Source organism: Pseudomonas sp. EZ-C24 (assembly GCF_014525325.1).
Lineage (GTDB): Bacteria > Pseudomonadota > Gammaproteobacteria > Pseudomonadales > Pseudomonadaceae > Aquipseudomonas > Aquipseudomonas shirazensis.
Map to the genome: position 1 here is coordinate 57,026 of NZ_JACDIU010000014.1, position 56,267 is coordinate 113,292.

Consider the following 56,267-nt stretch of genomic DNA (forward strand, 5'->3'; position numbering starts at 1 on the left):
CATGTTCTCGACACCGGTAATGGCCTGTTCCAGTGGCGCGGCAACGGTGTCGCCGATGACCTTGGGGTTGGCCCCGGGGAAGTTGGCGCGTACCACAACCGTAGGCGGGACCACTTCGGGGTATTCGCTGATCGGCAGTTGGAACAGCGCAATCGAGCCCGCGATCAGCAGGATCAGCGACAGCACGGCGGCGAAGATCGGCCGGGTAATAAAGAATTTGGAGAAGTTCATCGGTGTCGTCCCTTAACCGCGCGGTGCCTGGGCACTGGCGACTTTCACACTGGGGCCGGCCACGCGCGGCGCCGGGTTGCTGGCTTCCAGCGCCTGACGCTGCTGGGCGAGGTTAGTCAGGGTCTGCTCACTGGCCATGGCGCTCTCTTCTGGAGTCACCTGGGAGCCTGGGCGCACCCGCTGCAGGCCCTTGACGACGATGCGCTCGTCCTTGTTCAAGCCGCTGCGGACGATGCGCAGGCCTTCAAGCTTGGGGCCCAGCTCAACGGCGCGGTAGGCAGCCTTGTTGTCCTGGTCCATGACCAGCACGAACTTCTTGCCAAGGTCGGTGCCGACCGCTTCGTCGTTGATCAGCACTGCGTCGTACTTGGCGCTGCCGACCAGCTTCAGGCGGGCGTACAGGCCCGGGGTGAACTGGCCGTCAGTGTTGTCGAACACGGCGCGGCCGCGGATGGTGCCGGTGCGCGGATTGACCTGGTTGTCGACGAAGTTCATCTGGCCCAGGTGCGGGTTGCCGGTTTCATTGGTCAGGCCCAGGTACACCGGAGTGCTCTGGCCACGTTGGCCTTCACGCGCCAGCTGGGTGTACTTGAGGTACACGCGCTCGTCGGCGTCGAAATAGGCATAAACCTTGTCGGTGGACACCACCGAGGTCAGCGGGGTGACATCGGCGCTGACGATGTTGCCGGCGGTGAACTCGGCGCGGCTGACCCGGCCGCTGATCGGCGCGGTGACCCGGGTAAAGCTCAGGTTGAGGCGGGCGAGGTCCAGTTGTGCCTGGATCGCGGCAACCCCGGCGCGGGCTTCGGCGGCGGCGCTGCTGCGCGACTCGGCCAGCTCGGCGGAGATGGCGTTGCTGTCACGCAGACGCTCGCCGCGGCGGGCTTCGTTTTCGCTGCGCTGGGCGCTGGCGCGGGCTTGTTGCAGTTGTGCTTCGAGGCGGCGGACTTCGGCCTGGAACGGGCGCGGGTCGATCTGGAACAACAGGTCGCCCTTTTTCACCTGGGCGCCTTCGGTGAAGGCCACCTGATCGATCTGGCCCGATACCCGTGGGCGGACTTCGACGGTTTCTGGCGCTTCGAGGCGCCCGGTGAACTCGTCCCACTCGTTGATCGGTTGCTCGATCACCTTGGCCACGGTGACCTTCGGCGCGGTCGGAGCCTGCACGGCGTCTGGGGTACGGCCGCAGGCGCTGATCACCAGCACTGCCAGGGCAGCGAGGGGATAACGCAAGGGTTTGAGTGATTGTTCCATGGAGAAATCCGCCAATGTATATGGATAGTGGGGCGGATTCTGCGCGGCGCGCGGGTGGGGAACGAATCGAATGCGCCGAAGGTTATTATCATCCAGAATGATAAACCCACTGCCGCCATCGATACTGCGCATGGCCAGCATGCGGCGCTGAGGCGCGGATAGGCAAAATAACGTCTGGCCTTAGGCAAATGCTTGCCCGGCCAGCGGCGCTGCAGCAAGGGGCTGAGGTAAGGTAGCAGGGATAAATCAGAGCGCGCCGCCGACGGCGCCCCAGAGGTGCCTGTGGCTTCCTATACCTTGCGTCAGTTGAAGTATTTCGTCACCACGGTGGAGGCCGGCAGCGTTGCCGAGGCTTCGCGCCAGTTGTATATCGCCCAGCCGTCGATCTCTACCGCGATCAAGAACCTGGAAGAGAGTTTTGGCGTGCAGCTGTTTATCCGCCATCACGCCCAGGGCGTGTCGCTGACGCCCAGCGGCAAGCGTTTCTACGCCAAGACCAAGTCGCTGCTGCAGATGGCCCACGAGTTCGAGCAGAACGCACTGGCCGACAACGACACGGTGGCTGGGCAGATCGACATCGGTTGTTTTGAAACGGTGGCACCGCTGTATCTGCCGCGTTTGATCGCTGGGTTTCGCGAGCGTTATCCGGGGGTCGACATTCGCCTGCGCGACGGTGAACAGCAGGAGCTGATCCAGGGGCTGACTGCTGGCACCTTTGACCTGGCGTTTCTCTACGACCATGACCTGGATGGCACCATCGAGGCCGAGCCGTTGATGGCACCCCAGAAACCATACGTGTTGTTGCCGGAGAAGCACCGCTTTGCGGGTCAGGCGCAGGTGTCGTTACGCGATTTGTGCCCAGAACCGATGATCCTGCTCGACGTCGCGCCGAGCAGGACCTACTTCGTTAGCCTGTTCAATGAGTTGGGGCTGACGCCGAATATCGTATTCAGCTCGCCGTCGATCGAGATGGTGCGGGGGATGGTCGGGCAGGGGTTTGGTTTTTCGCTGCTGGTGACTCGGCCGCATTCCGAGTGCACCTACGATGGCCAGCGGCTGGTCACGGTCGACATTGCCGAGCCAGTCGAGCTGTCCGGGTTGGCCGCAGCGCACTTGAAACGGGTGCAGTTGACCAAGCCGGCGCAGTTGTTTGTCGAGTTTTGCCGTGAGCAGTTGGCCAGCCTTTAGGGTGTGGGGCCGCAACGCGGCCCCAGCAACTTCAGCTACGCCGCTCAGTCCGGCACCACCGCAATCACATCGATCTCCATCAGCCACTCAGCCTGCGCCAACCCGGCGACCACCAGCCCGGTGGAAATCGGGAACACGCCCTTGAGCCATTTGCCGACCTCCTGATACACCGGCTCGCGGAAGCGCGGATCGGTGATGTAGGTGGTGGTCTTGACGATGTGCGACATGTCCGAGCCGGCTTCTTCAAGCAGCTGCTTGACGTTCTTCATGGCCTGCTCGGCCTGGGCACGCGGGTCGCCCAGCCCGACCAGGCGGCCTTCGAAGTCGGTACCGACCTGGCCGCGCACATACACGGTGTTGCCGGCGCGCACCGCCTGGCACAGGTCATTGTCGAGCGACTGGTTAGGGTAGGTGACCTTGGTGTTGAACATCCGTACGCGGGTATGAGTAGGCATCAGTGGGCTCCGAGGGTGCTGACGTTGTGAGGTTGGGCGGCGGCATCGGCGTCGCGCTGATGACGGTCGCGGTAGGCCAGGTAAGTGCGTTGCGTGGCGATATGGCCGGCGACGTGCTTGGCGTCGTGCCACACCCCCCAGATAAACGACGAGCCGCGCCGCGACAGCCACGGCAGGCCGAGGAAGTACACCCCAGGCTCCTGCGACACGCCGCGTTGATGTACTGGCTTGTCGTTGCTGTCGAATGCATTGACTTGCAGCCAGCTGAAGTCGACGCCGTAGCCGGTGGCCCAGATGACGCTGGTGACGCCGGCCGCGATCAGGTCCAGTTGCAGGACCGGTTCGCTGATGCAGGCCGGGTCGGGCAGGCGCTTGCGGGCTTCGGGTTCTTCCGGCAGGTCCAGGCCGTTGCGCTCGATGTAAGCATCGGCGGCGTCGAGCAGGGCCAGGTAGTTTTCGTCGCCGCGGCGAATGTTGTCGGCCAGGTTGTTCTGGAATGTGGCGACACCGTTGTCGAATGAATCGGTCAGGCCGACCAGGGTCATGCCTTGGTGGGCGAGGGCGCGGAAGTCCACCGTGTGGCCGCCACGGGCGCCGCTGACGGCGATGGTCACGTGCTCACGGCCAGGTTTGGCGTTTTCTGCATCCCATTCGCCCAGTACCCCCAGCCACCAGCAGAAGTCGCGGTTGCGGTAGGCGCGCGGCGGGCGGTCGTGGGCGCCGACCGAGAGGTACACCTTGCGCCCGGCACGCATCAGCTCTTCGGCGATCTGTACGCCGGAAGAGCCCGCGCCTACTACCAGTACCGCACCTTCAGGGAGCTGCTCAGGGTTGAAGTAGGCGGCAGAGTGGATCTGCTGCAGGCGTGGGTCCTGCGGGGCAATGGCGGGGATGACCGGGCGCTGGAACGGGCCGGTGGCAGCCACTACGCGGTTGGCGTGGATGGTGCCCTGGTTGGTCTCGATGACAAAGCCTGGGCAGTCGGCATTGCGCACGACCTTCTTCACTTCAACGCCAGTGCGTACCGGCAGATTGAATTTACGTACATAGCGCTCGAAGTAATCGGCCACCTGCTCCTTGCCGGCGAAAGCGTCGGCGTCCAGGTCGAATTCCAGGCCGGGGAAACGGTCGTGCCAGACCGGGCCGTTGGCTACCAGCGAGTCCCAGCGGCCGCTGCGCCAGGCCTCGGCAATGCGGTTGCGCTCCAGCACCAGATGCGGCACGCCGAGTTTGCTCAGGTGTTCGCTCATGGCGACCCCGGCCTGGCCGGCGCCGACGATCAGCGTGTCGATTTCGATGTTGTTCAATGTCATGTTCGAGCCCTTCTTGGAAGGCGATTTGATCAGGTCGGTGGGAGACCGCCTTTGCCTGGGGCCAGACTAGGGACTGCTCAATAGCGGCGAAAATACTATTTAGCTGGGGCTTGCCGATAAATTGGCGAAGGCCAGGTGCAGCAAGGGCTGCAGCGCGGTTTGGCAGTGCTGTCAGGGTGATTTTGTTGGCCGTGAGTTTTTTCCTGTGCAGGGGCAACAAAAAAGGTCGTTTCGTGGGCTGGGCGGGCTGTCCAGAATGCTCGGTATTGAGTGGCGGGCAGTTGTCTTCCGCCTGGTTTTCGCCTGATACAGGAGCTGCACCATGACCTTTTCCATCATTGGCCGCTGCGCCGAAACCGGCCAGCTTGGTATCGCCATCAGTTCTTCCAGCATCGCGGTAGGCGCCCGCTGCCCATGGGTGCGCGCTGGGGTCGGTGCAGTTGCCAGCCAGAACATCACCCTGCCTGCCCTTGGCCCGCAGATTCTTGATGCGCTGGAGCGAGGCCAGCTACCACCCGCTGCACTGGACCAGGTGTTGACGGCCAACGGCTGGAGTGAATACCGCCAGGTCACGGTGATCGACAGTCATGGCCAGGTCGCGCTGTTCTCTGGCAAGCAGGCCTTGGGCGTACACAATGCCGTGGCCGGTGAGCAGTGCGCGGCGGCGGGCAATCTGCTCGCTTCGCAGCAGGTGATCCAGGCCATGGTCGACGCCTTCGAGCAGGCCGGTGGGCACCTGGCGGATCGCTTGCTGGCCGCCATGCACGCGGCTGTCGCGGCAGGTGGCGAGGCCGGGCCGATCCATTCGGCGGCGTTGAAGATTGCCGGTGAGCTGACCTGGCCGCTGGTTGATCTGCGTGTGGACTGGGCCGAGCACGACCCGATTGGCCAGCTCGATGGTCTCTGGCAAGCCTACCGGCCGCAGATGAACGACTACGTGACCCGCGCACTCGATCCGACCCGTGCACCGAGTTACGGAGTGGCGGGCGATGAATGAGCTGAGCAGCCAGCAGCTGTTGGGGCGGCTGATCGGCTTTGCCACGGTCAGCCGTGATTCGAACCTGCAACTGATCGGCTTCATTCGTGATTACCTGGCTGAGCTGGGGGTAGCGAGTGAGCTGTTTTTCAACGCCGAGGGCACCAAGGCCAATCTGTTCGCCAGCATCGGCCCGACCGATCGCGGCGGTGTGGTGCTGTCGGGGCATACCGACGTGGTGCCGGTCGATGGCCAGGCGTGGAGCGTCGACCCGTTTGTCATGACCGAACGCGATGGCCGCTTGTATGGTCGCGGCACGGCGGACATGAAGGGGTTTATCGCCTCGGTACTGGCGGCGGTCCCGGCGTTTCTCGCGCAGCCGCTGCACACGCCGGTGCATCTGGCATTTTCCTATGACGAGGAAGTCGGCTGCCTGGGCGTGCGGTCGATGCTCGACGCCTTGGCCCAGCGGCCGCACAAACCGCGTTTGTGCCTGATTGGTGAGCCGACCGAGCTGAAACCGGTGCTTGGCCATAAGGGCAAGCTGGCGATGCGTTGCCAGGTGCATGGCGCGGCCTGTCATTCGGCCTATGCACCTTACGGGGTGAATGCCATCGAGTATGCGGCGCGGATGATCGGCAAGTTGGGCGAGATTGGGCAGGCGTTGGCCGAGGATCAGGATGCGCGTTTCGATCCGCCGTTTTCGACGGTGCAGACGGGGGTCATCAAAGGTGGCCGGGCATTGAATATCGTGCCTGAGGAATGTGAGTTCGACTTTGAAGTGCGGGCGTTGCCGGGGTTTGCTGCAGAGACTGTGGCGGATCAGTTGCAGGCCTACGCCGAGGCCGAGTTGCTGCCGCTGATGCGGGCGGTGAGTGCCGCGAGTGATATTCGACTGTGGCCTTTGAGTGCGTATCCTGGGTTGGCTACGGCGGCTGATAGCGAGGCTGCGCGGTTGGTGGCGTTGCTCAGTGGGTCGAGTGAGTTTGGCACGGTGGCGTTTGGGACTGAGGGAGGGTTGTTTGATCAGGCGGGGATAGCGACGGTGGTATGTGGGCCAGGGAGCATGGAGCAGGGGCATCGGCCGGATGAGTTTGTCAGTGTGGCGCAGTTGCTGGGATGTGATGCGATGTTGTTGCGGTTGGTGGACTATTTGCGGGGTTGATGGGCGGCGGACTGGGCTGCCTAGCGGGGCTGCTATCTCGGGAGGCTCAATATGGTAGTGAGCTTATCCATTTGATTTATAGGCCCTTTTCGCATTTAAGGGGAGTCACTTTTTTAGCAAACGCCCCAAAAAACTAACCGAAAAAGGGCTTGGCTCCACATCCGGCCCCCTTCGCTTCGCTGCAGGGTTGCCTCGTTCCAGTCTTGCTCCTGAGTCGCCGGTGGATCAAGAGCAAGATCAAGACTCAAATCGAGATTAATCTCCGAAAACGTTGAAAGGGATGGCCGTTAGGGCGAAAGGACCTGATCATCCGCCACCCAAACAAGATCAGAAGCTGGCCTTGACCTGCAATCCCACCACCAGCGCATTATCGATATCAGTCCCGGAAAACGCTCCAGGCTCGATGATGTACTGCACGTCCGGCCGCAGATTCAGCCAGGGCGTGGCCTGATATCCATAGCTCAGCTCGATCAACTGCTCAGCACTGTCGATATTCGGGAACTCGCGATCACTGCCAGCAGCGGCATCCTCCAGCACATCCCGACTACGTGGATTCGGCACTGCTCGGCCATAGCCCAACGACAAGGTGTCCCGCGGGCGGCCTGCAAACGGCTGGTACAGCACCACGCCCGTGCCATACCACTTGGTAAACGGCGATGCCGCCTTGCTCGACGCCGAGTATTGACCAAACGCATGCAGGCTACGGCCGGCCAGGGCGGGGTCATTCCATACCGCCTGATCAATCAACAGGTAGTGCCCACCTCGGCCAGCCACTTCGTCATCACTGCCAATGCGTTTGACGTTGGAGCTGTCGTAGTAGTAACCCAGCTTGTACTCACCCGGCAGTTCGCCTCGCAGTTTGTACACCAGCTCCACCGGCACCACCGTGCCTGTGGTGTGCTTGGGGCCCAGCTTCCAGGCACGGCTGGAATTGCCGTTGCTTTCGGGATCAACGTTGAACGCCGCCACGCGCACTTGCCAGGCTGGCGAAAGGTCATATTTGACCCGCGCACCGAGCCGCGCATTGGGGTAGTTGGTCCAGCCACTGCCGCCGGACATGTTCAGCGGATGGCCGCAGAAACCGGCGTTCATGAAGTTGCACAGGATGCCGCTGTCGAGGCCGCCGAGGTCGTTGCCCATGGCCATGTAGCCGAGCTTGATGTTCAGCGCGGGAGTGAAGTTGCGTTCGTAGCTGAGCTCAGTCAGGCGTGTGTACAGGCCGCCGAAGTTTTCCTGGATCGGCAGGCGGTTGCCTACCAGTTCCTCCGAGGCGCTGTGGCCGCGGCGGTCGTTAATGCTCAGTTGGACCTTGCCGGCGTTATCCACCCCATACAAGCGGGACAAGTCGAACTGCACGCCCAGCTTGATGTTCTGCGAATAGCGCGCCGAGCGGTGCAGGCCGCCATCAGCGTTGTAGGCGGTCTCGCCGCTGTAGTCGGCACTGAACTTGACGCCATCGTCTTCAAGTTGATGGCGCAAACCGCCCCAGTCACCACTGAGGGTGCTGCGCTGGAGCAGATCGGCTTCGGCCATGGCGCCGTTGCTGGCCAGTACCAGCAGCAGGCTGGCGGTGATGCGGGTAGGGGTAAAACGGAACACGGAGGACATTGCGCAGCTTTCCTGGGAATCGCGAGGTGGTGATAAATAGCGCCGCTGAAAGCATGAGGCCGCTCCTGCAAAGGGTATGCAGGAGCGGCCTCATGCCGCACGGAAGTGACGCGCGTTATGGCAAGGCGTAGGCCATTACATAATCGCCACGGTCGGTCGACTGGCGGGCACCGCCAGCGGTGACGACCACGTATTGCTTGCCGGTCTTGGGCGAGACGTAGGTCATCGGGCCACCCTGGCTGCCGACGGGCAGGCGGGCTTTCCAGACCTCCTCACCGTTGCCGCTGTTGAAAGCGCGCAGGTAGAAGTCCTGGGTGCCGGCGATGAACACCAGGCCGCCTTGGGTCGACAAGGTGCCACCCAGCGTCGGCAGGCCAACCTTGATCGGCAGGTGCATGCGGATGCCGAGCGGGCCGGTGTCTTCAACGGTGCCGACCGGCACTTGCCAGGCGACCTGGCGGGTCTTCATGTCGATCGCGGTCAGGGTGCCGAATGGTGGCGCCTGGCAAGGGATGCCGGCAATCGACAGGAAGCGGTTCTTGTTCACCGCGTACGGCGTGCCTTTCAGCGGTACCGCGCCCATGCCGGTGTTCAGCGCTTCGCCACCACCGGCGGCTTTGCCCTGGTTCTGCGACGGGATCATCTGGACCCACAGCCCCAGGCGCATGTCGTTGACGAAGATGAAGCCATGCACCGGATCGGTGGAGATGCTGCCCCAGTTCATGCCGCCCAGCGAGCCCGGGAAGCTCAGCGACAGGTCGGTGCCTGGCGCGGTATAGAGGCCGTCGTAGCGCATCTTCTTGAAGTCGATGCGGCACAGCAATTGGTCATACGGGGTTGCGCCCCACATGTCCGATTCGGTCAGGGTCTGCGCGCCGATCTGCGGCATGCCGACTGACTTCGGTTGGGTCGGCGAGTACGGTTCGTTGGGGATGTTGCCTGGCTTGACCGGCACTTCGTCGACCTGGGTCAGCGGTTTGCCAGTGGCACGGTCGAGCACGTAGATCTGCCCGGCCTTGGTGCCGATCACCACCGCAGGGACGGTCTGGCCGTCGTCCTTGGTGAAGTCGATCAGGCTCGGCTGCATCGGCAGGTCGAAGTCCCACAGGTCGTTGTGGACGGTCTGGTAGACCCACTTCTCGTTACCGGTGGTAGCGTCCAGCGCCAGTACCGATGCGCCGTAGGTGTGGTCGAGCTTGCTGCGTTCTACACCATAGATGTCGGTGGAAGACGAACCCATCGGCAGGAACACGGTGTTCATTGCCGGGTCGTAGGACATCGGCGCCCAGCTGTTCGGCGTGCTGCGCACGTAGGTGCTGCCGTCAGTCGGGGCGTTACGGTCTTCAGGGTTGCCTGGGTCGAAGGCCCAGCGCATTTGCCCGGTGATCACGTCAAAACCACGGATCACGCCACCTGGCATGTCGGTCTGGACGTTGTCGGCAACACGCCCGCCAACCACCACGGTGGTGCCGGCCATCAGCGGTGCCGAGGACAGCTGATAGTACGAATCCGGGACATCACCCAGGCCCGCCATCAGGTTGACCTGGCCGTTGTTGCCAAAGCCTTGGCAGAACTCGCCGGTATCCGCGTCGACTGCAATCAAGCGACCGTCGATGGTGTTGGTCAGCAGGCGGCGCTGGCAGTTGGCGCCAGGGGCAACCGTGGCTGCAACGACCGGCGAGCTGTTCGGCTGGGAGGGCTGGGCCAGCGGCGCGCTAGCGTCGAAGTAGGCCATGCCACGGCAACGCTGCCAGACTTTCGACTGGGCGTTGATGGTGTTTTTCCACAGCTCCTTGCCGGTGTCGGCGTCGAGTGCGATCAGGTTGTTGTGCGGGGTGCAGATGAACACCTTGTTGCCGACCTGCAATGGGGTCAGCTGGTCTTCGGCACCGTTGCCGTCGCTGAGGGCGACATCACCGGTGTGGTAGGTCCAGGCGACCTGCAGCTTGTCGACGTTGCCACGGTTGATCTGGTCGAGGGCGGCGAAGCGGCTGCCACCTTCGGTATTGCCGTAGTGAGCCCAGTCTTTCTGCGCTTGCGCAGGTTCGACGGCGGTCAACCCCGGGCCTTTGCCAGTTGGGGCAACGCTTGGGTGGGCGACGAACATGTTGCCGGCCGCGACCACGACTGCTACCGCCATGACGCCAGCGACGGCGTAGGCGCCGCGGCCAGTGGCGGTGCCGTTGGCGCGGGCCAGCAGCGGGTACACCAGCGCGACTACGGTGCCGATCACGGCAAACATGAACAGGCGCGAGAACAGCGGCCAGAACACCAGGCCGGTGTCGAGCACTGCCCACAGCGCGGTGCCGAGCAGGAACGCGGCATACAGCCAGGCGCCGGCGACCTTGCGGCGGGCGATGAGGATACCGGCGATGGCCATGGCCAGGCCGCCGATCAGGAAGTACCAGGAGCCGCCCAGACCGGCCAGCTTGATGCCGCCGGCAGCCAGCAGCAGGCCGAGCAGGGCGATGATCACGCCCAGGCCAACCAGAATGATTTTCGAGGCGCCTGAGGCGCGCGGTGAGTCGTTCATGCCAAGGATCTCGCAGGTGGAATACGCGGAGTTTAAGCCCTTAGCAAGCTAATTAACAAGTTGGTACATTTGCCCTTGAGGCCTATTGTCGCAGGGCTGAGCTTGCCAAGATGCCTCGAAAAGCTTAGATCAAGTCGCCAACTTCAGCTTAAAAACGGCAAAATCAATAATGTGAAAATTTCGCGAAAAAGCTTGATCTGGCTTTGTCGAGGTAGATTTTTGCGTCTGCCCGCTGCGGTCAAGCTGGCGGACTGGTCAGGTAAGGCTGGCCGTGATTGCACCCAGGCTCCATTTGGAGCAAGGTTGGCCGATTTGGCGGACATCAACTGCGATGGACAAGCTGCTGGCAATCAAGGCCTTCATGGCAACCGTCGACGCGCGCGGCTTTTCGGCTGCAGCGCGTAACCTTGGGGTCGCCACCTCTTCAGTGACGCGCCTGGTCGATGCCCTGGAGGCTGAACTGGGCGCCGCCTTGCTCAACCGCTCCACCCGGCAAGTCAGCCTGACCGAGGCGGGCGCCAGTTATTACCAGCGCTGCCGCGAGGTGCGCGAGGCATTGGCCGAGGCCGATGCCAATGTCGGCGACCGTGGCGAGGAGCCCGTCGGGGTGCTGCGTTTGTGCCTGCCCGTCGAGTTCGGCCGGCGGGTGATAGCGCCGCATCTGGGGCGCTTTCTCGCCGCGCATCCGGGGCTTGAGCTGGACATCGACCTGAGTGATCGCTTCGATGACCTGCTCGAGGGTCGCTACGATGTGAGTATTCGCCTGGGCGAGGCCGCGCCCAACGACGAACTGATCTGCCGTCCGCTCGGACGCTTTCAGCGCTGGCTGGTGGCAAGCCCCGCGTACCTCGCCGGGCACGCGCCGCTGGAGCATCCACGAGGACTCAATGAACACGCCTGCCTGCGTTTTCGCTATGGGCAGTCCGCACGGCCCTGGCGCCTGTCACGTGACGAGCAGACGCTGGAGCTGGATATCAGCGGGCCGCTGCGCAGCAGTAACGCCGATGTGCTGCGCGAAGCTGCACTGAGTGGCGCCGGCATTGCCTTGCTGGCCGACTGGCTGGTGCGCGAAGACTTCGCCGCCGGGCGTTTGCTGCGGCTGTTGCCTGATTGGCAGATCAGCCCCGGCTCCGCCAGCAACGCGATCAATGCCCTGTACCTGCCCAACCACCGCGGCTCACGCCGGGTACAGGCGTTTGTCGGCTTTTGCGAGGCACTGCTGGGCGAGTGAGGGCAGGGCGTTGCGCTACGCGCAAAGACCCCTTGCGCAGCCGCTGGATTCTCTTGCCCTGCACCGCTGGGTAACGTGCACAGCATCTTCCCTGATCATCCACCGAGGCACCTGCACATGAGCCCATCCATCGCTGCCAGCCAGCCCTCCACCGCAGGCCTGAGTCGGGCCCTGGTAACCCTGTTGGCGTTTTGCTGTGGCGCGATCGTCGCCAATATCTACTACGCCCAGCCGATTGTCGGCCTGATTGCGCCAGACCTTGGCCTGTCAGCCGAGCACGCCAGCCTGATCGTGTCGCTGACCCAGCTCGGCTACGCGCTCGGTCTGCTGTTACTGGTGCCTCTGGCAGACCTGGTGGAAAACCGCCGGCTGATGGTTGCTACCGCAGTGCTGGCTTGCATCAGCCTCGTCCTGGCGGGCACCAGCAGCAATGGCCAGGGTGGCTTGTTTCTTGGCTATGCCTTGTTGATCGGCTTCAGCTCGGTGTCGGTGCAGATGCTCATTCCTCTGGCAGCGCACCTTGCCCCTGAGCAACAGCGCGGGCGCGTGGTCGGCAATATCATGGGTGGCCTGTTGCTGGGGATACTGCTGGCACGGCCACTGGCGAGCGTGGTTGCTGACCACTTCGGCTGGCGCACAGTGTTTGTCGGCGCCGCCGGGATCATGCTGGCGATCATCCTGTTGCTGGCGCTGACCTTGCCGCGGCGGGTGCCTGAGCACAAAGCCAGCTATGCGCAACTGATGGCCTCTTTGGCAGGGCTGTTGCGCCGCTACCCGGTACTGCGTCAGCGCTCGCTGTATCAGGCGTTGATGTTCGCCGCGTTCAGCCTGTACTGGACGGCGGTGCCGATGGCATTGAGCGGGGAGCATGGCCTGTCGCAGAGCCAGATCGCATTGTTTGCCCTGGTCGGAGCAGTCGGCGCGATCGCTGCGCCATTGGCCGGGCGGCTGGCCGATGCCGGGTATGCCCGCCGCGGCTCTCTGCTGGCGCTGGTTCTGGCGCCGCTGGCGCTGTTGCTGGGCCTGAGCGCCCCAGGGTTCACCGTGATCGGCCTGGCGCTGAGCGGAGTACTGCTGGATTTCGCCGTACAGATGAACATGGTGATTGGTCAGCGCGAAGTGTATGCGCTGGACCCGGCCAGCCGCGGCCGATTGAATGCGCTGTACATGACCAGCATCTTCGTCGGCGGCGCAGCGGGCTCGGCGCTGGCCAGCCCACTGTATGAGCAGCTCGGCTGGCATGGCGTAGCGCTGGTGGGCGCCACATTGCCACTGTTGGCGCTGGGCATATTCGTGCTGCGTAGCCGGCGCGGTTGAAGGCGCCGCTTCAATGACTTCAGAGCGAGCGGACTCAGCTCAGGCGATCATTGCGGCGCACCAAACAAGCCGGTCCAGTAGATCCCGGCATCGCTCTTGGGGTCCACGGCGTAGGCCGCGCCCAGTTCGCTGAAATCCGGGTTCATCAGGGTTGCGCAATGGCCTGGGCTGGCCAGCCAGCCATCGATGACCTTGCGCGGAGTGTCCAGCCCGGCCGCGATGTTTTCGCCGACCAGCCGGTAGGAGTAGCCGGCCAGTTCGGCGCGGTCACCCGGAGTGCGGCCATCACGGTCGATATGATCGAAGAAGTTCTGATTGGCCATCGCCCGGGTATGGTCGGCAGCAACGCCGGCCAAGGTGGCGTTCCAGCCGAGCGGCGCGGCGGCGGCGAACGGCTGGCCACCGCATTGGCGTGGCAGCTGGCGCGCTGCATTGATCTCCTGCAGCAGCTTCTGGCCCTCTGCCTGCCAGTCACCGAGGCGACCACTGAGCAGCGGCCGAGCCAGCACGATGCGCCAGTCGCGGCCTTCCTGGCTGACGCCTATATCGACGAACTGCGGGTCGAGCACCACCTGGCAGAAGCTTTCGGCGATGGCCTTCATCGCCGCCGGCGCATCGCGCGGCCCGGACAGGCTGATCGCCTGCACGTTGACCATCGGGTAAGCCGCGCGGGACATTGCCTGCTGCAGGTCGCGGGTGCCTTCCGGCGACAGCGCCAGGCGGGTATCGCTGCTCAACGGCGGCAGCTCCAGCGAACCTTCGCCGGCGCAGCTCTGCGGCTGGCTGCGGTAGGCGTTGATCGACGCGATCAGTTGCCCTTCCTCGCTGGTGAACGCCTGGGCGCCACAAGACACACCCAGGCCCAGCGTCAGCACGGTAAGACAGGCAACGGATGACAGGACGCGCATGTGTATCTCCCTATCTGGCAGCGCGAGACTCGGCGCTGCTCATCCTACACAAGCATCTGGCTTTTGGCCCTGCGTCGTGCGGTGCAATTGAACGGCCGATTGTCGAACATTATCGGCAAAAGAGGGAGTAGACCTTTCTTGCTGAAAAAAGTGCGGTACTTGCTGGGAATTATTTGCATTCTCAGCAGAGCGCTAGCCGTTACTGTCCGCAGGCCAACAGCAGTGCAACAGTTTGCCCGTCGCCATTCACTGCCAATAAGGTCAAACCCAGCAAAATCAGGGAGTTGAAACCAGGCACAAGTCCTGCAATAGCCCTTGCACACCCCTTGGGCCCGTGCAGGAGCATCCTTGAATAACTCCATCCTCCCCCTGACCTTGCTGAGTACAGCATTGATGCTGGTCGGCTGCGAACGCACCGAGCAGGTCAACGCCCACGGCGATCAGCCGGTCCACGGCGGCACACTGGTGTACGCCACCGACCGCGAACCAACCTGCCTTGACCCGCACGTCGCCGGGGACATGCCGCAGGTATTCGTTGCTCAGCAATACCTCGACTCGCTGGTGTCGATGGACAGCCAGGGGCGGATCGGCCCGTGGCTGGCCACGCACTGGCAGGTCGCCGCGGATGGCCTCAGCTACACCTTCCAGCTACGCCGCGATGTGCGCTTTACCGATGGCACGCCGTTCAATGCCGAGGCAGTCAAGGCCAACCTCGATCACATGGCCAACCCCAAGACCCAGTCGAGTACCGCCGGTGGCTATATCCGCCAGTATCGTGGCACCGATGTGATCGACGAGTACACCGCTGTGGTCCACCTGGCAACGCCCTATGCAGCGTTTCTCGAAGTGCTGGCGCAGGGCTTTCTCGGTATTCAGTCGCCTACCGCGCTCAAGCGCAGCCGTGACGTCAACTGCGAAAGCCCGGTCGGCAGCGGGCCGTTCAAGGTGGCGCGCTGGGACCGGCAGAACCAGGTCGAGCTGGTGCGCAACCCGGACTACAACTGGGCGCCGCCAACCGCCCAGCACCAGGGCCCGGCTTACCTGGAACGGATCGTGTGGAAGTTCATCCAGGAGCCGTCGGTACGCTTTGCCTCGCTGCAGGCAGGCGAAGTCGATGTGATCGAAACCCTGCCGCCCGAATCCCACGAGGCCGCACGGCGCAACCCGGATGTCGAGCTGATCGTCGCCCAACGCCCGGGTAACCCCACCAACGGCACTTTCAACCTGCGTCGCGCCCCGTTCGATGATATCCGCGTGCGCGAAGCCTTTGTGCGCAGCGCCGATATCGAGGGCGCGCTGAAGAGCGTTTATTTCGGTGAATTCCCCCGCGCCGGCGGCCCGCTGAGCATGGCCACGCCGTTTTACAGTGCCGATTTCGAGCACAGCCAGGACTACCAGCCGGCCCGCGCCGGCAAACTGCTCGATGACGCTGGCTGGACCAGCCGCGATGCCGAGGGCTACCGCAGCAAAGACGGCAAGCGCCTGCGCGCGACGGTGTTGATCGGAGCACGCACACCGCCGTCGGAGCTGACCTTGTGGGAGCAGGTCCAGGCCACCACCCGCGAGGCCGGGATAGAGCTGGTGCTGGAGCAGATGAGCGATGTGCAGGTCACGGCCCGGCAGGCCGCCTGGGACTACGACATCCGCACTGGTTACTGGAACACCAACACCCCGGACGTGCTGCGGATCATCTTCAGCTCGGCCTTCGTCCAGCCGGCAGGGGTCGGTGGCTACCACCAGAATTCCTCAGGCTACGCCGATCCCGGCTTCGACAGCCTGCTTGATCAGGCCCTGGCCACGCAGCAGCCGGAGCAGCGCCGCGCGCTGTATCAGCAGGCCCAGGCGCAAGCCGCCGGGCAATACCTGCAGCTCACCACCTATCCGCAAAGCACCCGCCTGGGCATTTACAAGACCGCCCGAGGGGTGCGCCTGGAACCGTCGTTGGCGGTCACTTACCTGTATGACGCCTGGGTGATCAAATGAGCAGTGCAACTGAACTGGCAATAGCCGACCCGCGCCGCGAGCGCCTGGCCGCACTCGGCCGCCGCGCCGTAATACGCCTCGGTGGCGGGTTGCTGGTGCTGTGGGCCGTGGCGACGCTTACGTTTTTTGCCTTGCGTCTGATGCCGGGCGACCCGGTGCTGGCGATTCTCGGTGGTCCCAGCGGCAACCCCAGTCCGGAAACCATCGAAGCCACGCGCATCGAGTTCGGACTGGATAAACCGCTGGCCGTGCAATACCTGCTGTACCTGGGCCGCCTGCTGCAAGGCGACCTTGGCCTGTCCTACTCGCAGCACCTGCCGGTGACGCGGGTGCTGGCCGAGCAGGGCGGTGCGACGCTTGAGCTGACCATCGCCGCGTTGTTGCTGGCCTGGGTGCTGGTGTTGTTGCTGACGGTGATCACCGCCGGGCGCGGTCGTCTGATCGGCGGGCTGGCCTCGCTGGCCGAAACCCTCAGCGCCGCCTTGCCGCACTTCTGGCTTGGCGTGGTGCTGCTGGCGGTATTTGCCTTTGGCCTGCGCTGGTTCCCGCCGGCGGGCAGCGACAGCCTGGCCAGTTTGGTATTGCCGGCATTTTCTCTGGCCATTCCGCTGGCGGGTTTCATTGCCCAGGTGACCCGCGAGTCGCTCGAACTGACCCTGGAACAACCGTTCATTCTCACCGCCCGCAGCCGTGGCTTGAGTGACCTGGCCGTGCGCTTCCGGCATGCCTTGCGCCACGCCTTGTTGCCCGGGGTTTCGCTGTCGGGTTGGGCCATTGGCGCGCTGATCAGCGGCGCGGTGGTGTGCGAAGTGATCTTTTCCCGCAAGGGCATCGGCCGCCAGCTGTATCAGGCGGTGCAGGCCCAGGACATGCCGCTGGTGATCGGCATCAGCCTGGTAGTTGCCGCGGGCTATGTGCTGGCCAACATTCTGGTGGACCTGCTCTACCAGTGGATCGACCCCCGCCAACAGGAGGCCACGCCATGAGCGACCTGATACTTGACCGTGTGCAGGCGCCGCTGCGCCGTCAGCGCCGGATCAACCTGCCGCCAGTCGGCGCAAGCCTGGCCCTGCTGTTTCTGGCCGCGTTACTGCTGGCTGCGCTGTTTCCCCAGCTATTTACCCACGTCGACCCTCTGGCAATCGTGCCGCGCGATGCATTCCAGGCGCCGAGCTGGGCGCACTGGCTGGGCACTGATCAATCCGGACGCGACATCTTTGCGCGGATCATTCACGGCGCTCGCCAGAGCCTGTTGATCGGCGTCGCCGCCACGGCGTTGTCGATGACCATCGCAATCAGCCTGGGCTTGCTTGGCGGCCTCGGTGGTGCGCGGGTCGACCGCGCTGTCGGCTGGCTGCTGGAGGTGCTGTTTGCCTTCCCCAGCTTGATCCTGGCGTTGCTGTTCGTGGCGGTGTTCGGCAGCGGCGTCGGCACGCTGATCGTTGCCACCGGCCTTGGGGGTGCGCCCGGTTACGCGCGCATGGTGCGCGGCCAGGTGCTGGCGGTGCGCAACGCCGGCTACATCGAAGCGGCGCGCGCGCTCGGCCATCCCACCTCGCGGATTGTGCTGCGCCAACTGCTGCCCAACGCCATGCGCCCACTGGTGGTGACCATGACCATGGGCGTCGGCCAGGCCATTGTCTGGGCCTCGGCGCTGAGTTTTCTAGGCCTAGGCGCCCGGCCGCCGGCACCGGAGTGGGGGACCATGCTGTCGATGGGCCGCGACTTCATCGCCAGCGCCTGGTGGCTGACGTTCTTCCCTGGGCTGTTCATCGTTCTTACCACCCTGGCCACGACGGTCACGGGGCGCTTCATTCAACAACGCCTGGAGGGCCGCCAAGCATGAGTGACAAGACCTTGATCGTCGACGGCCTGACGGTGTCGTTCGCCGGCCAGAGTGTGGTCCGCGACCTGAGCTTTACCCTGGCGCCCGGGCGTTGCGTGGCCTTGGTCGGCGAGTCCGGCTCGGGCAAGAGCGTCAGCGCCCGGAGCCTGGTCGGCCTGACCGGCACGGGCGCCGTGGTGTCGGCGCGTCAGTTGCGCTTTGCCGACCACGACCTGCTTGATCTCAGCGAGCGTCAGTGGCGGCAGGTGCGCGGCAAAGACATCGGCTTTGTCTTGCAGGATGCGCTGGTCTCGCTCGACCCGTTGCGACCGGTCGGTAAAGAGATCCTTGAAGTGTTGCAGACCCATGGCTACGGCGACCGCCAGCAGCGTGCGGCGCGGGTGCATGAACTGCTTGAGCTGGTCGGCGTGCCGGACCCTGCACTACGCGCCCGCCAGCGCCCCGGACAGCTGTCGGGAGGCTTACGTCAGCGCGCCCTGATCGCCAGCGCGCTGGCCATGCAGCCGGCGCTGGTGATCGCCGACGAGCCAACCACCGCGCTGGATGCCACGGTGCAGGCGCAGATTCTGCAGGTGTTTCAGCAGATCAAGGCGCGCGGTGCGTCGCTGCTGATCATCAGCCACGACCTGGCCGTGGTTGCCCAGTTGGCTGACGAGGTGCTGGTGCTGCGCCATGGCGAAGTGGTCGAGCAGGGGCCGATGCAGCAGGTGCTGCGCGAGCCTCGACATGCCTACACCAAGGCGTTGCTGGCGGCGGTGCCAGCCGAGCATCCGCGGGGCACCCGGCTGTCGCCGCAACGCGTGGCCAGCACGCCCAGGCTGGTCAACCGTGGCCTGGGCGAGGTCCTGCTCGAAGGCCGTGACCTGGGCAAGCGCTACACCGGCCCGGACGGGCTGGCGCGGCAAGTGGTGCAGGGCGTCAGCTTCACCCTGCACGCCGGCCGCACGCTAGGCATCGTTGGTGAGTCCGGCTCGGGCAAAACCACCGTGGCGCGCCTGGCGCTGGGCCTGCTGACGCCAGACCAGGGCCAGGTGCTCTATCGCGGCAAACCCTGGAACCTGCCCGACGATGCCATCGCCGAGGCCAGCCGGCGGCCGCTGCGCCGCGAAATCAGCGTGATCTATCAAGACCCGCTCGGTTCGTTCGACCCGCGCTGGACGGTTGCGCAGATTTTGGATGATGCCTTGCAGGTCGCCGGCGTCGAGGCGCCAGCACGGCCGGCGCGGATTGCCGTGCTGCTCAATCAGGTGCGCCTTGCGGCGGACCTGGCCCAGCGCCGGCCGTTGCAGCTGTCGGGCGGCCAGCGTCAGCGCGTGGCGATCGCCCGCGCCATCGCAAGCGAGCCGAAGCTGATCATCTGCGACGAGCCGGTGTCGGCGCTGGACGTTTCGGTGCAGGCGCAGGTGCTGGATCTGCTCGCTGATCTGCAGGACGAACTGGGCCTGGCCTACCTGTTTATCTCCCACGACCTGGGGGTGATCCGCCATGTCAGCGACGACGTGCTGGTGATGCGTCACGGCCAGGTCGTCGAGCATGCACCGGTCGAGCAGCTGTTCCGGCAGCCGGCCCATAAATACACCCAGCGTCTGCTTGGCTCAGTACCGCGCCTGCCCGGCGCGGGCACTGAATTGGTCGTACCGCCGCTCGACCTCGAGCATGAGGCCTTCGACCTGTTCGACGAAGCAAGACTGTGGAAAATTGCCATCTAAGGACTACCCCATGACTACCTTTCAACGTTTGCCTGCCCAAGCCCCAGCCAATACCGTCGCCGCGCTAAAGGCCCGTGTCAGCGCCTTGCTGCCGGCGATTGCCGCCGGCGCTGCCGAGCGTGAGCGCGAACGCCGGCTACCCTATGCGGCCATCGCCGAGCTGGCCGCAGCCGGCCTGTACACCGTGCGTATCCCGCAGCAGTACGGCGGCCCTGGTGGCAGCGTCAGTGATGTGATCGAGTTGCTGCTGCAGGTGGCCGCCGCCGACTCCAACGTCGCCCAGGCGCTGCGCCCGGGCTTCGCCTTTGTCGAAGGCCTGCTCGCGGCCAGCGCCGAGGGTGCCGAACAGGAGCGCGTGCGCTGGTTTGCCGTGTACCTGCAAGGTGCGGTGATCGGCAATGCCGGCTGGGAGCTGGGCGGTGCCAATGGCGCCATTGCCGCGCGTTTGGTGCGCGAGGGCGATCACTTCCGCGCCAACGGCAGCAAGTTCTATAGCACCGGGGCGCTGTTTGCCGACTACGTCAGCGCGGTGGCGTTGGACGAGGACGAGCAGCCGGTGTCGTTCATCCTGCCGCGTGACCGCGAAGGACTGGAGCTGGTCGACGACTTCGATGCCATGGGCCAGCGCCTGACCGCCAGCGGCACCACCCACCTGCACAACGTGCGGGTCGAGGCCAGCGACATCCGCACGCGCACCGTGGAGGAGGGCAAACGCACCATCGTCACGCCGTTCCTGCAGCTGTTTCTCGGCACCGTGCTGGCTGGTATCGCCCGCAATGCCCTGAACGACGCGGGCCAGTTTGCCCGTGAGCATGCACGGCCCATCAAGCACAGCAGCGCCAGCCAGTCGGTCGATGACCCGTACGTGCAATTGTCGGTGGGCGATATTGCCGCCAGGGCTTTCGGTGCCGAGGCACTGGTGCTCAAGGCCGCCGCCAGTATCGATCGCGCCTGGGCCGCGCAGCTGGATGAAAGTGCCGTCGAGCAGGCTGCACTGGAAGTCGCCCAAGCGCAGTACCTGGCAGCCGAATTGGCGCTGAAAGCCGGCGAAACCCTGTTCGATGTCGGCGGTGCCTCGACCACTGGCCGTCAGCACAACCTCGACCGGCACTGGCGCAATGCGCGCACGGTGGCCAACCACAACCCGCGCCACTGGAAGGCGGCGGTAGTCGGCGCCTGGCAGCTCAAGGGCACCCGGCCACCCGTCTCGGGGCTGTTTTGACGGCTCAGCCGGCGGCTTTGGTCGGCCATCTGCAAAGCCCCAAGGTGCCGGTGATCATCGGCGCTGCGCTGTTCATGGAACTGCTCGACAGCACGGCGGTGATGACCGCGCTGCCGAGCATGGCCGCCGATTTTGGCGAGCCGGGGCTGCGCATGAACCTGGTGGTCTCGCTGTACATGCTGGCCCTGGCGCTGTGCGTGCCGATCAGCGGCTGGGCGGCCGAGCGTTTTCGCCCACGGCAGGTAATGCTGTTGGCGATGGGCTTGTTTACCGGCGCCTCGCTTACCTGTGCGCTGGCTGACACGCTCTGGCAACTGTGCCTCGGGCGCATGCTGCAAGGTGCTGCCGCAGCGCTGATGACGCCGGTGGGGCAGGTGATCATCCTGCGCTGGTCGAGCCGCGATCAGTTGCTGCAGTCGATGTCGTGGCTGGCGTTGCCGGCCTTGGTCGGGCCGTTGCTGGGGCCGCTGCTGGGCGGTTTGTTGGTGACGGTGCTGTCGTGGCACTGGATCTTTCTGGTCAACCTGCCGATCTGCCTGCTTGGCTGCTGGTTGATTCTCAAACATGTGCCGGACTTCCCGGCGCGCAGCGTACCGCCACTGGACTATCGCGGCCTGCTGCTCAGCGGCGGCGCGTTGGCGCTGCTGGTGGCTGGCCTGGAGTCGCTAGGCCTTGGCCAGTTGCCGCGGCCATGGGCCCTCGCGCTGATCGCCGCCGGCGGGCTGTTTGCCCTCGGCTATTGGCTGCATGCCCGCCGCCATGCCAGCCCACTGGTCGACTTGAGCCTGTTGCGCCTGCGCAGCTTTGGTGTTGCCCAGGCGGGCGGGGGGCTGTTCCGGCTGGGCTCGGCGGCACAGCCGTTTCTGCTGGTGCTGTTGCTGCAAAACAGCCTGGGCATGAGCCCACTGGCGGCGGGGTGGTTGATGGTCAGCGGCGGCGTCGGCGCGTTGTTGATGAAGTTGCTGGCAGTGCCGCTGGTACGCCGTTACGGCTACCGCCGGGTACTCAGCTGCAACGCACTGCTCAGCGGCGTGGGCATCGCCTTGTGCGCAGCGTTCGACCGCGATACGGCAGTGTGGTTGATGGCGGTGGTGCTGTTTGCCGCAGGCCTGGTGCGCTCGTTGCAGTTTTCCACCCTGGGTGCAGCGAGCTATCAGGATGTGCCAGGCGAACGCTCGGCGGCGGCCAGCTCGCTGTCGGCGATGTCGGTGCAGTTGACCATGGCCATGTCGGTAAGTCTGGCTGGGGTGATGCTGGGGATCCTGGCCGCGGCTGATGGCCGGGTCGAGACGTCTGTCGAAGATATCGCTGTAGTGATGCTGCTGTCGGCGCTGCTGTGTGTGCTCTCGGGTCTGGTGTTCCGGCGTTTAGCCAACTGATTGAACGGGGCCGCACACCAGCCCCGTTCATTGGTCGATCAGTGCGCGCCGGCGGCCTTGCTCAGGTCGCTCTCGGCCCACTCGGTGTAGATGCAGGCATCGGCCACCGCCCAGCGCACCTTGACCGTGTCGCCCGGCTGCATCGGCATACCGGCTGCCGACAAGGCCTTGACCGTCATCTCGGTGCCGCCTGCGCTGACCACATGGCAGGTCTGGCTTTCACCGAGGAACAACACTTCGCTGACCTTGGCACTGACTTCGTTCCAGCCTGCCGGCAAGGGCTCCCGCGCTGCCTGTTCGGCGCTCAGGGCGAGGGCTTTTTCCGGGCGCACCATGATCAGCGCGTCCTGCCCGGCGACCAGCCCAGGGGTCAGGCGAATCGCCAATGGCTGCCCTTCGAAACTGCCGGCGCCGTTGCTGCTGGCCTTGATCCGGAAGAAGTTCGAGTTGCCCAGGAACGACGCCACAAAGGCATTCGGCGGGTTCTGGTAGAGGTCATAACCACTGCCCAGGCCGACGATCTTGCCGTGGCTGAAGATGGCGATGCGCTGCGACAGGCGCATGGCTTCTTCCTGATCGTGGGTCACGTAGACGATGGTGATACCGAGGCGACGGTGCAGCTGGCGCAGTTCGTCCTGCAGGTCTTCGCGCAGCTTTTTGTCCAGTGCGCCGAGCGGCTCGTCCATCAGCAGGATGCGGGGCTCGTAGACCAGCGCGCGAGCAATCGCCACGCGCTGCTGCTGGCCGCCGGAGAGCTGCGCCGGGCGGCGGTGGGCGAACTGCTCGAGCTGCACCAGCTTGAGCATGGCGTCGACGCGCTTGCTGATCTCGCTGGCGCTGAGCTTGCGGATCGCCAGCGGGAAGGCAATGTTGTCGCGCACCGACAGGTGCGGGAACAGCGAGTAGCGCTGGAACACCATGCCAATGTCGCGCTTGTGCGGCGGCACATTGACCAGCGATTGCTCGTCGACCAGGATCTCGCCGCTGCTCGGTGTCTCGAACCCGGCCAGCATCGACAAGGTGGTCGACTTGCCCGAACCGCTGGAGCCGAGGAAGGTCAGGAATTCGCCGTTCTGGATATCCAGGTTGATGTTGTCGACGGCGGCGAAATCGCCGTAATGCTTGTTCAGATTACGCAGGCTGACAAGGGTCTTGTTCGGCGCGTTGTCTTTCATCACTGCACTCATTGTTATTGTCTCCGGGCACTCAGGCGCTGACTGGATTGCGCCGGCGCAGGGCGGCGGCGATGAGCATGACCAGGAGCGACAGGCCGATCAGCAACGTCGAAGCGACGGCGATCACCGGGGTCAGGTCCTGGCGCAGGGTGGTCCACATTTTGACCGGCAGGGTCTGCAGGTTGGGGCTGGCCATCATCACACTGAGCACCACCTCGTCCCACGACACCAGAAACGCGAACAGGCCGCCGGCGATCATCCCCGGGCGAATCGCCGGGAAGGTCACCTTGAAGATCGCCTGCAAGCGCGAGGCGCCGCAGATCACCGCAGCGTCTTCGATCGACTGGTCGAACAGCTTCAGCGAGTTGATGATCGAGATGATGGTGAAGGGCAGGGCGACGATCACATGGCTGACGACAAAGGCGAACAGCGTCCCGGTGTAGCCAAGCTTGAGAAACAGCGCGTAGACCGCCACGGCGATGATCACCAGCGGCACGATCATCGGCAGGGTAAACAGGCCGTAGAGCATTTCCCGCCCGGGGAAGCGCCCGCGCACCAGGGCGAAGGCGGTCGGCAAGCCCAGTGCTACTGCGCACACGGTGGTGAGCACGGCAACCTTGAGGCTGGCCAGAGCGGCGTCCATCCACTCCGGGTTGGAGAAAAACTGGCCGTACCACTTCAGGGTCCAGCCTGGCGGTGGGAATACCAGCCATTGCGAGGAGCCGAATGACAGCAGCACGATGAACAGGATCGGCAGCAGCAGAAACGCGGCAATCACACCGGTGGTGGCATACAGGCCAAACCGCAGCGGGCGGCCCATGGCATTTGGAGTCAGGAGCATCGCGGCTTACCTCGCATTGCCGACCGGGGATTCCGGCTGCAGCTTCAGGTACAGGTAGAAAAGCACCAGGGTGATCAACACCAACAGTGCGGCGGCAGCGCTGGCCAGGCCCCAATTGAGGAACGACTGCACCTGCTGGACGATGAACTCGGGCAGCATCATGTTCTGCGCACCACCGAGCAGGGCCGGGGTGACGTAGTAACCGAGCGACATGACGAACACCATCAAGGCCCCGGAGAACAACCCCGAGCGGCACAGCGGCAGGAACACCTTCCAGAAATTGGTCCACGGGCTGGCCCCACAGATGGAGCCTGCCTGCAGCACCATCGGGTCGATGGCGTGCATGGTTGCCTGCAACGGCAGCACGATGAACGGGATCATGATGTAGCTCATGCCGATCACCACGCCGGTCAGGTTGTGCACCATTTCCAGCGGCGCATCGATGATGCCCATCGCCATCAACGCCTTGTTGATCACTCCGGAGGCCTGCAGCAGCACCAGCCACGAGTAAGTCCGTGCCAGCAGGCTGGTCCACATCGACAGCAGCACGATGTTCAGCAGCCAACGGCCCCAGCCCTTCGGTACCAAGGTGATCGCCCAGGCCAGCGGAAAGCCCAGCAGCACGCTGATCAAGGTCACCAGGCCGGCCACCGAGAAGGTGTTGAACAGCACCCGTGCATAGGCCGAGTTGGCGAACAGCTGCTCGTAGTTGCCCAGCCCCGGCACCGGTTCGAGCACGCCGCGCAGGAGCAGGCCGATCAGTGGCGCAAAGAAGAACAGGCCTAGGAACACCAGCGCGGGCAGCAGGTTACGGCTACCGCGCCAGCGTTGACCCATCCCGCTGCGGCGGGTGGCCGTGCCGGGGGCGCCGGTGCCGCTGGGGGCACCTTGCGCGTTGTGCAGGGCGTTGATGGCGACTTTCATTTGACCAACCACTCATTCCAGCGCGCAGCGATGGCCTGGCCGTTTTTCGCCCAGTAGGCGAAGTCCAGCGTGACCTGATCCTGGGCGTAGGCGGTGGGCAGGTTCGGCGCCAGTTCAGGTTTGAGCTGGCTGACGCTGTCGAGGTTGACCGGGGCGTAGGCGGTGAGATTGGCGAACTCGGCCTGGCCCTTGGCGCTGCTGGCGTTGGCCAGGAACTTCATCGCCGCGTCCTTGTTCTTGGCGCCTTTGGGAATGACCAGAAAATCAGCCATTACCAGGTTCTGCTTCCAGCTCACACCGACTGGTGCGCCGTCTTGTTGCAAGGCATACACGCGGCCGTTCCAGAACTGCCCCAGCGACACTTCACCAGACGCCAGCAGTTGCTGCGACTGGGCGCCGCCGCCCCACCAGACGATGTCTTTCTTGATGGTGTCGAGTTTCTTGAAGGCGCGGTCCAAGTCCAGGGGGTACAGTTTGTCGGCGGCTACACCATCGGCCAGCAGGGCCAGTTCCAGCACGCCGGGGCTTGGCCACTTGTACAGGGCGCGCTTGCCGGGGAAGGTTTTGGTGTCGAACAGCGCCGACCACTCGGCCGGCTTGTTGCTACCAAGCTTGCCTTCGTTGTAACCGAGCACAAACGAGAAGAAGAACGAGCCGACGCCGTGGTCGGAAACGAACCGCGGGTCGATCCGGTCGCGTTTGACGGTGTTGAAATCCAGCGGCTCGAGCAGGCCTTCTGCTGCGGCGCGAAGGGCAAAGTCGGCTTCGACGTCCACCACATCCCACTGCACGTTGCCACTCTCGACCATGGCCTTGAGCTTGCCGTAGTCGGTCGGGCCGTCCTGCACCACCTTGATGTTGCTCTCTTTGGAGAACGGCTCGGCCCACGCCTGCTTCTGCGCGTCCTGGGTCGTACCGCCCCAGCTGACGAAGTTGAGGCTGTCGGCGGCCTGGGTGGCCTGACAGGCCAGGGTCAGCAGGCTGGCGGACAGCACTGCGCTTACACGTTTGCTCAACAGCATGGTTACGCCCTCGTTACTTTTGTTATTCGAGGCGGGTTCTGTCACCCGCCAATATGTTCGGGAGCAGCAATTTCAACGATGTGGTGCGGCCAGTTTTGAGTGTAGGAGCCGGCCAGGATTTTAAGGTCTACGGGATATCATATTATGGTATTCCAAGCTTTTCGCAAGAGGCATCCGTGTACCGGCGGTCAGCGATTGCTCAAAGCACAGCGGGCTCGAACGGGATGCTTTGCACCACTTCAAGCTCATACCCAGCCAAACCCGCGTACTTGAGCGGCGGCCCCAGATGGCGCAGTTTGCCCACGCCCAGGTCCTGCAGAATCTGCGCGCCGGTGCCGACCTCCGAATAGACCTTGGACTGGCCTCGCTGATAGGGCCGCACGGGCTGGGTCAGGTGTGGCACACGCTCCAGCAGCGCTTGCGAAGACTCGTGATTGGCCAGCACAACCACTACCCCGGAGCCTTCTTCAGCGACCCGTTGCAGGGCGGCCCACAAGGTCCAGTTGGCGGGACCGGCGTACTCGGCGCCGACCAGGTCGCGCAGCGGGTCGATTACATGCACACGTACCAGGGTGGGTTGTTCGCGGCGGATATCGCCCATGACCATGGCCATGTGCACGCCACCTTCGATCCGGTCTTCATAGGTCACCAGACGGAAGGTGCCGTGCACGGTGGGCAGTTCGCGCTCACCGATGCGCTTGATGGTCTGCTCGGTGCTCAGGCGATAGTGGATGAGGTCGGCGATGGTGCCGATCTTGATGCCATGCTCGGCGGCGAACACTTCCAGGTCGGGGCGGCGGGCCATGGTGCCGTCGTCATTGAGCACTTCGACGATGACCGAGGCCGGGCTGAACCCGGCCAGGCGTGCCAGGTCGCAGCCGGCTTCGGTATGCCCGGCCCTGGTCAGCACGCCGCCTTCGCGGGCGCGCAGGGGGAAGATATGCCCCGGCTGGACCAGGTCCTCGGGGCGAGCATCGGCCGCCATCGCAGCCGCTACCGTGCGCGCGCGATCAGCGGCGGAGATACCGGTGGTGACGCCGCTGGCGGCTTCGATGGAAACGGTGAAAGCGGTGCTGAACACGCTGCCGTTGCTCGGCACCATCTGCTCCAAGCCCAGCCGCTGGCAGTGCTCGTCGGTGAGCGTCAGGCAAATCAGCCCGCGTGCCTGGCGCGCCATGAAGTTGATCGCCTGGGCGTCGCAGCGTTCAGCCGCGATCAGCAGATCGCCTTCGTTTTCACGGTCTTCGTCGTCCACCAGCAGGACCATCTTGCCTTGCCGATAGTCCTCGAGAAGTTCTTCGATGCTGTTGAAAGCCATGTTGCACGCTCGCTGTAGTTTGTCGATTATTGTGGTATACCATCATACACAAAAATCGGAAAAACTGGAGAGCAGCGGATGAAGGCTTACTGGATCGCCCACGTCGATATCAGCGACCTCGAGCAGTACCAACAGTACACCCAGCGCGCGCCGGCAGCGTTCAAGGCGTACGGCGGCAAGTTCCTCGCCCGGGGCGGGCGCAGTGAAGCGTTGGAAGGCAGGCCGACACCGCAGCGCAGTGTGGTGATCGAGTTCGATTCTTATGAGCAGGCACTGGCCTGCTATCGCTCGGCGGAATATCAAGATGCCTGTAGCCACCGACAAGGGGTGGCCAAGGCTGAGGTAATCATTGTTGAGGGGTTCGAGGGTTGAGCACTGCGTGAAGCAGGTGAGGGGCCAGCACTGATGGCCCCTCTGCTCATGCCATCCCAGGCAGCTCGTTCGGGCGCAGGTCGAATACCAGCACTTCGGCGTCGTGGCCGTTGGCCAGGCTCAGCACCTGCTCCTGACGTAGCCGCACGCCGTCACCTTCGCTGAGCAGCTGGCCGTTCAGCTCGATGCTGCCGCGGGCAACATGCACATAGGCATGACGGTTGTCCGGCAGCTTCAAGGTGGCACGCTCATCACCGTCGAACAGCCCGGCATAGACCTTGGCATCCTGGCGCACCTGCAGCGAGCCCTGTGCACCATTCGGCGAGATGATCAGGCGCAAGCGGCCACGTTTGTCAGCAGCGCTGAAGTGCTGCTGCTGATAGCGCGGCTCGGCGCCTTTGACCTGCGGCACGATCCAGATCTGCAGAAAATGCACCGACTCGTCATGGCTGTGGTTGAACTCGCTATGGGCAACACCGTGGCCGGCGCTCATCAGCTGCACGTCACCGGGGCGGATCACCGAGCCGGTGCCGAGCGTGTCCTTATGTTCCAGCGCGCCTTCCAGCACGTAGGAAAAAATCTCCATGTCCCGGTGCGGATGCTGACCGAAGCCCTGGCCGGGCGAGACGCGGTCGTCGTTGATCACCAGCAGGTCGGAGAAACCTTGCTCTTCAGGGTCGCGATAGCTGCCGAAGGAGAAGGTGTGAAACGATTTCAGCCAGCCATGAAAGCCCAGGCCGCGGTCTTGTGCTTTGCGAAGTGTGAGCATGGTGATTCTCCTGTGAGCCTGCGCCGGGAAGGCTTTGGGCTGTTGATGGATGAATCTTACTGTCACTCAGTATCATGAAAAACTAGCTTCTCAGAGATTAACTGTCAGGTTCAGGCTGACAATCGTGCGCCAATAGAGCGAGGTGGGCTTTATCTGGATCTATCATCAACCGACTGATTCAGTTCAATGATCTCGAGGCTTTTCGATCAACCAATAAACCAATAGATGCCCAGGCAGACAAAAGCCGCTATAAAGCGCTCGACCGTCACCAAGAGCAACCCGATGAACCCATACGAAGACATGCGCATTTTCACCCAGGTCATGCAGGCCGGTAGTTTCACCGCGGCAGCCGACCTGCTGGGCATGTCCAAGCAGTCGGTCAGCCGGCGCCTGATGCAGCTTGAAGAACGCCTCGGCGTGCGCTTGCTCAACCGTTCGACCCGGCGCCTCGACGCCACCCCACTGGGCCAGCAGTACTTCGATTCTGCCGTGCGCCTGCTCGGCGAGATGCAGCAGGCCGAGCAGGACATCAGCGGCCAGACCCAGGCTCTGCGCGGGACCCTGCGCTTGAGCGCGCCGCTGTCGTTTGCCATCAGCCATCTGGGCAGTTTGCTCACCGAGTTTCTGCAACTGCATGCGCAGTTGATCGTCGAGATCGACCTGAGCGACCGCGCTGTGGACCTTATCGGTGAGGGCTACGATCTGGCGCTACGGATTGGCACGTTAGAGGACTCAAGCCTGGTTGCGCGGCGTATTGCAAGTATCGAGCGGGTGTATTGTGCCAGCCCGGGCTACCTAGCCGCGCGCGGCACACCGCTCGAACCCGAAGCGCTGCGCGAGCATGATTGCCTGCCCTATGGTCATTCACGGCAGGTGCAGTGGCAGTTCAAGGGGCAGGGCAAGACACTGCAGGCGATCGCCGTCAGTGGGCGCATGCGGGCCAACAATGGCGAGCTATTGAGAGATGCGGCGATTGCCGGGATGGGGGTGACCTACTTGCCGGCTTTCATCGTCGAGCAGGCGCTGGCCGACGGGCGTCTGGTCAAGCTGCTCGAGGCCTGGACACCGCCGCCGCTACAGCTGTCGGCGGTGTATCCGCAGCACCGCCAAATCGCTCGGCCGGTGCAGGCCTTTGTCGAGTTTCTGCGCAAGCGACTGTAGCCAAGCCGGGCCGGCGCGAGGCCAGCCCGTGATGGCCTTGGCTCAGGCAGCTGCGGCCAGTTTGGCGCTGGTCTGGCGCCGACGGTAAGCGCTATCGCGGCTGGCCAGCCACCAGTACAGCGGCGAGGTGATCAGCAGCCCCACCAGCCACGACAGGTCGGCGCCGTTGATGTGCTCGGACACCGGGCCGACGTACAGCGGGGTGTTCATGAACGGGATCTGCACGATGATGCCTACGGCATAGGCCAGCAGCGCCTGCGGGTTGTAGCGGCCGTAGATACCGCCATCGACCTTGAAGATCGACTCGATGTCGTAGTCGCCCTTGTGGATCACATAGAAGTCGATCAGGTTGATCGCGGTCCACGGCACCAGTACCACCAACAGCACCAGCACCATGTCGACGAAGTGGCCGATAAAGTCCGCCGAAGCAAACACTGCCACCACGCAACACGCCGCAAGCACGATCAGCGACAGCACCGCACGGCTCTTGGCGGTGGGGATCCAGCGCCAGGCGAAGGTCTGGATCAGGGTGATGATCGACAGCACCGCGCCGTACAGGTTGAGCGCGTTATGGCTGATCACGCTGAGCAGGAACAGCACCAGCATCAGCGGGCCGATGGCGCCGGTGGCCATCTTCACCGCGTCCATGGTGTCCATCCCGACCGGGATTGCCAGCACGGCCACGGCGCCGAACACGAACGACAGGCTGGAGCCGAGCGCCGAACCGAGATAAGTGGTCCAGAACGTCGAGGAGACTTTGACGTCGGCGGGCAGGTAGCGCGAATAGTCGGACACATACGGCGCAAAGGCGATCTGCCACAGCGCGGCGAGCGAGACCGTGGCCAGCCAGCCGGCCAGGTTGAAGCCGCCGCGGGTGAGGAAGTCGTCGCTTTGCACATGGCTGAAGATATAGCCAAAGCCGACCACGATACCGATGCCCAATACCCAGGTGCCGATACGGTTGAGCACATGGATGAAGCGGTAACCGATGATGCCGATGATGCCCGATCCCAGCGCCCCGACCACGATGCCGACCGATACCGGAATCGACTCCGCGACACCGTGCAGTGACTTGCCGGCAAGAACGATATTGGATGCGAAGAAGCCGATGTACATGACCCCGGCAATCACCACCACCAGCAGGGCGCCGAGCGAGCCGAACTGGGCGCGGCTCTGAATCATCTGCGGGATGCCCATCTGTGGCCCCTGCGCCGAGTGCAGCGCCATCAGCACGCCGCCGAGCAAGTGGCCAACCAGAATGGCGACGATGCCCCACACCAGGTTCAGGTGAAACAGCTGCACGCCAAGCGCGCCGGTGACGATCGGCAGCGGCGCGATATTGCCACCGAACCAGAGGGTGAACAGATCCCTGACCTTTCCGTGGCGATCCTGCGGCGGTACGTAGCCGATTGTATGTTTTTCTATCAGAGGGGCCGAATTGGCTGCACTGGTCATGACTGACTCCAAGGCAAGGAGGGGCGTCGGGTGATCCCCGGGTACGCGCCGGCAATGGGCGACGTGTTCTTGTTGGAGGGATGATGGCGGCTGGTCGGCGAACGAGAAATTAGTAAATATGTACTCATGAACGTTAAAAAACCTAAGGCTGAACTCGGCCTGAAAGGTCTTGGCGAGCAAGCTTCGTGCCGGCCTGGCAAATGCCCGCAGGCACGCGAGTAAAGGGCCATGCGTGGAGAGTCTGTGCAAGGCAATGGGGCGCGCTGTGACGCCCTGCACCAGCCTGGTGATGGCTACTGACGGCCGTTTGTCCGACCTGGTACAAAATGCCACGGAACGTCTGCGCCGGTTTGATTTCCTATTCAGCAGATAGAGGACAACACTATTGGGCAATTGACGGTCAGCACAAGATGAAGTCAGGTCAGAATAATCATCCAGACCAGGCAAAACTGCCTTTTCTGCTGGGGGGTGGCAGCATTGGCAGCCAGATCCAGACCATGGACTGGTCAGGCTCTCCGCTGGGTGCGCCGCAACAGTGGTCGCTCAGTCTGAAGACGCTGATGGCAACCATTTTGCCGGCTCAAGCGCAGATCGTGCTGTTCTGGGGTCCTGAATACGTGGCGCTGTATAACGATGCTTACTCGACCACAATTGGCAACAAGCACCCGCGCGCGCTAGGGCGACCTGCACAGGAAAACTGGACCGAGCTGTGGGATGACCTAGAACCGCTGCTGAGCGGCGTGCGCAACACCGGGCAAACTTTTTCAGCCAAGGACCGACCGTTTTACCTGGAGCGTAGCGCCCACGGCGAGACGGCTTATTTCGACGTGTCCTACTCTGCCGTTCGCGAAATCGACGGCAGCGTTGGCGGTGTATTGTGCGTCGTCTCTGAAACCACGCAAAAGGTGCAGTTCGAACGGCGGCAGAGCTTTCTCCTCGAACTGGGTCAGGCGCTTCCGGAATTGACCGAGCCGGAACAGATCGAAGCCTATGCCATCGAACGCGTAGGCCAGCAACTGGGCGCCGTGCGGGTTTTTCTAGCCGAATCGCAAGGAGATGATCAGCAGATGCGCATCGCCCGCGATTGGGTAAATGGTGCGATTTCCAGGGTTGGTGATCTGACCTGCGGCGAGAGTCCAGTGCGACTGACCGAACAGCTCGGTCGCGGTTTCGTCGTGCAGGGTGCAGATGCCGCCAGCGTGTATGTGCCGGTACTGCGCGGCAGCAGCATTGATGCCATCCTCGGCGTCGAGTTTGCCGCGCCGCATTTTGTCGACGAGGACCAGTGCCTGCTGCTCGAAGACACCGCCAAGCGGGTCTGGCAGGCAATCACCCACGCCCGCTCCGAGCGGGCGTTGCGCGCCAGCAGTGCGCACCTTGAGGCAACTTTTGCCGAGCTGCTGGCGCTTAATGAGTCCCTCGAAGAGCGTGTGTCGGCAATGCTGGCCGAACGCGAGGAAGCCAATCGGCAGCTGCATGAAACTGGCAAGATGGAGATGATTGGCCAGCTCACCGGCGGTATCGCCCACGATTTCAACAACATGCTCACCCCGATCATTGCCTCCCTGGAGCTGATCCGTCGACGGCCAGAGGATGCTCAGCGTTCAGTGCGCTTGATCGATGGTGCGCTGCAGGCCGCTGAACGTGCGCGAATTCTGGTCGGGCGCCTGCTCAGCTTTGCTCGCCGGCAGACACTCAAGCCGCAAGCCGTGTGCCTGGCAACACTGGTCAATGACATGCACGAGTTGATGGCGCGCTCGCTGGGGCCGACCATTGAGGTCGTGGTGCAGGTCGATCCACAGTTGCCCAATGTGCTGGTCGATCCCCATCAGCTTGAGCTTGCTTTGCTCAACCTGGTGGTCAACGCACGCGACGCCATGGCCAATGGCGGGCGTGTGTATCTGGCCGCCGGGGTTGGTGAAGATGACCCGGATTGGCCGGAAAGCGTGCACGGCCGCCAGGTCTGGCTGCAGGTGCGTGACAGCGGCTGCGGCATGAGTGAAGAAGTGCTGGAGCGTTGCTTTGAGCCGTTTTATTCAACCAAACAGGTCGGCAAAGGCTCCGGCCTTGGCCTGCCCATGGTGCAGGGCCTGGCAGCTCAGTCAGGCGGTGGCTTTGCCATCGATTCGCAGCCGGGGCAGGGCACTCGGGCGACATTGTGGCTGCCAGTCAGTCGCGGCCAGGTCTGTGAGCCGCTTGCCGAAGTTGGCGACGCCATCATGGCACCAGGGCAAATGCAGGTCTTGCTGGTTGACGATGAGGACATCGTGCGCAACGCAACGGCCCTGCAATTGCGTGACCTTGGCTATCGGGTAACCGAAGCCGCCAGCCCCGCGCAGGCGCGGCGAATGCTGGCAGAGGGGCTGGCGATGGATGTGCTGGTGACTGACCAGATCATGGTCGATGAGACCGGCGCCAGGTTCGCTCAGCAACTGCGCCAGCAGCAACCGCAATTGCCGGTGCTGATCATTACCGGTTATGCCAACCTGACCCCGCGTGAACTCAATGGTTTTGCTGTTCTGCGCAAGCCGTTTCGCCGGGCCGAACTGGCTGAGAGTCTGGCCCAGTTGCTCGCGCTCAACAGCCCACTGACGGAGCCTCCTGAGGCAAGTACAGGGTAAACGTGGTGCCCTGGCCAGGCTGGCTGATTACCTGCACATCGCCGCCTGACTGCTTGGCGAAGCCAAATACCTGCGACAAGCCCAGGCCGGTGCCTTCACCGGCCGGCTTGGTGGTGAAGAAGGGGTCAAAAATCCGCTCCAGCAGCTCTGGTGCAATACCCGTGCCATTGTCGATCACCGAAATCGCGGCAAACGCCCCCGCCTGCAGATGATCACCCGGTTGCGCGGGCATGCGCTGGTTGGCAACCAGTTGCAGTACCAGCGTGCCTACTCCATTCAACGCGTCGCGGCCATTGATCATCAGGTTAAGCACTGCGGTTTCCAGCTGGCCTGGGTCCGCATGGACAAAACACGGCGTCTGCGGCAGTTCCAGTACCACCTTGACCCGCGCCCCAGTGGCGGTATCGAGCATGTCGGCCATGGCTTGCAGGCGTTGGCCAACCTCGAATATCTGCGGGCTGAGCGCTTGGCGCCGGGCAAAGGCGAGCAGCTGGCCGGTCAGTTTCGAGCCACGCTCAACCGTCTCGATCATGGTTTGCAGATAGCGCTGGCGGCGGCTGTCTTCCAGGTCGGGACGTTGCAGGAAGTGCAGCGACGAGCGAATGATGGTCAGTAGATTATTGAAATCGTGCGCCACGCCTCCGGTCAGCTGGCCGATCGCTTCGAGCTTTTGCGACTGGCGCAGGACTGCTTCGGTTTGCAGCAATTGCTCGGTGCGCTCTTCGACACGCTGTTCCAGGCTGACATTGAGTGCTTCGAGGGCGGCGGCGCTGGCGCGCACCTCGGCAACGGCCTGGACCCGCTGGATATGCGCCCAGCAGCGCTCGGTGACTTCGCTGATGAGCCCCTGCTCGTAAGCCGTCCAGTGGCGCGGTTGGCGGTCATGGATGGCCATCAGTGCGGTCAGCCGACCGTCCTTGATCAGCGGCATGCAGATGGTCGCAGTGATGCCAATGGCCTGGAACGTCGCGGCCTCATGTGGCAGCAGTTGGCTGAGGTTGTCGTCGATCACCAGCGCCCGACCGGCGCGCAGCTGGCTGACCGCCAGGCTGCCGAAATCGGCCAGCCGATAGTGGCCCACCAACCGTGGTGAGCCGGTCGCGACGGCATCGCCGCAAATGGTGAAACCGTCCTGATCTGCGTCCATGACGGCATAGGCACAGCTGGACAGGCCGAGATGTCCGACCAGTAGACGGGTGGTGGTGGCCATGATCAGGTCAGGCTCGGTGGCGTCGGCCAGGGTACGGCTCAGACCGTCGAGAAAATTCAGGCGCTGATTGGCGATCACTGTCGCGGTGGTCTCAGTGACCGTATCGAGCATGCCGACCAATTCGCCATTGTGGTCGCGGATCGGGCTGTAGCAGAACGTGAAGTAAGCGCGTTCGGTACCGCGCTGGCGATCAATCAGCAGTGGAAAGTTATCGATGAACACCGCTTCGCCGGCAAGGGCGCGCTCGGCAAGTACTCCGATGTCGCTCCACGCCTCCTGCCAGACTTCGCTGAAAGGAATGCCCAAGGCCAGTGGCTTGCCGCCCAAGATATCGCTGAAGGCATCGTTGTGCAGAGTGAGCATCTGCTCGCCCCATAGCACGGCCTGAGCGAACCGTGAGTTAAGGCACAGCGACAGGGTGGTCTTGAGCACGTCGGGCCAGCTTTCCATAGGCCCGAGCGCAGTTTGCGCCCAATCGTGGGCGCGGATGCGTTCGGCCATCAATCCGCCGCCTTCCAGCCATTTAGCCATTGCTAGGTCGATCCGTTTGCAGGGAGCACAAGGTTGCCCGTTGGCAGGGCTGATTGCGAGCGCTTTATGCGGGATGTCAGGCACTTTCGCGCGCGATCAGCTCGCAGTGCAACAGGTTCAGCCGCGGCACATCGACATCCACGGCGATTGCTCCCAGGTGCTGCAGCACGCGCAGCGCGGCGATCTCGCCAATCTCCCGCGAGGGCGGGCGCAGGGTGGTCAAGCTTGGCAGCAGCATGTCAGCGAAGGCGTAGTCACCAAAGCCCATTATGGCCATCTCTTCGGGCAGCTTCAGGCCGGCGCGCTGGCCGGCGAGCACGGCGCCGGCGGCCAAGTTGTCGTTGGCAAAGATGATCGCATCCGGGCGCGGCTCGCGGCGGATCAAGGCCTGCATCGCCTGCTTGCCCGCCTCGAACGGAGCGCTGTCCGCCGTCGGCACGAAGAACCACGGCTCCAGCCCGGCATCGCGCAAGGTTTGCGCATAACCATCGCGCCGTTGCCGCGCACTGAAGTCGCCGGCCGCGCTGTTCTGCACGAAGGCGATGCGCCGGTGGCCCTTGTCGAGCAGATAGCGGCAGGCCTGCACGCCGACCTCGAAGTGCAGAAAACCTACCTGCAATGGCTCCCGCTCGGGGCAGTAGTCCCAGATTTCCACGACCGGTACATCGGCCTCTGCCAGCATCTTCTCGGTGGCCGGGCTGTGAAACTGGCTGGTGACCACCAGTGCCGCCGGCGACCAACCGAGAAACGCGCGCACTGCGCTTTCTTCCTGTTCTTCGCTGAAATAGCTCGACGCCAGCAGCAACTGATAACCGTGCTTGCTCAGGGTGTCGCTGAAGGCCTGGATGGTCTGGGCAAAGATCGGCCCGGAGATGTTTGGGATGACCATACCGACGATACGCCCGCGTGCCGAAGCCAGCCCGCCGGCCACCAGATTGGGCACATAGCCCAAGGCTTCGACCACGGCTTTGATGCGCTCACGCAGGGGCGGCGAAACCTGCTCGGGTTGATTGAAGTAGCGAGACACGCTGATCGATGACACGCCGGCCTCGCGCGCCACTTGGGCGAGGGTGACGCGGCCCGCGCCGCGGCGCTTACGAGGGGTGTCCTTGAGCTGGCTCACAGGGGCATCTCGAATGAATGAGCGCCGATGTTAGCGCTAACCCAGGCATGCTACGCAAATAGCTTTATGGAATAACAAAAGTTTTTTTAAGTATTTGACCTGCTAAGCGGCGGGCTTGGATACTCGGTCCATGTTAGCGCTAACACAGCGCTGCTGTTGGCCACCGACTGCCACTCGCACGAGCGAGACCAGACATCGACAGCACTTCAATTCAGTCTGGTCTTTCAGGGCAGTAAGCATCATGCACACACATCAGATCCGAGGCGCCGTTGCGCGCGCCAGCCGTTTCCCCGTACGTTCGCCTCTCGCCACAGCCGTGTTGCTGGCGGCCATCGGTCAGTCGGCACAGGCTGCTGATAACGACCAGCAGAACCCGCAGGCCACTGCGCTGAGCGCCGTCACCGTGACCGCTACACGCCGCGAGGCGAGCCTGCAGGAAGTGCCGGTTGCGGTCTCGGTGGTGCAGGGCGAGCAGCTCGAACGTGATAACCGCAACAGCGTCGCCAGCATCGTCCAGCAGGTGCCGACCCTCAACTACCGTGCGGGTGCGTCGAACAAGGACACCTCGCTGTTCATTCGTGGCGTCGGCACTATCTCGACCTCACCAGGCGTCGAGCCGACCGTAGCTACTGTGGTCGACGGCGTGGTGTTTGGCCGACCAGGCCAATCCACCCTCGATCTGCTTGATCTGGAACGCATCGAAGTGCTGCGCGGCCCGCAGGGCACGCTGTTCGGCAAAAACGCCTCCGCCGGCGTGCTCAACGTGGTCAGCAAAGCTATCCCCGAGCAGACCCAAGGCTATGTCGACTATTCGCACTTTGGCGGTGGCGACGAAAACCGCCTGCGCTTTGGCCTCGGTGGCCGCTTGAACGAGCAGCTCAAAGGTTCGTTGAGCACGCTGTGGGGCGACTATGACGGCAACGTGGAGAACCTCGCCAATGGCCATGATGTAAATGGCTATGAGCGCAAAGGCCTGCGCGGCAAGCTTGAATTCGAACCCAGCGATGAGCTGCGCCTGACCCTGATCGGCGACTACATGAAGGGTGAGGACACCTTGCCCAGTGGCGTCGTCACCCAGGCCAGCACGGCCTTTCGCAACCAGCTGGGCGCGGTCCGGCCGAGCGCGCACAACCGCGACATCAGCAGTGATTTCAAGACCCACGTCGAGGACGAAAACCAGGGCTTCTCGGCCCAGCTTGACTGGCAACTGGGGGATTACACCCTGACCTCGATCAGCGCCTGGCGCGGTTGGGACAACACCCAGTATCAGGACGGTGACCGCCGTGCGCTGTTGCCGCTGACCGCCTCCCATGACAAAGGCACTGTCGACTACGACCAGTACAGCCAGGAGTTTCGCCTGACCTCGCCCAAGGGCCAGTTCAACGAGTACGTGCTGGGCGCGTTCTACATGCACGGCACCTCGCGGGAAACCTACCAACGGCTTTCGGTCAACGGCGGCGTAGCCAACAGTGGCCGCGCCGACTATTCGACCACCAATGAGAGCGTTGCCCTGTTCGGTGAAAACACCTTCAACTTCACCGATGATTTGCGGGCCATCTTCGGCCTGCGCTGGACCCACGATGACCTCGAATACGATCACCGCCGGGTGTCCACCTTGCCGACCTCGGTGACCGGCATCCAGCCCTCGACTGCCAGTCAGGGCTCGGTCGATGAAGACGGCTGGAGCGGCCGCACTGGCCTGCAATATGACTTCAACGACAACCTGACCGGCTACGTGACCTATTCACGTGGTTACAAGGGGCCGGCCTACAACGTGTTCTTCAACATGCAGCCGCGAGATACCGGTGCACTCAAGCCAGAAACCTCCGACGCTTACGAGATCGGCCTCAAGAGCACTGCGCTGGACAACCGCCTGGTGGCCAACCTGGCGCTGTTCCATACCGACTACGACGACTACCAGGCCAACTTCTTCGACACCGTGGCCAACCAGGTGGTCACCCGCCTGGTCAACGCCGGCAAGGTCAAGACCCAGGGCGTCGAGCTGGATGCCAGCTTGCAGGTCACCTCGCAGCTGAAACTGTCTGCCGCAGCGGCCTACACCAAAGCTCGCGTCGACCACTTCAACTGCCCAGCGGGCGCGGCTGCCAGCTGCGACATCGACGGCGGCCGCCTGCCGTTCACCCCGGACTGGAAGACCTACCTGCGCGCCGACTATGTGATCCCGCTGGACAACGGCCTGGATATCGAGTTGGCCAGTGACTACAGCTGGCAGGACTCGGTGCAGTTCAGCCTCGACCAGAACCCCGACACCGTACAGGGTGCTTACGGCATCTGGAACGCCAGTGTTGCCCTGGCCGATTACAACGAGGGCTGGCGGGTCGCACTGCTGGGCAAGAACCTTGGCGACAAGTCTTACGCACAGATGCTCTCCAGCGGCGGCGACTACATCTATCGCTCGGTGCCGCGCGATGACGGCCGCTACTTCGGCGTGCAACTGCGCAAGGACTTCTAACCGAGCGGCCCGTCCTGTGGCCGCCTCTTTGCACCGATCAGCGAGTAACTCCGATGAGTACAGCACCCCGTCAACTCAGCCTCGGCGCCTTCATCATGGCCACCGGGCACCACGTCGCCGCCTGGCGTCATCCAGACGTGCCGGCTGATCCGCTGGACTTCGCCACCTACCGGCGCGTAGCTCAGGCTGCCGAGGCGGCCTGCTTCGACTCACTGTTCGTCGCCGACAGCGTGGCCGCGCCGAGTGATGCCCTAGCCAGCCACAGCGCACGCTCGGTGTACTTCGAGCCACTGACATTGCTGTCAGCACTCAGCGCAGTGACCGAGCGCATCGGCCTGATCGCCACGGCCACCACCAGCTACAACGAGCCGTACCATGTGGCGCGCAAGTTTGCCTCGCTCGATCACTTGTCCGCCGGCCGCGCCGGCTGGAACCTGGTGACCTCGGATGCCGCCGCCGAGGCTGGCAATTTTGGCCGCAGCGCGCATATCCCGCATGGCGAACGCTATGCCCGCGCTCGCGAGTTTCAGCAGGTGGTGCAGGGGCTGTGGGACAGCTGGGCGGATGATGCGTTTGTCCGCGACAAGGCCAGTGGCGTGTTCCATCACGCCGATGGCGTGCGTGCCCTTGAACATGTTGGCGAGCACTTTCGCGTCAAAGGCCCGCTCAATGTCGCTCGCACGCCCCAGGGCAGGCCGGTGCTGGTGCAGGCCGGCTCGTCCGAGGCCGGACGCGAGCTGGCGGCCGAAACTGCCGAAGTGGTGTTTACCGCGCAGCCTTCACTGGCCCGGGCGCAAGCGTTCTATGCCGACCTCAAGGGCCGCTTGCCGCGCTACGGGCGCGAACCGGATGCGCTGAAGGTCATGCCTGGCGTGTTCATCGTGGTGGGGCAGAGCGAGGCCGAGGCGCAGGACAAGGCCGAGCAGTTTCAGGCGCTGGTCGACCCACGGGTAGGCGTGGCCTTGCTCGGGCGCATGCTCGGTAACTTCGACCTGTCTGGCTACCCGCTGGACGGCCCGTTGCCGGAGCTGCCACCGACTGAGGACGGCCAGCGAAGCCGCCAGCAGTTGCTCACCGAGCTGGCCGGCAGCGAACAGCTGACCCTGGCCCAGCTTGGCCAGCGCATCGCCGGTGGCCGCGGCCACTACAGCCTGATCGGCACGCCGACGCAGATCGCCGACGAGCTGCAGGCCTGGTTCGAAGGCGCCGCCGCCGACGGTTTCAACGTGCTGGTGCCGCACTTGCCGCAGGGCCTGGAAGACGTCGCCCGCTGGGTCGTGCCCGAGCTGCAGCGCCGTGGGCTGTTCCGCCGTGAATACCAGGGCCGCACCCTGCGTGAGCATCTGGGCCTGCAAGTGCCGGCCAATCCCTTCTTTGCCAAACGAGGTCAACCATGAGCTACACCGCCCACCCCGAGCGCTATGCGCGCATGCCGTACCGCCGCGTCGGCCGCAGTGGCCTGGTCCTGCCGGCATTGTCACTGGGCCTGTGGCACAACTTTGGCGATGCCACGCCGATCGATACCCAGCGCGCGCTGCTGCGCACCGCGTTCGATGCTGGCATCAATCACTTCGACCTGGCCAACAACTACGGCCCGCCGTACGGCAGCGCCGAAAGCAACTTTGGCCGCTTGCTGCGCGAAGACCTGCGCGCTTATCGCGATGAGCTGATCATCTCCAGCAAGGCTGGCTGGGACATGTGGCCTGGGCCCTACGGGCAGGGCGGCAGCTCGCGTAAGTACCTGATCTCCAGCCTCGATCAGAGCCTGACGCGGCTGGGCCTGGACTACGTCGATATCTTCTATTCGCACCGTTTCGACGCCGACACGCCGCTGGAAGAAACTGCGATTGCCCTGGCCGATATCGTCCGCCAGGGCAAGGCGCTGTACATCGGTATCTCGTCCTATTCGGCGGGCAAAACCCGCGAGATCGCAGCATTGCTGCAAGCGCTGAACGTGCCGCTGTTGATCCATCAGCCCTCGTACAATCTGTTCAACCGCTGGATCGAACAGGACCTGCTCGACACCACCGCAGAGGTCGGCGCCGGGGTCATCGTGTTCACTGCGCTGGCCCAGGGGCTGCTCACCGACAAGTATCTGCAGGGCGTGCCGACTGATGCTCGGGTCAACCGTGCCGGCGGCAGCTCGCTGCGCGCCGAGCATTTGTCCGAAGCCAATATCGCTCGCGCCCAGGCGCTCAACGAGATCGCCCACCGGCGTGGCCAGAGCCTGGCGCAACTGGCACTGGCCTGGACCCTACGCGATCCACGCGTGAGTTCGGCCCTGATCGGCGCCAGCCGGCCCGAGCAGATCATCGAGAACGTCGCGGCTCTGGACAACCTCGCGTTCAGCGCCGAGGAGCTGGCCGAGATCGACCAGTTCGCCGTGGAAGGCGGGATCAACCTCTGGGAAAAACCCTCGACCGACTGGAAGGAGTAAGCCATGACTATTGTTCGCCTGGCCGCAGCACTGCTGTTGGCCCTCGCGGGGACTGTGCAAGCGGCAGATCCGGCCAGTTTGCGCATCGGCTACCAGAAGGGCTCGATCAGCCTGGTGCTGGCCAAACAGCACGGTTTGCTCGAGCAGCGCTTTGCCAATACCAAGGTGCAATGGATCGAGTTTCCGGCCGGGCCGCAGATGCTCGAGGCGCTCAACATCGGCAGCCTGGATATCGGCTCGACCGGCGATATCCCACCGATCTTCGCCCAGGCGGCCGGTGCCGATCTGCTCTACATCGGCGCCGAGCCGGCCAAACCGCAAGCCGAAGTGATCCTGGTGCCCAAAGCCAGCACGCTGGCCAGCGTTGCCGAGCTCAAGGGCAAGCGCATCGCCCTGCAGAAAGGCTCCAGCGCGCACAACCTGCTGTTGCGCAGCCTGGCCAAGGCCGGCTTGAGCATCCGCGACGTGCAACCGGTGTACCTGGCCCCGGCCGATGCCCGCGCGGCGTTCGAGCGCGGCAGTGTCGATGCCTGGGCGATCTGGGACCCGTTCTATTCGGCCATCGACGTCGAAGGCAAGGCGCGGGTACTGGCGGACGGGCAGGGTTTGGGCCTGATCGGCCCGTTCATGCTCGGCGCGCGGAGCTATGTCGAAGCCAACCCCGAATTCGTCGGCCAGTTGCTTGAGCAGATAAGCCAGGCCGAGGCGCTGACCCGCAGTGACGAGGCCGGCAGTATCCGCACATTGGCGGACTTCATGGGTATGCCTGAAGAGGTCGTGCGGCGCAGTTTCAGCCATCGTCCGGCGTCGCCAGTGCTTGCCGTCAGTGACGAAATCATCGCCGCGCAGCAGCGCACGGCACAGTTGTTTTTCGACAACCGCTTGCTGCCCAGGCAGGTGCAAATTGCGCCGGCAGTGTGGCGGCGACCGTGATCTATCCCGCAGCAGTACAAAATGTGTATCTGCTTATTTGAGGCTAACTGTATAGGTGGGCGGGCGAGGGCGCTGGGCTACTGTGGGTGCACAACATCTACCCGCTCGGGACACTTGCTCATGTTTGCCTCCTTCGACCTGCTGATGGCGTTCGTACTGTTCGCCTTCGTATCCTCCATCACTCCGGGGCCCAACAACACCATGTTGCTGGCCTCAGGGGTCAACTTCGGCGCGCTGCGGACCATTCCCCACGCGCTGGGGGTCAGTATCGGCTTCATGCTGATGGTGCTGGGAGTGGGCTTTGGTCTGGGTGAAGTGTTCAAGGCCTGGCCTGTGCTGTACACGGTATTGCGCTATGTCGGCGCTGCCTATCTGCTGTACCTGGCGTACAAGATCGCTACCTCCGGGCCGATCTCCGCCAACGGCAAAAGCACGGCCAAACCGATGACCTTTCTCGGTGCTGCGGCGTTTCAGTGGGTCAACCCGAAAGCCTGGGTCATGGCTGTTGGCGCCATTACCACCTACACCCCAGCGCAAGGCTACGTGGTCAACGTGATCGTGATTGCCGCCGTATTCGCCCTGGTCAACCTGCCTAGCGTCGGGATCTGGGTAATGTTCGGCAGTGCCTTGCGCAACCTGCTGCAGAATCCGCGCTGGCTGATGCTGTTCAATGTCCTGATGGCCGTGCTGCTGGTGATATCGCTTTACCCGCTGCTGTTTGTACAATCGGCGTTTTCCTGAACCGGCGAGTACAGCCAAGCGATGCAATTGATCCCCTGGTCTCACGACTGCTCCGAAGGCTTTACCCTGCGCGGCTGGCGCACGCCGGCCAGCGGCAAGCCGTTGTTACACTTTCTGCATGGCAATGGCTTTTGCAGCCTGACCTATCAACCCCTGCTGATGCGCCTGGGTGATCACTTCGACCTGTGGCTGAGCGATGTGCAGGGCCACGGCGACAGTGACCACGGTGGGGTGTTTCGCGGCTGGAACCGCTCGGCTGAGTTGGCGGTGGAAGCCTTCGAGGCTGGCCGAGGCGAGTACGGCGCGGTGCCGCGCTATGCGCTGGGGCACAGCTTTGGTGGCGTGCTGACTGGGCTGATCGTGGCTGATCATCCGCAGTTGTTCGAGCGCGCCGTGCTGCTTGACCCGGTTATCTTCAGCCAGCGCATGCTCGTCACCATGGGCGCTGCCCGGCTGTTTGGCCTGCACCGCAGTCATGGACTGGCGCGCAAGGCGGCCACCCGGCGCAGCCACTGGGCTGACCGCGACGCGGCTTTCGCTGCGTTGCAGGGCAGGGGGATTTTCAAAGGCTGGCACGACTCTGCGCTGCGGGCCTATGTCGAGCATGCGATCGGTGATTGCGGCGAGGGGGTGGTGCTCAAATGCCGGCCTGCGCGTGAGGTCGATATTTTCAGTTCGTCGCCGCAGCGGTTGTGGTCGAATCTGGCCAGGATCAGCACGCCTACGTGCATTCTCTATGGTGAGCAGACGTACCCGTTTGTAGTGGCGTCGGTGCAGCGGCTGGCTGCGCTCAATCCGCAGGTGAGCAGCCAGGCGGTGGCGGGAGGGCATTGTTTCATGCAGGAAGATCCGGCAGCGGCAGCACCGCGGATCGCGAGTTTTCTTGATCATCAAAAGGTTTCAGACTCTGTAGCGATGCAGTAACCCTGGGTGATAGCAGGGTAATTGCCCTGTCAAGGCCGTCCCGGTATAGTGCGATCAATTCTCAAATGCGATTGCATCGCTTACAGGACTCCAGCGTTATGGGCTCGGCTTCTTCCCGCGACTTATCCGCCCATGGCGACATCCACGGCCTGTATGTCGAGCACCACGCCTGGCTCAAGCGCTGGCTGTGGCAGCGGATGGGCTGCCGCAGCGATGCCGCCGACCTTACTCAGGACACCTTCCTGCGGTTGTTTCGCCCCGCAGTTGCGCCCCGCGCATCCGACCTGCGCCAGCCGCGTGCTTACCTGGCCACTGTTGCGCGCCGTTTGATGCTCAACCTGTATCGTCGCCGCTCGGTTGAGCAAGCCTGGTTGCATACCCTGCAACAGATGCCTGAGCAGTGGGCTGCGTCGGCCGAAGAGCAGTATCTGATCCAGGAAGCCCTGCAACTGATAGATTCGCTGCTGCACGGCCTGCCTTCGGTGGTGCGCCGGGCGTTTCTGCTGTCGCAGCTCGAAGGCCACAGCCATGCGCAAATTGCCATGGCACTGGGGGTAACGGTGCGCAGCGTGCGGCGTTATCTGACCCAGGCGATGGAGCATTGCATGCTGCTCGCCATGGCCGATGAGCGGTGAGCGAACGGCCGCTGGAGCGACACATCGTTCGCGAGGCCGCGCGCTGGTACATACGCTTGAACGGCGCCGAGCATAGTCCTGCACTACAACTCCGATTCGAGCGCTGGCGCGATCAGCACCCGGACCACGCGCGCGCCTGGCAGTTGGCGCAGCGGGTAAGTGAGCAGTGGCAAGGCGTTCCCGAGGGCGTCGCGTTACCCACCCTGGAACGAGCCGATGGGCTCAGCCGTCGTGCTGGCCTCAAGGCGCTGATGGTGCTGATGACCGCCGCTCCTGCTGCGCTGGTGGCCTGGCGGCAGACCGATTGGCTGGCCGATGAACGTACCGCGATTGGCGAGCAACGCGAGCTGACCCTGATCGACGGTACGCGCCTGGCCCTCAATACCCAAACTGGCGTGGACATCGTTTTCGATGCCAGCCAGCGGCTGCTGCGCTTGCGTGGCGGGGAGATCCTCGTTATCACGCACCCGGACAGCCTGAGCCGACCGCTATCGGTGCAGACCGAGCAAGGCATCATCCGTGCACTGGGCACGCGCTTCAGCGTGCGTCAGGAGGGCAACGACAGCCAGGTCAGCGTGTTCGCCGGCGCCGTCGCCATTCAGCCTGTGCAGGGCGGCAGCGACTTACACCTGAGCGCTGGGCAGAGCGCCCATTTCGACCGCCGTCAGGTGTCGAGCCCAGCGCCATTGCTTACCGGCGCTGGCGAGTGGGCCAGCGGTGTGCTGCGCGTCGAGCGGATGCCCCTCAACCTTTTCGTCGAAGAACTGAACCGCTACCGACCCGGCTGGGTGCGATGCGATGCACAGGTCGGGCAATTGCTGATCAGCGGCGCGTTCCTGTTGCGCGACACCGACCTGATCCTCAGCGCAGTGTCCCGGGCGCTGCCAGTGCAGGTGGTGTATCGCACGCGGTATTGGGTGAGTTTGCAGGCGCGAACCGTCTGAAAAAAAGTCTGCAGCGCCTGTCCGCTTTGCCAGCGCTCGCGTGTCCTCCAGGCACACAGATCTTTTCGATTCGGAGTCTGCATGCCTTTGTCATTTCGTTGCTCACCAATTGCCTGCGCCGTGCAGGTCACAGCTCTGGCTGTGAGCCTCAGCGCCAGTCCCTCGTTATTTGCCGCCAGCAACCTGCACTACACCATCTCGCCAGGGCCGCTGGGTCAGGTGCTGTCGAGCTTTGCCGCACGTTCGGGCATCAATCTCGCCATCGAACCGGCTCTGGTAGAGGGACGCCAGAGTGCTGGCCTGCAAGGTGAATTTGCGCTGCAGGCGGGCTTTTTACGCGTACTGGCCGGTAGCGGTTTGCGGGCGGTTGATCACGGCAACGGCGTGTACGCACTGGCGCCGATCCCCCAAACGGACGCAGCGCTGGAACTCGACGCCACGCAGGTCGTCGACACCCGCTTCAGCAGCACCATTGGCGACGGACCAGTGCCGGGTTATGTGGCCAAACGCACCACGGTCGGCACCAAGACCGACACGCCAATCAATGAAATCCCGCAAAGCATTTCGGTGATTACCCGCGATGAAATGGACCAGCGTGGTGTACAGGATTTCAATGCCGCTGTGGCCTATACCCCCGGGATTCGCGCGTTGGACTACGCAGGCGGGCAAGGCGCCCCGGATATCTTTCTGCGCGGTTTTCGTGCCTTCAACCTGTTCGGTCTGTATCAGGATGGCCTGCGCACCGGCTTCAACCAGTACGACACCAACTTTGAAACCTTTGGCCTGGAGCGAGTCGATGTGGTCAAAGGTCCCGCTTCGGTGCTGTTCGGGCAGATGGCGCCGGGTGGGGTGGTCAACATGACCAGTAAACGCCCGCAGGAAACGCCGATTCGTCATCTCGAAGTGCAGTACGGCAGCTTCGACCGGCGCCAGCTGGGTCTTGATGTCGGTGATCAACTCGATAACGACGGCACCCTGTTCGGTCGGCTGGTCCTGCTACAGCGCGAGAGCGACACCCAGGTCAGGCACGCCCCAGATGACCGCACTTATGTAGCGCCGTCCCTCACCTGGAAACCCGACGATGCCAATACGCTGACGCTGCTTGGCAGTTACAGCAAGAGCCGTACGGGTGGCTCGGAGCAGAGTTTTCCGTTGATTGGTACCGTGCGCAAAAGCCCCTATGGCCATATTGATTCAGACACCGACCTGGGCTGGAAGGGCAGCTATTACCACAGCGAAAACACGGTCATCGGCGTGCAGTACGAGCATCAGTTCGACAATAGCTGGAAGCTGCAGCAAAACCTGCGCTACATGCATTCCAATGTTGGTTACCTGTCCAGTGGTCCTGATGTGGTACTCAACGCCGACGGCCGTACCCAGGACATCGGTTTGCAACTGCGGCCCAAAAACAGCGATACCTTCCTCATCGACAATCATCTGCAGGGGCTGGTCGACACGGGTCCGTTGCAGCACATGTTGCTGGCCGGTCTGGATTATTCGCACTACAAGGCCCGCGAAACGCGCCGTAACGGCGACCCCGATCCTGAGGTCGAGATGATCGATCTGTATCGCCCGGTCTACGGTGGTGGGGCCATCTGGTACGACCCTTTGCAGCGCTCTACCGACACCCGTTTGCAACAGGTCGGGCTGTACCTGCAGGATCAGATCAAGCTCGACCGCTGGGCGCTGACCCTGGGTGGCCGTCAGGATTGGTCCACTGCCTGGGAGGAGGGCTTGTACTTCGGTACAGAGCAGGTCGATACCGTGCAGCGTGACCGCAAATTCACCGGCCGCGTGGGCCTTGCCTACCTGTTCGACAATGGCATCGCACCCTATGCCAGCTACAGCACTTCGTTTCAGCCCAACCCGGAAGCCTACCGTGACGGCACGCTGTTCGAGCCGACTGAAGGCCGCCAGTACGAGATTGGCGTTAAGTACCAGCCGCCCGGTTATGACGCTTTCATCACCGTTTCGGCGTTTGATCTGGTGCAGACGAATGTCTCCACCACCGATCCGGTCAATCCCGGTTTCTCGGTGCAGAGCGGCGAAGTGCGTTCACGTGGCATCGAGCTGGAAGGCAAGGCCAGCCTCAGCCATGAGCTGAACGTGCTGGCGTCCTACGCTTACCTGGATGCCGAGATCACCCAGGACAACAGGTTCGAGGGCAACGCGCCGCGGGCGACTGCGCGCAATACCGCCAGCCTCTGGCTCGACTACACGATCGCAGACGGTGCGCTCAAAGGCGTAGGTATGGGGCTTGGACAGCGCTATGTTGGCTCGTCATATAACGTGCAGCACACCGCGAAGACGCCCCATTACCTGCTGACCGACGTCACCTTGCGTTACGACCTGGCGGGTAACGGGCTGGACGGTATGAGGGTGTCGGTTACGGCCAGCAACCTGTTCGACAAGCACTACTTCCAGCCGGGCTTTTACGAAGACTCGGTGCTTTACGGCAACCGGCGCAACGTGATTGCCAGCCTGAGCTACGACTGGTAATCGGCGCTGGCCCGGAGCCCTTTCAGGCGGTAAGGGGCTGACGCAATCAGTGCGCCTGCCCAGACTGTTTTTTACGCAAGGCAGCCGCCACCTCGGCCTCGATCGCGTAGGCCGGGGCTTCCAGCTCGTTGTAGTTGCGCGTGTAGCGCCGGGCGAACTCGCTGACGCCCAGCTCTTGATACTGCTGTACATGCTTGAGCTCATGGGCCCACAGCGCGACATTGTTCTCGGCATCGCTGGCATGGCGAAAGATCACCGTGTCGATCAAGGTCACCGCGTTCACATCGGGGTTTTGCAGCAGGGCATTGGCGGCGCTGACCTGCTGTTGGTCACCGACCCGGTAGCGCACGGTGTCGAGCACGGCAAAGTCGTACCAGGCGTCTAACTGAACGCGGATATGCAGCGGGATCGGCTCGGTGCCGAGTGCAGTGGCGTCGGCCTGAGCTTGTTGCAGGGCGAAGACCAGGCCGCTTGAGGCCATGTGTTCGACATCCTGCAGGATCTGCCCAGCCTGGCCGGGGTCGAAGGGGGTGCAGAAACAACCCATCAAGCACACTTGATACTGGCCCGCCGGGCAGGTGTCTGCGGCACCTGCAGGTCGGGCCAGGGCCAGGGTCAGGCTGAGCCACAGCAGCAGGGCGGGCCTCAAGCGAGCACCTTGGCGACCAGGCTGCGGCTGGCCTGCAGCAGTTCGCTTTGCACGGTTTCGCTGGCCAGCATGCGCCCGACCACCACCGCGCCGACACATTGGCTGATCAAGGCCCAGGCCAGTTCAGGATCATCCAGGGTCTCGCTCCAGGCTGCATGCAGTACGACCAACCAGTGCTCTGCCTCCTGGCGTACGGTTTGGTCGGCGCGGGCGATCTCCACCGCCAGTGGCGGCAGCGGGCAGCCTTGTTCGGCGTTATGCAGATGGGCCAGGCTCAGGTACTGCTCCAGGCAGCGGGCCAGACGCTGGCGTTCGGCGCCGCGCGCGGCCAGGCGGGCGAGGGGGCTGTTGCTCAGCTCACGGCGAACGATCTCGCTGAACAGGTCGTCCTTGCACGGGAAGTGGTTGTAGAACGCGCCGCCGGTGAGGCCAATAGCTTTCATCAAATCAGCCACGCCGGTGCTGGCGAAGCCGCCGCGCTTGGCCAGTGCGCCGCTGCTGGCGATGAGTTTTTCGCGGGTCTGCAGTTTGTGTTCAGTGGAGTAGCGCATCCAGATGATCTCCGCGCCCGGGCTTGACGGTGGTCGGATCATAACATAGCGTTCGTTTACTAAATGATCGTTCACCAATGGAGGTGGCCGTGGCGGAACAAGACAAGGTGGTGCTGGTGATTGGTGCCGGCGATGCGACCGGCGGAGCCATTGCCAAGCGCTTTGCCCGCGAGGGTTATATCGCCTGTGTGACCCGTCGCGACGCGGCCAAGCTGCAGCCGTTGCTGGACGAGATCAATGCCGAGGGTGGCCGGGCGCATGGCTTTGGCTCCGATGCGCGCAGCGAGGAGGACGTCGCCAGCCTGATCGAAACCATCGAGCGCGATATCGGCGCGATCGAAGCTTTCGTGTTCAATATCGGCGCCAATGTGCCGTGCAGCATCCTCGATGAAACCCCGCGCAAGTTCTACAAGATCTGGGAGATGGCTTGCTTTGCTGGTTTTCTGACCGCTCAGGCAGTAGCCAGGCGCATGGTCACTCGCGAGCGCGGCAGCATCATCTTTACCGGCGCCACCGCCGGCACCCGTGGCGCGGCGGGGTTTGCCGCGTTCGCCACCGCCAAGCATGGCCTGCGGGCGCTGGCGCAGAGCATGGCGCGGGAGCTGGGGCCGCGTAATATCCATGTTGCCCATGTAGTGGTCGATGGGGCCATCGACACCGCGTTCATTCGCGACAACTTCCCTGAACGGTATGCGCAAAAAGACCAGGACGGCATCCTCGACCCTGCGCACATTGCCGACAGTTACTGGTTTTTGCACGCCCAGCCCCGCGATGCCTGGACCTTCGAGCTGGACCTGCGGCCGTGGATCGAACGCTGGTAAAACTGCCCTTCAAAGGATCGAGCGATGAGTAAATCCGTGGAGTTTTTCTTCGACCTCGGCAGCCCAGCCAGTTATCTGGCCTGGACGCAACTGCCCGAGCTATGTGCTCGCCATGCTGTGCAGCTGGTCTATCGGCCGATGCTGTTGGGGGGCGTGTTCCAGGCGACCGGCAACGCATCGCCAGTCATGGTCCCGGCCAAGGGCCGCTACATGATGCTCGACCTGCAGCGGTTCGCGCAGCGCTATGGCGTGGCATTCGGGCTGCCAGCTGGCTTTCCGCTCAATACCCTGGGGTTGATGCGCGGGCTGACGGGCATGCAATTGCACGCACCTGAGCGCTTTGAGGCCTTGCTTGCGTTGCTGTTCAACGCACTTTGGGCAGAGCAACGCGCACTGGGCGATGCGCAGGTGTTGGAGCAGACGTTGGCTGCTGGCGGTTTCGATCCACAGCAGTTCGCCGAGCTGGCAGCGCAAGTCGAGGTCAAACAGGCATTGAAAGCGGCAACCGAGGAAGCAGTTACGCGCGGCGTATTTGGCGCGCCGACCTGTTTTGTCGAGGGGCAGATGTTCTTTGGTCAGGACCGGTTGGACTTTGTCGAACAGGCCTTGCGCTAGCTATCCAGGCCTAGCAGTAGCTCGATCTGTCGGCGCTCCCAGATGCTTAGCAGCTCGACCGGGTTGGTGCCGTAGCGCTGCCAGCTGTCACCGTTGCTGCTGACACCTTGCGGGGTGCAGCAGCTGGCGCAGTGGGCGAGGCCTTCGGGATCGATGATCAAACTCAGTTGCCAGCCGGCGCTGCTGACTTCGATCAGGTCTGGGCGCGGGCGCGCACAGACCTGCAACGGCTCCACCCCCATCGCAACATCACGCAGGCATTGGTATACCTCACGGCTGCTGGGCGCGCGCATGCTGTCGATCAGAAGTTGGCCGGGGTGTTGGCGCTGATGATCTCAGCCTCGTCCTGGCCGATGTTCTTGAAGCTGTGGGCCAGGGTAGTGGGAATGTAGTAACCATCGCCGGCATTGAGCACGCTGACCTGGCCGTCTACCCACAGCTCAATGGTGCCGCGGGTAACCAGGCCGCATTCTTCGCCTTCGGCATGCACGATCGGCTCGCCGGAATCGGCGCCAGGCGCATACAACTCACGCAGCATACGCATCTGCCGGCCTTCGACGCTGGCACCGACCAGCAGCATGCGCAGGCCGTTGCGGCCCAGGTCGGGCTGGTCGCCGCCGCGGAAGACAAAGCGCTCTTCGCGCACCGGGGTATCGAAACTGAAGAACTCCGCCAGGGACATGGGGATGCCTTCAAGCAGCTTTTTCAAGGAACTGACAGAGGGGCTGACGCGGTTTTGCTCGATCTGCGAGATGGTCGAATTGGTCAGGCCGCTGCGGCGAGCCAGTTCTCGTTGCGAGAGGCCGTTGCGTTCACGCACCAGTTTGAGTCGTGTCCCCGTGTCCATTAGCCGCCTTGTCTGTACTGAAGAGTGGTGTAAAAAATAATAAGCGACGCATTAAAACACACTCTTGTCAGCAACGCGCTGCGCATCTAAACGGCGCTGGTCGTGGTGGCTTGAGTCACGGCCAGCGCCTGCTGCAGCTTATTTGCCGTCGCGCAGCGGCCCCGGCCACATGCTTTTGAACACAGCATCGCGGCGGACCCAGGCGTGCATCAATGCCGCACCCAGATGCACCAGCACCGTGGCAAACAGCAGATAGCCAGCCCAGCTGTGTGCGCCTCGCAGCAGCGCATACAGCTGCAGGTCGTGCGGGGCAATGGCCGGCAACTGCAAGGGGCGTGGATAACCACCGGCCGAGAGCATCGCCCAGCCCAGCAGCGGCATGCTCAGCATCAGGCCATACAGGGCAATGTGCGAGGCCTTGGCGGCTAGCCGCTGCAGTGCGGGCAGGTCTGCCGGCAGCGGTGGATGGGGAACTGTCAGGCGTACAGCGATGCGTACCAGCACCAGCAGCAACAGCAACAGGCCGGTTGCCTTGTGCAGTTCCACCAGCAACGGATGGCGGGTCGACAGGTCGCTGACCATGCCCACGCCGATAAACAGCATGGCCAGGATCAGCACCGCCATCAGCCAGTGCAGCAACCGCGCGAAGGGGTGAAAGGCAGCAGGTTTCATGGCCGTACTCCAGTGTTGAGAGACTCGCGGCTACGCCGATTGAAGGACTCCGAGTAGGCCGCCGAGCGTGCTGCCAGGATCGGATCGGCAGTGGCCTGAATGCCGCTCGGCAGAATCAGCGGGTCGAAGTTGAGGTCACGGCAGGCGCCTTGCTCGGGGGCATCGACGGCATTGATCACCAGCGTGCCGGCATCGATGCTGCGCCGTTGCGCCGGCCACGGTTTGGACGGGTCTTCCAGCGGGTCGCCCGGCTCGGCCAGCACCAGGCGCAAGGTCCAGCGCAGTGGGCCCTGGCTCAGCCGTTGGGCGAGGTCGTGCTGCAAGAACAGCGTGTCGCTGACCTGTGCGGGGAGGGCGCTATAGGGTGTTTGCGGCTCGACCTGCCAGCGCACCGGCTGCTCTTTGCCCTGGCGGTCGATCAGGCGGAAGGCGTTGATGCTGTGGTATTGGGTGCTGGCGAAGCTGTCGCTGGGCTTGTATGAGGCCGCCCATTGGCGAAACGCCGCACTTTCCGGGTGCTCGGCAAAAAACGCCTGCATACGCGCCGGGTCCGGCTTGCCGGTGGCAGGATCCGGGGTCATGGCCAGCACCTGTTGGTAGAACGCCTCTGGGGTGCCGATTGCCAGTACCGGCGGGTTGTTCATGCCGGTGCGCCAGAGCTGGCCGTCGTCGGTGGCAAATTGCAACGCCATGCTTCGCACGGGCACACCGGTGTCAGGCGTGGCCGGGTTGGCGCCGCCAATGGCGAAGCGGCCGATCACTGGCACCCGCGCCTGCTCGAAGACCCGCGCGCTGGACAACGGCGCGGCCAGCCCGCTGCTCTCGAAGTAGCCGGTGACGCAAAGGCCTTTGGCGTGGTTCTTGCGATACCCGGGGTGGTGCCCGGCCTGGGCTTCGAAGGTGTCGATGATGCGTTGCGGGCTGAGTTTGGGGCCGCCGATCCAGCCAGCGGTGTAGGCAAACGCGCAGCCGGCGACGAGCAGGCCAGCGGCAATGGCCGTCAGCCGCCAAAGCTTGGCGGGGCCGTGCACGGGAGTGTTCATAGGCAACATCCGGGTCAGTGAAGATGCGAGTACGACGGGGCGCGGCGCAACTTATTCCAGCCGCCCGGGAATAAATTTCGTGGCGCTGCGTCTGCCCCTTACACTGACTGCCCATGGGCCGGAATCACAGCATGCACGATCTCGACGACTCGCAATGGCGCGAACTGCTGCAGCGCCTGCGCCGCTTTGCCGTGTGGCTGACGCGCGAGCCGGGCAGTGCCGACGACCTGGTCCAGGCCACCATCGAACGCGCCTTGAGCCGTAGTGGCCAGCAGCGCGAGGCCGACGCGCTGCGGGCGTGGCTGTTCAGCATCCTCTATCGGCTGTTTCTCGACAGCAAGCGCCGCGACCGGCTGCACCGGCGCTGGCTGGCCTGGTTCAGCGGCGGCCAGGAGATCAGCGAGCCGATCGGCGACAATACCGAAGACATCATCTTCGCCCAGGCCGACTTGCAGGCATTTGCCCAGTTGTCGGCCGAGCAGCGCGCGCTGCTGTTGCTGGTCAGCGTCGAGGGCTTGAGTTACAAGGAGGCCGCCGAGGCCTTGGCTATCCCTATCGGCACGGTCATGTCGCGTTTGTCGCGGGCCCGTGCAGCATTGCGCCAACTGACCGAGGGCAGCCCAGCGTCCCCGGCCCTGCGGAGATTGAAATGACACGCCTGACCCCCACCGAGCACGAGTTGCACGCCTATATCGACGAGCGCCTCGACCCTGTGCGCCGCGCTGAAGTCCACGCGTGGCTGGCCGCCAATCCGCAGGAGGCTGCGCGTATCGAGGCCTGGCGCAACGACGCCCGGCGCCTGCGTGCAGCCCTGGCCGGTTTTGGCGAACTGGCCCCTGGCCCGCAGCTTGAGCTTGGCCAGCTGCAGCGGCGCCTGCGCCAACGGCGTGTACGCCGGCTGGCGACGGCTGCGGCGTTGCTGTTGAGCCTGGGTGTCGGCGGCATGGGCGGCTGGCAGGCGCGGCAAATGAGCATGGCATCAATCGAATTGCCCATGGCCGATGCGCTGCAGGCCCATCGGTTGTTTGTCGGCAGCAGCGCTTTGGATATTCAGGCCAGCGACCCTGGCCAGCTGCGCGCCTGGCTGGGCAGCCATTTCAATCGGGTCGGCCAATTGCCCGACCTGGCCGGCTTGGGCTTTCAGCCAGTGGGTGCGCGCCTGCTGAGCAACGAGCAAGGGCCGGCGGCGCTGGTGGTGTTCGAAGACAAGCAGGGCGAGCGGGTCAGCCTGTTCATGCGCCTGCCCGGCGAGCACTTTGCCAAGATGCCGACCGGTCAACGCACCGATGGCCAGCTGGAAGCGCGCTACTGGTCGCATGGCGCCTACAACTTCGCGTTGGTCAGCGACGCTGACGATCAGCGCAGCGAGTCGCTGCGTGAAGTACTTGGCGTCAGCCTGTAGCGGTTGCTGTCAGCCGCGCATCTGTTCGATCAGGTGCCACAAGCGCGGGTCGTTGAAGTCATCGATAACCAGTTGCGCGCCGGCTTGCTGCAAGCGTTCGGCCGTCTGGGTGGTGGCTATGGCCACGGTGAAGATCCCGGCAGCGCTGGCAGCGGTTACGCCGGGCAGTGAGTCTTCAAACGCCAGCGCATGCTCGGCATTCGCCTGCAGCCGCTCCAGGCCGGTCAGGTAGGGCAGCGGATCGGGCTTGGCCCGCGCCAGTTCGTCGGCTACCAGCACCTGCGTGAAGCGCTCGGTCAGGCCCATTGCGCCAAGCATGTGTTCGGCATTCAAGCGCGGCGCATTGGTCACCACACACATGCCGATGGCCTCTGCCTGGGCGTAATCGAGCAAACGCAGTAACCCAGGCAACGGTTGCAGTTCAGGGGCGAGCTCGCGAAACAGCGCTTCCTTGCGCTCCGCCAGCGCCTGGCGCTGCGCCGGGCTCTGATCTGGGAACAGCCTGGCGAATAGCTCACCGTTGGCCTGACCGCTGATCTGTTCATCGAACTGGGCCTGGGTCAGCTCGCGGCCGTCCTGCTCGTGCAGCAGTTGGCGGAAGGCTTGCAGGTGCAGCGTGTCGGTATCGGTCAGGGTGCCATCGAGGTCAAACAGCAGGGCGGTCAGCATCGGTTATCCATAAGCTTGTACATCGAGCAGGGGATCATAACCAATGCGCACGACGAAGGGGGCTGTTCAGTTTTAGCAGAAAAGAGTACAAATGTGCTCCATGGACAATATGACCCCCAAACGCCGCGCGATTCTGGCTTTTATCCGCGAGCGCATTACCGATCACAGCCAGCCTCCGAGCCTCGCCGATATCGCCGAGCGCTTTGGTTTTGCCTCGCGTAGCGTTGCCCGCAAGCACATCAGTGCGCTGTGCCAGGGCGGCTACATCGACGTCACGCCCAATCAGGCCCGCGGTATCCGCCTGGCCGAGCCTTTGCGCCGGCCAGAAATCCTTGAACTGCCGGTACTCGGCCAAGTCGCTGCTGGTGCGCCGATCGGGCCTGACCTGGATATCCACGAGCAGTTGCTGCTCGACCCAAGCCTGTTCCGGCGCACGCCCGACTACCTGCTCAAGGTGCGCGGCGAGTCGATGATCGACGACGGCATATTTGACGGTGACCTGGTCGGCATCCGCCAGCAAGGCGAAGCCGACGACGGCCAGATCGTGGTCGCCCGGCTGGATGGCGAGGTCA

General features: G+C 63.6%; 51 protein-coding genes (2 of these 51 running past the window's edge). 28 read left to right on the forward strand and 23 right to left on the reverse strand.

The genetic code is table 11. The features are described 5' to 3' along the window. Window positions 1-231, reverse strand: the start of a protein-coding gene (locus tag IDM28_RS09350) for an efflux RND transporter permease subunit (RefSeq protein WP_101318731.1). It extends 2,949 nt beyond the left edge of the window; 231 of the gene's 3,180 nt are visible here — the first part of the coding sequence; its start codon is at window positions 229-231; its stop codon lies off the left edge, out of view. Window positions 232-243: 12 nt separating this feature from the next. Continuing rightward, on the reverse strand, window positions 244-1,485 hold the full coding sequence (mexE, locus tag IDM28_RS09355) for a multidrug efflux RND transporter periplasmic adaptor subunit MexE (protein ID WP_101318733.1): 1,242 nt from the start codon (window positions 1,483-1,485) through the stop codon (window positions 244-246). 282 nt (window positions 1,486-1,767) lie between these two features. Here mexE and IDM28_RS09360 point away from each other — a divergent pair, with 282 nt between their 5' ends. Next, window positions 1,768-2,673 (forward strand): LysR family transcriptional regulator, encoded by a 906-nt coding sequence (locus tag IDM28_RS09360; RefSeq protein ID WP_101318735.1) that lies wholly within the window; start codon window positions 1,768-1,770, stop codon window positions 2,671-2,673. A gap of 44 nt (window positions 2,674-2,717) precedes the next feature. Here the strand turns inward: IDM28_RS09360 and IDM28_RS09365 are convergent, their stop codons facing one another. Beyond that, a complete protein-coding gene (locus IDM28_RS09365; RefSeq protein ID WP_101318737.1) occupies window positions 2,718-3,128 on the reverse strand; it encodes a RidA family protein in 411 nt (136 codons plus the stop codon). Further along, window positions 3,128-4,441 (reverse strand): flavin-containing monooxygenase, encoded by a 1,314-nt coding sequence (locus IDM28_RS09370; RefSeq protein WP_188035778.1) that lies wholly within the window; start codon window positions 4,439-4,441, stop codon window positions 3,128-3,130. Before IDM28_RS09370 ends, IDM28_RS09365 begins: the two co-directional genes overlap by 1 nt. A gap of 322 nt (window positions 4,442-4,763) precedes the next feature. On the opposite strand from IDM28_RS09370, the gene IDM28_RS09375 reads away from it, so the two are divergent. Both IDM28_RS09375 and argE read left to right on the forward strand, forming a co-directional pair. Continuing rightward, on the forward strand, window positions 4,764-5,438 hold the full coding sequence (locus tag IDM28_RS09375) for a DUF1028 domain-containing protein (protein ID WP_188035779.1): 675 nt from the start codon (window positions 4,764-4,766) through the stop codon (window positions 5,436-5,438). Further along, window positions 5,431-6,582 (forward strand): acetylornithine deacetylase, encoded by a 1,152-nt coding sequence (argE, locus tag IDM28_RS09380; protein WP_188035780.1) that lies wholly within the window; start codon window positions 5,431-5,433, stop codon window positions 6,580-6,582. Before IDM28_RS09375 ends, argE begins: the two co-directional genes overlap by 8 nt. Window positions 6,583-6,909: 327 nt before the next feature. On the opposite strand, the gene IDM28_RS09385 is transcribed toward argE, so the two are convergent. Next, window positions 6,910-8,190, reverse strand: a complete 1,281-nt coding sequence (locus IDM28_RS09385) for a carbohydrate porin (RefSeq protein ID WP_150569485.1) — start codon at window positions 8,188-8,190, stop codon at window positions 6,910-6,912. Between the two features lie 115 nt (window positions 8,191-8,305). After that, on the reverse strand, window positions 8,306-10,723 hold the full coding sequence (locus IDM28_RS09390) for a glucose/quinate/shikimate family membrane-bound PQQ-dependent dehydrogenase (RefSeq protein ID WP_101318749.1): 2,418 nt from the start codon (window positions 10,721-10,723) through the stop codon (window positions 8,306-8,308). Window positions 10,724-11,054: 331 nt separating this feature from the next. Here IDM28_RS09390 and IDM28_RS09395 point away from each other — a divergent pair, with 331 nt between their 5' ends. After that, window positions 11,055-11,954: a LysR family transcriptional regulator gene (locus tag IDM28_RS09395; protein ID WP_188035781.1), complete on the forward strand. Its 900-nt coding sequence runs from the start codon at window positions 11,055-11,057 to the stop codon at window positions 11,952-11,954. Between the two features lie 117 nt (window positions 11,955-12,071). Beyond that, on the forward strand, window positions 12,072-13,271 hold the full coding sequence (locus tag IDM28_RS09400) for an MFS transporter (RefSeq protein WP_101318753.1): 1,200 nt from the start codon (window positions 12,072-12,074) through the stop codon (window positions 13,269-13,271). A gap of 47 nt (window positions 13,272-13,318) precedes the next feature. Here IDM28_RS09400 and IDM28_RS09405 read toward each other — a convergent pair whose 3' ends face one another. Then, window positions 13,319-14,179, reverse strand: coding sequence for a CAP domain-containing protein (locus IDM28_RS09405; protein ID WP_188035782.1), 861 nt, complete (start codon window positions 14,177-14,179; stop codon window positions 13,319-13,321). 393 nt (window positions 14,180-14,572) lie between these two features. On the opposite strand from IDM28_RS09405, the gene IDM28_RS09410 reads away from it, so the two are divergent. Genes IDM28_RS09410 through IDM28_RS09435 form a run of 6 tightly spaced genes read left to right on the forward strand, consistent with a single transcriptional unit; the run spans window position 14,573 to window position 22,318 of the window. Next, window positions 14,573-16,162, forward strand: coding sequence for an ABC transporter substrate-binding protein (locus IDM28_RS09410; protein ID WP_150572935.1), 1,590 nt, complete (start codon window positions 14,573-14,575; stop codon window positions 16,160-16,162). Continuing rightward, window positions 16,159-17,148: an ABC transporter permease gene (locus IDM28_RS09415; RefSeq protein WP_150569481.1), complete on the forward strand. Its 990-nt coding sequence runs from the start codon at window positions 16,159-16,161 to the stop codon at window positions 17,146-17,148. Before IDM28_RS09410 ends, IDM28_RS09415 begins: the two co-directional genes overlap by 4 nt. Next, complete coding sequence (locus IDM28_RS09420) at window positions 17,145-18,008, forward strand: ABC transporter permease (RefSeq protein ID WP_150569480.1); 864 nt, start codon at window positions 17,145-17,147, stop codon at window positions 18,006-18,008. Before IDM28_RS09415 ends, IDM28_RS09420 begins: the two co-directional genes overlap by 4 nt. Beyond that, window positions 18,005-19,717: a dipeptide ABC transporter ATP-binding protein gene (locus IDM28_RS09425; RefSeq protein ID WP_188035783.1), complete on the forward strand. Its 1,713-nt coding sequence runs from the start codon at window positions 18,005-18,007 to the stop codon at window positions 19,715-19,717. Before IDM28_RS09420 ends, IDM28_RS09425 begins: the two co-directional genes overlap by 4 nt. Before the next feature lie 10 nt (window positions 19,718-19,727). Continuing rightward, window positions 19,728-20,939, forward strand: a complete 1,212-nt coding sequence (locus tag IDM28_RS09430) for an acyl-CoA dehydrogenase family protein (protein WP_101318763.1) — start codon at window positions 19,728-19,730, stop codon at window positions 20,937-20,939. Continuing rightward, on the forward strand, window positions 20,936-22,318 hold the full coding sequence (locus IDM28_RS09435; protein WP_150569477.1) for an MFS transporter: 1,383 nt from the start codon (window positions 20,936-20,938) through the stop codon (window positions 22,316-22,318). Before IDM28_RS09430 ends, IDM28_RS09435 begins: the two co-directional genes overlap by 4 nt. Window positions 22,319-22,356: 38 nt before the next feature. Here the strand turns inward: IDM28_RS09435 and IDM28_RS09440 are convergent, their stop codons facing one another. The 5 genes from IDM28_RS09440 to ribBA form a co-directional block, all read right to left on the reverse strand. After that, entirely contained in the window at window positions 22,357-23,505 is a 1,149-nt protein-coding gene (locus IDM28_RS09440; protein WP_101318767.1) for an ABC transporter ATP-binding protein, read from the reverse strand. A 19-nt stretch (window positions 23,506-23,524) separates the two neighbouring features. Further along, window positions 23,525-24,334: an ABC transporter permease gene (locus IDM28_RS09445; RefSeq protein WP_103437076.1), complete on the reverse strand. Its 810-nt coding sequence runs from the start codon at window positions 24,332-24,334 to the stop codon at window positions 23,525-23,527. A gap of 6 nt (window positions 24,335-24,340) precedes the next feature. Further along, window positions 24,341-25,258, reverse strand: coding sequence for an ABC transporter permease (locus IDM28_RS09450; protein ID WP_101318771.1), 918 nt, complete (start codon window positions 25,256-25,258; stop codon window positions 24,341-24,343). Continuing rightward, a complete protein-coding gene (locus tag IDM28_RS09455) occupies window positions 25,255-26,280 on the reverse strand; it encodes an ABC transporter substrate-binding protein (RefSeq protein ID WP_101318773.1) in 1,026 nt (341 codons plus the stop codon). The genes IDM28_RS09450 and IDM28_RS09455 overlap by 4 nt, the downstream gene beginning before the upstream one ends. Window positions 26,281-26,479: 199 nt before the next feature. Next, window positions 26,480-27,598 (reverse strand): bifunctional 3,4-dihydroxy-2-butanone-4-phosphate synthase/GTP cyclohydrolase II, encoded by a 1,119-nt coding sequence (gene ribBA / locus IDM28_RS09460; RefSeq protein WP_150569476.1) that lies wholly within the window; start codon window positions 27,596-27,598, stop codon window positions 26,480-26,482. A 78-nt stretch (window positions 27,599-27,676) separates the two neighbouring features. Between ribBA and IDM28_RS09465 the strand changes: the two genes are divergently transcribed. Next, window positions 27,677-27,970 carry a DUF1330 domain-containing protein gene (locus IDM28_RS09465; protein ID WP_181087725.1) on the forward strand — a complete coding sequence of 98 codons (294 nt, stop codon included), beginning with the start codon at window positions 27,677-27,679 and terminating at the stop codon, window positions 27,968-27,970. A 46-nt stretch (window positions 27,971-28,016) separates the two neighbouring features. Here IDM28_RS09465 and IDM28_RS09470 read toward each other — a convergent pair whose 3' ends face one another. Continuing rightward, complete coding sequence (locus IDM28_RS09470; protein ID WP_188035784.1) at window positions 28,017-28,739, reverse strand: pirin family protein; 723 nt, start codon at window positions 28,737-28,739, stop codon at window positions 28,017-28,019. 282 nt (window positions 28,740-29,021) lie between these two features. On the opposite strand from IDM28_RS09470, the gene IDM28_RS09475 reads away from it, so the two are divergent. Next, window positions 29,022-29,900 carry a LysR family transcriptional regulator gene (locus IDM28_RS09475; protein WP_188035785.1) on the forward strand — a complete coding sequence of 293 codons (879 nt, stop codon included), beginning with the start codon at window positions 29,022-29,024 and terminating at the stop codon, window positions 29,898-29,900. A 42-nt stretch (window positions 29,901-29,942) separates the two neighbouring features. Here the strand turns inward: IDM28_RS09475 and IDM28_RS09480 are convergent, their stop codons facing one another. Next, on the reverse strand, window positions 29,943-31,355 hold the full coding sequence (locus IDM28_RS09480) for a purine-cytosine permease family protein (protein ID WP_188035786.1): 1,413 nt from the start codon (window positions 31,353-31,355) through the stop codon (window positions 29,943-29,945). Between the two features lie 410 nt (window positions 31,356-31,765). Here IDM28_RS09480 and IDM28_RS09485 point away from each other — a divergent pair, with 410 nt between their 5' ends. Beyond that, window positions 31,766-33,976 carry an ATP-binding protein gene (locus IDM28_RS09485; RefSeq protein WP_188035787.1) on the forward strand — a complete coding sequence of 737 codons (2,211 nt, stop codon included), beginning with the start codon at window positions 31,766-31,768 and terminating at the stop codon, window positions 33,974-33,976. Here the strand turns inward: IDM28_RS09485 and IDM28_RS09490 are convergent. Beyond that, the gene (locus IDM28_RS09490; protein ID WP_150571875.1) at window positions 33,933-35,717 is read right to left on the reverse strand and encodes a sensor histidine kinase; all 1,785 of its coding nucleotides are present in this window, start codon (window positions 35,715-35,717) and stop codon (window positions 33,933-33,935) included. The genes IDM28_RS09485 and IDM28_RS09490 overlap by 44 nt on opposite strands. A 76-nt stretch (window positions 35,718-35,793) precedes the next feature. Beyond that, window positions 35,794-36,840, reverse strand: a complete 1,047-nt coding sequence (locus IDM28_RS09495) for a LacI family DNA-binding transcriptional regulator (RefSeq protein ID WP_188035788.1) — start codon at window positions 36,838-36,840, stop codon at window positions 35,794-35,796. Between the two features lie 241 nt (window positions 36,841-37,081). Between IDM28_RS09495 and IDM28_RS09500 the strand changes: the two genes are divergently transcribed. From IDM28_RS09500 to IDM28_RS09540, 9 genes are all read left to right on the forward strand, one after another. Then, the gene (locus tag IDM28_RS09500) at window positions 37,082-39,313 is read left to right on the forward strand and encodes a TonB-dependent receptor (RefSeq protein WP_188035789.1); all 2,232 of its coding nucleotides are present in this window, start codon (window positions 37,082-37,084) and stop codon (window positions 39,311-39,313) included. Window positions 39,314-39,366: 53 nt separating this feature from the next. Continuing rightward, window positions 39,367-40,710: an LLM class flavin-dependent oxidoreductase gene (locus tag IDM28_RS09505; RefSeq protein WP_188035790.1), complete on the forward strand. Its 1,344-nt coding sequence runs from the start codon at window positions 39,367-39,369 to the stop codon at window positions 40,708-40,710. Beyond that, entirely contained in the window at window positions 40,707-41,750 is a 1,044-nt protein-coding gene (gene mgrA / locus IDM28_RS09510) for an L-glyceraldehyde 3-phosphate reductase (protein WP_188035791.1), read from the forward strand. Before IDM28_RS09505 ends, mgrA begins: the two co-directional genes overlap by 4 nt. 3 nt (window positions 41,751-41,753) lie before the next feature. Further along, window positions 41,754-42,683, forward strand: a complete 930-nt coding sequence (locus tag IDM28_RS09515) for an aliphatic sulfonate ABC transporter substrate-binding protein (RefSeq protein WP_188035792.1) — start codon at window positions 41,754-41,756, stop codon at window positions 42,681-42,683. Window positions 42,684-42,803: 120 nt separating this feature from the next. Beyond that, entirely contained in the window at window positions 42,804-43,424 is a 621-nt protein-coding gene (locus IDM28_RS09520; protein ID WP_103437089.1) for a LysE family translocator, read from the forward strand. Window positions 43,425-43,445: 21 nt separating this feature from the next. Next, a complete protein-coding gene (locus IDM28_RS09525; protein WP_188035793.1) occupies window positions 43,446-44,348 on the forward strand; it encodes an alpha/beta fold hydrolase in 903 nt (300 codons plus the stop codon). A 98-nt stretch (window positions 44,349-44,446) separates the two neighbouring features. Next, window positions 44,447-44,983: a sigma-70 family RNA polymerase sigma factor gene (locus IDM28_RS09530; RefSeq protein ID WP_101318804.1), complete on the forward strand. Its 537-nt coding sequence runs from the start codon at window positions 44,447-44,449 to the stop codon at window positions 44,981-44,983. Next, the gene (locus IDM28_RS09535) at window positions 44,980-45,927 is read left to right on the forward strand and encodes a FecR domain-containing protein (protein WP_101318806.1); all 948 of its coding nucleotides are present in this window, start codon (window positions 44,980-44,982) and stop codon (window positions 45,925-45,927) included. The genes IDM28_RS09530 and IDM28_RS09535 overlap by 4 nt, the downstream gene beginning before the upstream one ends. An 81-nt stretch (window positions 45,928-46,008) precedes the next feature. Continuing rightward, the gene (locus tag IDM28_RS09540) at window positions 46,009-48,426 is read left to right on the forward strand and encodes a TonB-dependent siderophore receptor (RefSeq protein ID WP_188035794.1); all 2,418 of its coding nucleotides are present in this window, start codon (window positions 46,009-46,011) and stop codon (window positions 48,424-48,426) included. A 46-nt stretch (window positions 48,427-48,472) separates the two neighbouring features. Here IDM28_RS09540 and IDM28_RS09545 read toward each other — a convergent pair whose 3' ends face one another. Together IDM28_RS09545 and IDM28_RS09550 are read right to left on the reverse strand one after the other, a co-directional pair. After that, window positions 48,473-49,075, reverse strand: coding sequence for a DUF4157 domain-containing protein (locus IDM28_RS09545; protein ID WP_410524659.1), 603 nt, complete (start codon window positions 49,073-49,075; stop codon window positions 48,473-48,475). Then, a complete protein-coding gene (locus IDM28_RS09550; RefSeq protein WP_150571967.1) occupies window positions 49,072-49,626 on the reverse strand; it encodes a TetR/AcrR family transcriptional regulator in 555 nt (184 codons plus the stop codon). Before IDM28_RS09550 ends, IDM28_RS09545 begins: the two co-directional genes overlap by 4 nt. Window positions 49,627-49,715: 89 nt before the next feature. Here IDM28_RS09550 and IDM28_RS09555 point away from each other — a divergent pair, with 89 nt between their 5' ends. Then, on the forward strand, window positions 49,716-50,447 hold the full coding sequence (locus IDM28_RS09555) for an SDR family oxidoreductase (protein ID WP_188035796.1): 732 nt from the start codon (window positions 49,716-49,718) through the stop codon (window positions 50,445-50,447). A 24-nt stretch (window positions 50,448-50,471) separates the two neighbouring features. Continuing rightward, a complete protein-coding gene (locus IDM28_RS09560) occupies window positions 50,472-51,062 on the forward strand; it encodes a 2-hydroxychromene-2-carboxylate isomerase (protein WP_181087737.1) in 591 nt (196 codons plus the stop codon). Here the strand turns inward: IDM28_RS09560 and IDM28_RS09565 are convergent. From IDM28_RS09565 to IDM28_RS09580, 4 genes are all read right to left on the reverse strand, one after another. Then, complete coding sequence (locus tag IDM28_RS09565; RefSeq protein ID WP_188035797.1) at window positions 51,059-51,355, reverse strand: hypothetical protein; 297 nt, start codon at window positions 51,353-51,355, stop codon at window positions 51,059-51,061. The genes IDM28_RS09560 and IDM28_RS09565 overlap by 4 nt on opposite strands. Before the next feature lie 8 nt (window positions 51,356-51,363). Beyond that, a complete protein-coding gene (locus IDM28_RS09570) occupies window positions 51,364-51,909 on the reverse strand; it encodes a cupin domain-containing protein (RefSeq protein ID WP_101318818.1) in 546 nt (181 codons plus the stop codon). Between the two features lie 138 nt (window positions 51,910-52,047). Further along, window positions 52,048-52,581 carry a cytochrome b gene (locus IDM28_RS09575; RefSeq protein WP_101318820.1) on the reverse strand — a complete coding sequence of 178 codons (534 nt, stop codon included), beginning with the start codon at window positions 52,579-52,581 and terminating at the stop codon, window positions 52,048-52,050. Further along, a complete protein-coding gene (locus tag IDM28_RS09580; protein ID WP_101322997.1) occupies window positions 52,578-53,630 on the reverse strand; it encodes a catalase family peroxidase in 1,053 nt (350 codons plus the stop codon). Before IDM28_RS09580 ends, IDM28_RS09575 begins: the two co-directional genes overlap by 4 nt. Before the next feature lie 125 nt (window positions 53,631-53,755). Here IDM28_RS09580 and IDM28_RS09585 point away from each other — a divergent pair, with 125 nt between their 5' ends. Then, window positions 53,756-54,277: a sigma-70 family RNA polymerase sigma factor gene (locus IDM28_RS09585; RefSeq protein WP_101318822.1), complete on the forward strand. Its 522-nt coding sequence runs from the start codon at window positions 53,756-53,758 to the stop codon at window positions 54,275-54,277. Further along, window positions 54,274-55,026 (forward strand): anti-sigma factor family protein, encoded by a 753-nt coding sequence (locus IDM28_RS09590; protein WP_150571888.1) that lies wholly within the window; start codon window positions 54,274-54,276, stop codon window positions 55,024-55,026. Before IDM28_RS09585 ends, IDM28_RS09590 begins: the two co-directional genes overlap by 4 nt. 9 nt (window positions 55,027-55,035) lie before the next feature. On the opposite strand, the gene IDM28_RS09595 is transcribed toward IDM28_RS09590, so the two are convergent. Beyond that, a complete protein-coding gene (locus IDM28_RS09595) occupies window positions 55,036-55,695 on the reverse strand; it encodes an HAD family hydrolase (protein ID WP_188035798.1) in 660 nt (219 codons plus the stop codon). 91 nt (window positions 55,696-55,786) lie between these two features. On the opposite strand from IDM28_RS09595, the gene lexA reads away from it, so the two are divergent. Further along, on the forward strand, window positions 55,787-56,267 hold the 5' portion of the coding sequence (gene lexA, locus IDM28_RS09600; RefSeq protein WP_178080761.1) for a transcriptional repressor LexA. Its footprint extends 137 nt past the window's final position; 481 of the gene's 618 nt are visible here — the first part of the coding sequence; the start codon lies at window positions 55,787-55,789; its stop codon lies off the right edge, out of view.

What these genes read in the sequence shown, in the direction of transcription:
- IDM28_RS09400 (WP_101318753.1), top strand. Translation starts at nt 12,072, where the DNA reads ATGAGCCCATCCATCGCTGCCAGCCAGCCCTCCACCGCAGGCCTGAGT.
- IDM28_RS09440 (WP_101318767.1), bottom strand. Translation starts at nt 23,505, where the DNA reads ATGAGTGCAGTGATGAAAGACAACGCGCCGAACAAGACCCTTGTCAGC.
- IDM28_RS09385 (WP_150569485.1), bottom strand. Translation starts at nt 8,190, where the DNA reads ATGTCCTCCGTGTTCCGTTTTACCCCTACCCGCATCACCGCCAGCCTG.
- IDM28_RS09485 (WP_188035787.1), top strand. Translation starts at nt 31,766, where the DNA reads ATGAAGTCAGGTCAGAATAATCATCCAGACCAGGCAAAACTGCCTTTT.
- IDM28_RS09540 (WP_188035794.1), top strand. Translation starts at nt 46,009, where the DNA reads ATGCCTTTGTCATTTCGTTGCTCACCAATTGCCTGCGCCGTGCAGGTC.
- IDM28_RS09500 (WP_188035789.1), top strand. Translation starts at nt 37,082, where the DNA reads ATGCACACACATCAGATCCGAGGCGCCGTTGCGCGCGCCAGCCGTTTC.
- IDM28_RS09395 (WP_188035781.1), top strand. Translation starts at nt 11,055, where the DNA reads ATGGACAAGCTGCTGGCAATCAAGGCCTTCATGGCAACCGTCGACGCG.
- IDM28_RS09570 (WP_101318818.1), bottom strand. Translation starts at nt 51,909, where the DNA reads ATGGACACGGGGACACGACTCAAACTGGTGCGTGAACGCAACGGCCTC.
- IDM28_RS09465 (WP_181087725.1), top strand. Translation starts at nt 27,677, where the DNA reads ATGAAGGCTTACTGGATCGCCCACGTCGATATCAGCGACCTCGAGCAG.
- IDM28_RS09490 (WP_150571875.1), bottom strand. Translation starts at nt 35,717, where the DNA reads ATGGCTAAATGGCTGGAAGGCGGCGGATTGATGGCCGAACGCATCCGC.
- IDM28_RS09470 (WP_188035784.1), bottom strand. Translation starts at nt 28,739, where the DNA reads ATGCTCACACTTCGCAAAGCACAAGACCGCGGCCTGGGCTTTCATGGC.
- IDM28_RS09475 (WP_188035785.1), top strand. Translation starts at nt 29,022, where the DNA reads ATGAACCCATACGAAGACATGCGCATTTTCACCCAGGTCATGCAGGCC.
- IDM28_RS09550 (WP_150571967.1), bottom strand. Translation starts at nt 49,626, where the DNA reads ATGCGCTACTCCACTGAACACAAACTGCAGACCCGCGAAAAACTCATC.
- IDM28_RS09410 (WP_150572935.1), top strand. Translation starts at nt 14,573, where the DNA reads ATGCTGGTCGGCTGCGAACGCACCGAGCAGGTCAACGCCCACGGCGAT.
- mexE (WP_101318733.1), bottom strand. Translation starts at nt 1,485, where the DNA reads ATGGAACAATCACTCAAACCCTTGCGTTATCCCCTCGCTGCCCTGGCA.
- IDM28_RS09560 (WP_181087737.1), top strand. Translation starts at nt 50,472, where the DNA reads ATGAGTAAATCCGTGGAGTTTTTCTTCGACCTCGGCAGCCCAGCCAGT.
- IDM28_RS09455 (WP_101318773.1), bottom strand. Translation starts at nt 26,280, where the DNA reads ATGCTGTTGAGCAAACGTGTAAGCGCAGTGCTGTCCGCCAGCCTGCTG.
- IDM28_RS09505 (WP_188035790.1), top strand. Translation starts at nt 39,367, where the DNA reads ATGAGTACAGCACCCCGTCAACTCAGCCTCGGCGCCTTCATCATGGCC.
- IDM28_RS09445 (WP_103437076.1), bottom strand. Translation starts at nt 24,334, where the DNA reads ATGCTCCTGACTCCAAATGCCATGGGCCGCCCGCTGCGGTTTGGCCTG.
- IDM28_RS09420 (WP_150569480.1), top strand. Translation starts at nt 17,145, where the DNA reads ATGAGCGACCTGATACTTGACCGTGTGCAGGCGCCGCTGCGCCGTCAG.
- IDM28_RS09405 (WP_188035782.1), bottom strand. Translation starts at nt 14,179, where the DNA reads ATGCGCGTCCTGTCATCCGTTGCCTGTCTTACCGTGCTGACGCTGGGC.
- IDM28_RS09530 (WP_101318804.1), top strand. Translation starts at nt 44,447, where the DNA reads ATGGGCTCGGCTTCTTCCCGCGACTTATCCGCCCATGGCGACATCCAC.
- ribBA (WP_150569476.1), bottom strand. Translation starts at nt 27,598, where the DNA reads ATGGCTTTCAACAGCATCGAAGAACTTCTCGAGGACTATCGGCAAGGC.
- IDM28_RS09415 (WP_150569481.1), top strand. Translation starts at nt 16,159, where the DNA reads ATGAGCAGTGCAACTGAACTGGCAATAGCCGACCCGCGCCGCGAGCGC.
- IDM28_RS09450 (WP_101318771.1), bottom strand. Translation starts at nt 25,258, where the DNA reads ATGAAAGTCGCCATCAACGCCCTGCACAACGCGCAAGGTGCCCCCAGC.
- IDM28_RS09590 (WP_150571888.1), top strand. Translation starts at nt 54,274, where the DNA reads ATGACACGCCTGACCCCCACCGAGCACGAGTTGCACGCCTATATCGAC.
- IDM28_RS09565 (WP_188035797.1), bottom strand. Translation starts at nt 51,355, where the DNA reads ATGCGCGCGCCCAGCAGCCGTGAGGTATACCAATGCCTGCGTGATGTT.
- IDM28_RS09365 (WP_101318737.1), bottom strand. Translation starts at nt 3,128, where the DNA reads ATGCCTACTCATACCCGCGTACGGATGTTCAACACCAAGGTCACCTAC.
- IDM28_RS09375 (WP_188035779.1), top strand. Translation starts at nt 4,764, where the DNA reads ATGACCTTTTCCATCATTGGCCGCTGCGCCGAAACCGGCCAGCTTGGT.
- IDM28_RS09520 (WP_103437089.1), top strand. Translation starts at nt 42,804, where the DNA reads ATGTTTGCCTCCTTCGACCTGCTGATGGCGTTCGTACTGTTCGCCTTC.
- IDM28_RS09480 (WP_188035786.1), bottom strand. Translation starts at nt 31,355, where the DNA reads ATGACCAGTGCAGCCAATTCGGCCCCTCTGATAGAAAAACATACAATC.
- IDM28_RS09430 (WP_101318763.1), top strand. Translation starts at nt 19,728, where the DNA reads ATGACTACCTTTCAACGTTTGCCTGCCCAAGCCCCAGCCAATACCGTC.
- IDM28_RS09515 (WP_188035792.1), top strand. Translation starts at nt 41,754, where the DNA reads ATGACTATTGTTCGCCTGGCCGCAGCACTGCTGTTGGCCCTCGCGGGG.
- mgrA (WP_188035791.1), top strand. Translation starts at nt 40,707, where the DNA reads ATGAGCTACACCGCCCACCCCGAGCGCTATGCGCGCATGCCGTACCGC.
- IDM28_RS09370 (WP_188035778.1), bottom strand. Translation starts at nt 4,441, where the DNA reads ATGACATTGAACAACATCGAAATCGACACGCTGATCGTCGGCGCCGGC.
- IDM28_RS09390 (WP_101318749.1), bottom strand. Translation starts at nt 10,723, where the DNA reads ATGAACGACTCACCGCGCGCCTCAGGCGCCTCGAAAATCATTCTGGTT.
- IDM28_RS09585 (WP_101318822.1), top strand. Translation starts at nt 53,756, where the DNA reads ATGCACGATCTCGACGACTCGCAATGGCGCGAACTGCTGCAGCGCCTG.
- IDM28_RS09595 (WP_188035798.1), bottom strand. Translation starts at nt 55,695, where the DNA reads ATGCTGACCGCCCTGCTGTTTGACCTCGATGGCACCCTGACCGATACC.
- argE (WP_188035780.1), top strand. Translation starts at nt 5,431, where the DNA reads ATGAATGAGCTGAGCAGCCAGCAGCTGTTGGGGCGGCTGATCGGCTTT.
- IDM28_RS09525 (WP_188035793.1), top strand. Translation starts at nt 43,446, where the DNA reads ATGCAATTGATCCCCTGGTCTCACGACTGCTCCGAAGGCTTTACCCTG.
- IDM28_RS09425 (WP_188035783.1), top strand. Translation starts at nt 18,005, where the DNA reads ATGAGTGACAAGACCTTGATCGTCGACGGCCTGACGGTGTCGTTCGCC.
- IDM28_RS09575 (WP_101318820.1), bottom strand. Translation starts at nt 52,581, where the DNA reads ATGAAACCTGCTGCCTTTCACCCCTTCGCGCGGTTGCTGCACTGGCTG.